At 73.4% G+C, this 54,150-nt stretch carries 57 protein-coding genes and 3 tRNA genes (1 of these 60 only partly in view); 32 read left to right on the forward strand and 28 right to left on the reverse strand.

The window, feature by feature from the left end:
- Together ACPOLA_RS03295 and ACPOLA_RS03300 are read left to right on the forward strand one after the other, a co-directional pair.
- The coding region (locus ACPOLA_RS03295; RefSeq protein ID WP_435768963.1) for a DEAD/DEAH box helicase at nt 1-2,482 on the forward strand (2,482 nt) is incomplete at its 5' end.
- Nucleotides 2,479-3,180, forward strand: coding sequence for an SWIM zinc finger family protein (locus ACPOLA_RS03300; protein WP_435768964.1), 702 nt, complete (start codon nt 2,479-2,481; stop codon nt 3,178-3,180). The genes ACPOLA_RS03295 and ACPOLA_RS03300, both read left to right, overlap by 4 nt.
- A 30-nt stretch (nt 3,181-3,210) precedes the next feature.
- Here the strand turns inward: ACPOLA_RS03300 and ACPOLA_RS03305 are convergent, their stop codons facing one another.
- Nucleotides 3,211-3,954 (reverse strand): PaaX family transcriptional regulator C-terminal domain-containing protein, encoded by a 744-nt coding sequence (locus tag ACPOLA_RS03305; protein ID WP_435768965.1) that lies wholly within the window; start codon nt 3,952-3,954, stop codon nt 3,211-3,213.
- 63 nt (nt 3,955-4,017) lie between these two features.
- Here ACPOLA_RS03305 and ACPOLA_RS03310 point away from each other — a divergent pair, with 63 nt between their 5' ends.
- Nucleotides 4,018-5,640 (forward strand): acyl-CoA dehydrogenase family protein, encoded by a 1,623-nt coding sequence (locus tag ACPOLA_RS03310; RefSeq protein WP_435768966.1) that lies wholly within the window; start codon nt 4,018-4,020, stop codon nt 5,638-5,640.
- A gap of 59 nt (nt 5,641-5,699) precedes the next feature.
- Here ACPOLA_RS03310 and ACPOLA_RS03315 read toward each other — a convergent pair whose 3' ends face one another.
- Nucleotides 5,700-6,266: a TetR/AcrR family transcriptional regulator gene (locus tag ACPOLA_RS03315; RefSeq protein WP_435768967.1), complete on the reverse strand. Its 567-nt coding sequence runs from the start codon at nt 6,264-6,266 to the stop codon at nt 5,700-5,702.
- Nucleotides 6,267-6,344: 78 nt separating this feature from the next.
- Between ACPOLA_RS03315 and ACPOLA_RS03320 the strand changes: the two genes are divergently transcribed.
- The 5 genes from ACPOLA_RS03320 to ACPOLA_RS03340 all read left to right on the forward strand — a co-directional run bounded on the left by ACPOLA_RS03320 (nt 6,345) and on the right by ACPOLA_RS03340 (nt 13,319).
- On the forward strand, nt 6,345-7,916 hold the full coding sequence (locus ACPOLA_RS03320; protein WP_435768968.1) for a carboxyl transferase domain-containing protein: 1,572 nt from the start codon (nt 6,345-6,347) through the stop codon (nt 7,914-7,916).
- Nucleotides 7,917-7,923: 7 nt separating this feature from the next.
- Complete coding sequence (locus tag ACPOLA_RS03325; RefSeq protein ID WP_435768969.1) at nt 7,924-9,771, forward strand: acetyl/propionyl/methylcrotonyl-CoA carboxylase subunit alpha; 1,848 nt, start codon at nt 7,924-7,926, stop codon at nt 9,769-9,771.
- 75 nt (nt 9,772-9,846) lie between these two features.
- Nucleotides 9,847-10,803, forward strand: a complete 957-nt coding sequence (locus ACPOLA_RS03330) for a hydroxymethylglutaryl-CoA lyase (protein WP_435768970.1) — start codon at nt 9,847-9,849, stop codon at nt 10,801-10,803.
- A gap of 9 nt (nt 10,804-10,812) precedes the next feature.
- On the forward strand, nt 10,813-12,084 hold the full coding sequence (locus ACPOLA_RS03335) for a hypothetical protein (protein ID WP_435768971.1): 1,272 nt from the start codon (nt 10,813-10,815) through the stop codon (nt 12,082-12,084).
- Nucleotides 12,081-13,319, forward strand: a complete 1,239-nt coding sequence (locus ACPOLA_RS03340) for a hypothetical protein (protein WP_435768972.1) — start codon at nt 12,081-12,083, stop codon at nt 13,317-13,319. The genes ACPOLA_RS03335 and ACPOLA_RS03340 overlap by 4 nt, the downstream gene beginning before the upstream one ends.
- On the opposite strand, the gene ACPOLA_RS03345 is transcribed toward ACPOLA_RS03340, so the two are convergent.
- Nucleotides 13,280-13,978, reverse strand: a complete 699-nt coding sequence (locus tag ACPOLA_RS03345; RefSeq protein ID WP_435768973.1) for an EcsC family protein — start codon at nt 13,976-13,978, stop codon at nt 13,280-13,282. The genes ACPOLA_RS03340 and ACPOLA_RS03345 overlap by 40 nt on opposite strands.
- Nucleotides 13,979-14,014: 36 nt before the next feature.
- On the opposite strand from ACPOLA_RS03345, the gene aat reads away from it, so the two are divergent.
- From aat to ACPOLA_RS03360, 3 genes are all read left to right on the forward strand, one after another.
- On the forward strand, nt 14,015-14,785 hold the full coding sequence (gene aat, locus ACPOLA_RS03350; RefSeq protein ID WP_435768974.1) for a leucyl/phenylalanyl-tRNA--protein transferase: 771 nt from the start codon (nt 14,015-14,017) through the stop codon (nt 14,783-14,785).
- A 98-nt stretch (nt 14,786-14,883) separates the two neighbouring features.
- The gene (locus ACPOLA_RS03355) at nt 14,884-15,312 is read left to right on the forward strand and encodes a hypothetical protein (RefSeq protein WP_435768975.1); all 429 of its coding nucleotides are present in this window, start codon (nt 14,884-14,886) and stop codon (nt 15,310-15,312) included.
- Between the two features lie 199 nt (nt 15,313-15,511).
- Nucleotides 15,512-16,114 carry a hypothetical protein gene (locus ACPOLA_RS03360; RefSeq protein ID WP_435768976.1) on the forward strand — a complete coding sequence of 201 codons (603 nt, stop codon included), beginning with the start codon at nt 15,512-15,514 and terminating at the stop codon, nt 16,112-16,114.
- Between the two features lie 4 nt (nt 16,115-16,118).
- On the opposite strand, the gene ACPOLA_RS03365 is transcribed toward ACPOLA_RS03360, so the two are convergent.
- The 4 genes from ACPOLA_RS03365 to ACPOLA_RS03380 all read right to left on the reverse strand — a co-directional run bounded on the left by ACPOLA_RS03365 (nt 16,119) and on the right by ACPOLA_RS03380 (nt 18,224).
- On the reverse strand, nt 16,119-16,460 hold the full coding sequence (locus ACPOLA_RS03365; protein ID WP_435768977.1) for a rhodanese-like domain-containing protein: 342 nt from the start codon (nt 16,458-16,460) through the stop codon (nt 16,119-16,121).
- A 45-nt stretch (nt 16,461-16,505) separates the two neighbouring features.
- Nucleotides 16,506-17,078, reverse strand: coding sequence for a YciI family protein (locus ACPOLA_RS03370; RefSeq protein ID WP_435768978.1), 573 nt, complete (start codon nt 17,076-17,078; stop codon nt 16,506-16,508).
- Complete coding sequence (locus ACPOLA_RS03375) at nt 17,075-17,953, reverse strand: Fpg/Nei family DNA glycosylase (protein ID WP_435768979.1); 879 nt, start codon at nt 17,951-17,953, stop codon at nt 17,075-17,077. Before ACPOLA_RS03375 ends, ACPOLA_RS03370 begins: the two co-directional genes overlap by 4 nt.
- Before the next feature lie 64 nt (nt 17,954-18,017).
- Complete coding sequence (locus ACPOLA_RS03380; protein ID WP_435768980.1) at nt 18,018-18,224, reverse strand: hypothetical protein; 207 nt, start codon at nt 18,222-18,224, stop codon at nt 18,018-18,020.
- Nucleotides 18,225-18,306: 82 nt separating this feature from the next.
- On the opposite strand from ACPOLA_RS03380, the gene ACPOLA_RS03385 reads away from it, so the two are divergent.
- Nucleotides 18,307-19,500 carry an ATP-binding protein gene (locus tag ACPOLA_RS03385; protein WP_435768981.1) on the forward strand — a complete coding sequence of 398 codons (1,194 nt, stop codon included), beginning with the start codon at nt 18,307-18,309 and terminating at the stop codon, nt 19,498-19,500.
- A gap of 181 nt (nt 19,501-19,681) precedes the next feature.
- Nucleotides 19,682-21,313, forward strand: a complete 1,632-nt coding sequence (locus ACPOLA_RS03390; protein WP_435768982.1) for an ATP-binding cassette domain-containing protein — start codon at nt 19,682-19,684, stop codon at nt 21,311-21,313.
- Between the two features lie 37 nt (nt 21,314-21,350).
- On the opposite strand, the gene ACPOLA_RS03395 is transcribed toward ACPOLA_RS03390, so the two are convergent.
- A complete protein-coding gene (locus ACPOLA_RS03395) occupies nt 21,351-21,704 on the reverse strand; it encodes a TraR/DksA family transcriptional regulator (protein WP_435768983.1) in 354 nt (117 codons plus the stop codon).
- A 17-nt stretch (nt 21,705-21,721) separates the two neighbouring features.
- On the reverse strand, nt 21,722-22,678 hold the full coding sequence (locus ACPOLA_RS03400) for an EamA family transporter (protein WP_435768984.1): 957 nt from the start codon (nt 22,676-22,678) through the stop codon (nt 21,722-21,724).
- Between the two features lie 40 nt (nt 22,679-22,718).
- Here ACPOLA_RS03400 and ACPOLA_RS03405 point away from each other — a divergent pair, with 40 nt between their 5' ends.
- Nucleotides 22,719-23,228 (forward strand): MarR family winged helix-turn-helix transcriptional regulator, encoded by a 510-nt coding sequence (locus tag ACPOLA_RS03405; protein WP_435768985.1) that lies wholly within the window; start codon nt 22,719-22,721, stop codon nt 23,226-23,228.
- Here the strand turns inward: ACPOLA_RS03405 and ACPOLA_RS03410 are convergent.
- Together ACPOLA_RS03410 and ACPOLA_RS03415 are read right to left on the reverse strand one after the other, a co-directional pair.
- Complete coding sequence (locus ACPOLA_RS03410; protein WP_435768986.1) at nt 23,207-24,016, reverse strand: putative protein N(5)-glutamine methyltransferase; 810 nt, start codon at nt 24,014-24,016, stop codon at nt 23,207-23,209. The genes ACPOLA_RS03405 and ACPOLA_RS03410 overlap by 22 nt on opposite strands.
- Nucleotides 24,017-24,046: 30 nt before the next feature.
- Entirely contained in the window at nt 24,047-24,298 is a 252-nt protein-coding gene (locus ACPOLA_RS03415; protein WP_435768987.1) for a PspC domain-containing protein, read from the reverse strand.
- A gap of 134 nt (nt 24,299-24,432) precedes the next feature.
- Here ACPOLA_RS03415 and ACPOLA_RS03420 point away from each other — a divergent pair, with 134 nt between their 5' ends.
- Together ACPOLA_RS03420 and ACPOLA_RS03425 are read left to right on the forward strand one after the other, a co-directional pair.
- Complete coding sequence (locus ACPOLA_RS03420) at nt 24,433-25,251, forward strand: glycerophosphodiester phosphodiesterase (protein ID WP_435768988.1); 819 nt, start codon at nt 24,433-24,435, stop codon at nt 25,249-25,251.
- Nucleotides 25,252-25,260: 9 nt separating this feature from the next.
- Nucleotides 25,261-26,199 (forward strand): DUF5926 family protein, encoded by a 939-nt coding sequence (locus ACPOLA_RS03425; protein ID WP_435768989.1) that lies wholly within the window; start codon nt 25,261-25,263, stop codon nt 26,197-26,199.
- Nucleotides 26,200-26,229: 30 nt separating this feature from the next.
- On the opposite strand, the gene ACPOLA_RS03430 is transcribed toward ACPOLA_RS03425, so the two are convergent.
- The 4 genes from ACPOLA_RS03430 to ACPOLA_RS03445 form a co-directional block, all read right to left on the reverse strand.
- On the reverse strand, nt 26,230-26,787 hold the full coding sequence (locus ACPOLA_RS03430) for a DUF2243 domain-containing protein (RefSeq protein WP_435768990.1): 558 nt from the start codon (nt 26,785-26,787) through the stop codon (nt 26,230-26,232).
- 51 nt (nt 26,788-26,838) lie between these two features.
- The gene (locus ACPOLA_RS03435) at nt 26,839-27,216 is read right to left on the reverse strand and encodes a Crp/Fnr family transcriptional regulator (protein WP_435768991.1); all 378 of its coding nucleotides are present in this window, start codon (nt 27,214-27,216) and stop codon (nt 26,839-26,841) included.
- Nucleotides 27,217-27,282: 66 nt separating this feature from the next.
- Nucleotides 27,283-28,515, reverse strand: coding sequence for an arginine deiminase (locus tag ACPOLA_RS03440; RefSeq protein WP_435768992.1), 1,233 nt, complete (start codon nt 28,513-28,515; stop codon nt 27,283-27,285).
- 43 nt (nt 28,516-28,558) lie between these two features.
- The gene (locus ACPOLA_RS03445; protein WP_435768993.1) at nt 28,559-29,389 is read right to left on the reverse strand and encodes a prephenate dehydratase; all 831 of its coding nucleotides are present in this window, start codon (nt 29,387-29,389) and stop codon (nt 28,559-28,561) included.
- A 126-nt stretch (nt 29,390-29,515) separates the two neighbouring features.
- Between ACPOLA_RS03445 and ACPOLA_RS03450 the strand changes: the two genes are divergently transcribed.
- The gene (locus ACPOLA_RS03450; RefSeq protein WP_435768994.1) at nt 29,516-29,914 is read left to right on the forward strand and encodes a DUF4446 family protein; all 399 of its coding nucleotides are present in this window, start codon (nt 29,516-29,518) and stop codon (nt 29,912-29,914) included.
- Nucleotides 29,915-29,923: 9 nt separating this feature from the next.
- Here the strand turns inward: ACPOLA_RS03450 and ACPOLA_RS03455 are convergent, their stop codons facing one another.
- Nucleotides 29,924-31,498: a bifunctional phosphatase PAP2/diacylglycerol kinase family protein gene (locus tag ACPOLA_RS03455; RefSeq protein WP_435768995.1), complete on the reverse strand. Its 1,575-nt coding sequence runs from the start codon at nt 31,496-31,498 to the stop codon at nt 29,924-29,926.
- Nucleotides 31,499-31,577: 79 nt separating this feature from the next.
- Between ACPOLA_RS03455 and ACPOLA_RS03460 the strand changes: the two genes are divergently transcribed.
- The 4 genes from ACPOLA_RS03460 to ACPOLA_RS03475 all read left to right on the forward strand — a co-directional run bounded on the left by ACPOLA_RS03460 (nt 31,578) and on the right by ACPOLA_RS03475 (nt 35,592).
- Nucleotides 31,578-32,606: an aldo/keto reductase gene (locus ACPOLA_RS03460; RefSeq protein ID WP_435768996.1), complete on the forward strand. Its 1,029-nt coding sequence runs from the start codon at nt 31,578-31,580 to the stop codon at nt 32,604-32,606.
- 141 nt (nt 32,607-32,747) lie between these two features.
- Complete coding sequence (serS, locus tag ACPOLA_RS03465; protein ID WP_435768997.1) at nt 32,748-34,034, forward strand: serine--tRNA ligase; 1,287 nt, start codon at nt 32,748-32,750, stop codon at nt 34,032-34,034.
- Entirely contained in the window at nt 34,031-34,909 is an 879-nt protein-coding gene (locus tag ACPOLA_RS03470) for an HAD family hydrolase (RefSeq protein WP_435768998.1), read from the forward strand. Before serS ends, ACPOLA_RS03470 begins: the two co-directional genes overlap by 4 nt.
- Entirely contained in the window at nt 34,906-35,592 is a 687-nt protein-coding gene (locus ACPOLA_RS03475) for a hypothetical protein (protein ID WP_435768999.1), read from the forward strand. The genes ACPOLA_RS03470 and ACPOLA_RS03475 overlap by 4 nt, the downstream gene beginning before the upstream one ends.
- A gap of 13 nt (nt 35,593-35,605) precedes the next feature.
- Here ACPOLA_RS03475 and ACPOLA_RS03480 read toward each other — a convergent pair whose 3' ends face one another.
- Genes ACPOLA_RS03480 through mobA form a run of 4 tightly spaced genes read right to left on the reverse strand, consistent with a single transcriptional unit; the run spans nt 35,606 to nt 38,261 of the window.
- Nucleotides 35,606-36,211: a bacterial proteasome activator family protein gene (locus tag ACPOLA_RS03480; protein ID WP_435769000.1), complete on the reverse strand. Its 606-nt coding sequence runs from the start codon at nt 36,209-36,211 to the stop codon at nt 35,606-35,608.
- Between the two features lie 54 nt (nt 36,212-36,265).
- Complete coding sequence (locus ACPOLA_RS03485; protein ID WP_435769001.1) at nt 36,266-37,243, reverse strand: NAD(P)H-quinone oxidoreductase; 978 nt, start codon at nt 37,241-37,243, stop codon at nt 36,266-36,268.
- 43 nt (nt 37,244-37,286) lie between these two features.
- A complete protein-coding gene (locus tag ACPOLA_RS03490; RefSeq protein ID WP_435769002.1) occupies nt 37,287-37,613 on the reverse strand; it encodes a DUF6457 domain-containing protein in 327 nt (108 codons plus the stop codon).
- 51 nt (nt 37,614-37,664) lie between these two features.
- Entirely contained in the window at nt 37,665-38,261 is a 597-nt protein-coding gene (gene mobA, locus ACPOLA_RS03495; protein WP_435769003.1) for a molybdenum cofactor guanylyltransferase, read from the reverse strand.
- 64 nt (nt 38,262-38,325) lie between these two features.
- On the opposite strand from mobA, the gene ACPOLA_RS03500 reads away from it, so the two are divergent.
- Genes ACPOLA_RS03500 through ACPOLA_RS03510 form a run of 3 tightly spaced genes read left to right on the forward strand, consistent with a single transcriptional unit; the run spans nt 38,326 to nt 40,510 of the window.
- Nucleotides 38,326-39,195 (forward strand): carbon-nitrogen hydrolase family protein, encoded by an 870-nt coding sequence (locus ACPOLA_RS03500; protein WP_435769004.1) that lies wholly within the window; start codon nt 38,326-38,328, stop codon nt 39,193-39,195.
- Nucleotides 39,196-39,206: 11 nt separating this feature from the next.
- Nucleotides 39,207-40,226, forward strand: coding sequence for a hypothetical protein (locus ACPOLA_RS03505; protein WP_435769005.1), 1,020 nt, complete (start codon nt 39,207-39,209; stop codon nt 40,224-40,226).
- Between the two features lie 50 nt (nt 40,227-40,276).
- Nucleotides 40,277-40,510 carry a biotin/lipoyl-binding carrier protein gene (locus ACPOLA_RS03510; protein ID WP_435769006.1) on the forward strand — a complete coding sequence of 78 codons (234 nt, stop codon included), beginning with the start codon at nt 40,277-40,279 and terminating at the stop codon, nt 40,508-40,510.
- Nucleotides 40,511-40,798: 288 nt separating this feature from the next.
- On the opposite strand, the gene ACPOLA_RS03515 is transcribed toward ACPOLA_RS03510, so the two are convergent.
- Nucleotides 40,799-40,883: transfer RNA gene (locus ACPOLA_RS03515), tRNA-Ser, on the reverse strand.
- 102 nt (nt 40,884-40,985) lie between these two features.
- Between ACPOLA_RS03515 and ACPOLA_RS03520 the strand changes: the two genes are divergently transcribed.
- The 3 genes from ACPOLA_RS03520 to ACPOLA_RS03530 all read left to right on the forward strand — a co-directional run bounded on the left by ACPOLA_RS03520 (nt 40,986) and on the right by ACPOLA_RS03530 (nt 41,932).
- The gene (locus tag ACPOLA_RS03520; RefSeq protein ID WP_435769007.1) at nt 40,986-41,444 is read left to right on the forward strand and encodes a hypothetical protein; all 459 of its coding nucleotides are present in this window, start codon (nt 40,986-40,988) and stop codon (nt 41,442-41,444) included.
- A 109-nt stretch (nt 41,445-41,553) separates the two neighbouring features.
- Nucleotides 41,554-41,644 (forward strand) — tRNA-Ser (locus ACPOLA_RS03525).
- A 165-nt stretch (nt 41,645-41,809) separates the two neighbouring features.
- Complete coding sequence (locus ACPOLA_RS03530) at nt 41,810-41,932, forward strand: hypothetical protein (RefSeq protein ID WP_435769008.1); 123 nt, start codon at nt 41,810-41,812, stop codon at nt 41,930-41,932.
- A gap of 13 nt (nt 41,933-41,945) precedes the next feature.
- On the opposite strand, the gene ACPOLA_RS03535 is transcribed toward ACPOLA_RS03530, so the two are convergent.
- The 3 genes from ACPOLA_RS03535 to ACPOLA_RS03545 are packed head-to-tail and all read right to left on the reverse strand — an operon-like array spanning nt 41,946 to nt 44,765.
- On the reverse strand, nt 41,946-42,950 hold the full coding sequence (locus tag ACPOLA_RS03535) for a LuxR family transcriptional regulator (RefSeq protein WP_435769009.1): 1,005 nt from the start codon (nt 42,948-42,950) through the stop codon (nt 41,946-41,948).
- A 58-nt stretch (nt 42,951-43,008) separates the two neighbouring features.
- Nucleotides 43,009-43,539: a hypothetical protein gene (locus ACPOLA_RS03540; protein ID WP_435769010.1), complete on the reverse strand. Its 531-nt coding sequence runs from the start codon at nt 43,537-43,539 to the stop codon at nt 43,009-43,011.
- Nucleotides 43,536-44,765 (reverse strand): serine/threonine-protein kinase, encoded by a 1,230-nt coding sequence (locus tag ACPOLA_RS03545; RefSeq protein ID WP_435769011.1) that lies wholly within the window; start codon nt 44,763-44,765, stop codon nt 43,536-43,538. Before ACPOLA_RS03545 ends, ACPOLA_RS03540 begins: the two co-directional genes overlap by 4 nt.
- 227 nt (nt 44,766-44,992) lie before the next feature.
- Here ACPOLA_RS03545 and ACPOLA_RS03550 point away from each other — a divergent pair.
- From ACPOLA_RS03550 to ACPOLA_RS03560, 3 genes are all read left to right on the forward strand, one after another.
- A tRNA-Arg gene (locus ACPOLA_RS03550) sits at nt 44,993-45,065 on the forward strand.
- Nucleotides 45,066-45,301: 236 nt separating this feature from the next.
- Nucleotides 45,302-45,538 (forward strand): helix-turn-helix domain-containing protein, encoded by a 237-nt coding sequence (locus ACPOLA_RS03555; protein WP_435769012.1) that lies wholly within the window; start codon nt 45,302-45,304, stop codon nt 45,536-45,538.
- A complete protein-coding gene (locus ACPOLA_RS03560; protein WP_435769013.1) occupies nt 45,531-46,775 on the forward strand; it encodes a tyrosine-type recombinase/integrase in 1,245 nt (414 codons plus the stop codon). Before ACPOLA_RS03555 ends, ACPOLA_RS03560 begins: the two co-directional genes overlap by 8 nt.
- Before the next feature lie 134 nt (nt 46,776-46,909).
- Here the strand turns inward: ACPOLA_RS03560 and ACPOLA_RS03565 are convergent, their stop codons facing one another.
- Together ACPOLA_RS03565 and ACPOLA_RS03570 are read right to left on the reverse strand one after the other, a co-directional pair.
- Nucleotides 46,910-48,742 carry an AIPR family protein gene (locus ACPOLA_RS03565; protein ID WP_435769014.1) on the reverse strand — a complete coding sequence of 611 codons (1,833 nt, stop codon included), beginning with the start codon at nt 48,740-48,742 and terminating at the stop codon, nt 46,910-46,912.
- 736 nt (nt 48,743-49,478) lie between these two features.
- Nucleotides 49,479-49,808, reverse strand: a complete 330-nt coding sequence (locus ACPOLA_RS03570; protein WP_435769015.1) for a helix-turn-helix transcriptional regulator — start codon at nt 49,806-49,808, stop codon at nt 49,479-49,481.
- Between the two features lie 1,869 nt (nt 49,809-51,677).
- Between ACPOLA_RS03570 and ACPOLA_RS03575 the strand changes: the two genes are divergently transcribed.
- Nucleotides 51,678-51,896 (forward strand): hypothetical protein, encoded by a 219-nt coding sequence (locus ACPOLA_RS03575; protein WP_435769016.1) that lies wholly within the window; start codon nt 51,678-51,680, stop codon nt 51,894-51,896.
- 46 nt (nt 51,897-51,942) lie between these two features.
- On the opposite strand, the gene ACPOLA_RS03580 is transcribed toward ACPOLA_RS03575, so the two are convergent.
- Nucleotides 51,943-52,077, reverse strand: coding sequence for a hypothetical protein (locus tag ACPOLA_RS03580; protein WP_435769017.1), 135 nt, complete (start codon nt 52,075-52,077; stop codon nt 51,943-51,945).
- Nucleotides 52,078-52,319: 242 nt separating this feature from the next.
- Between ACPOLA_RS03580 and ACPOLA_RS03585 the strand changes: the two genes are divergently transcribed.
- Nucleotides 52,320-53,474: a lytic transglycosylase domain-containing protein gene (locus ACPOLA_RS03585; protein WP_435769018.1), complete on the forward strand. Its 1,155-nt coding sequence runs from the start codon at nt 52,320-52,322 to the stop codon at nt 53,472-53,474.
- A gap of 60 nt (nt 53,475-53,534) precedes the next feature.
- Here the strand turns inward: ACPOLA_RS03585 and ACPOLA_RS03590 are convergent, their stop codons facing one another.
- Nucleotides 53,535-54,150, reverse strand: the 3' portion of a protein-coding gene (locus ACPOLA_RS03590; RefSeq protein WP_435769019.1) for an FAD-dependent oxidoreductase. Its footprint extends 737 nt past the window's final position; only the last 616 of its 1,353 coding nucleotides appear in the window; the start codon falls outside the window, past its right edge; the stop codon is at nt 53,535-53,537.

Below are 54,150 nucleotides of genomic sequence, written 5' to 3' on the forward strand. Positions count from 1 at the left end.
GGCGCCGTCGGGCACCGTGCCGCGGGCGGCACCTGCCGGCGGACGAAGCGCGGCGGAGCGGGCGGAGGAGGAGCGGGCCGCGGCGGCGCAGAAGGCGGAGGCGTTCGCGGAGCGGGTCCGGCGCCGCCTGGCGGAGCGGGCGGCCGGTGAGCGGCGGCCGCACGGGTCCGGGGCGCTGCCCGAGCTGGTGCGGGTCTCGCTGCGGGTGGAGGCCGACGAGGAGGAGCTCGTCGGCGGCCGGGTGCGGCTCGTCGTACAGGTGCACGACGAGCGCGACCCGCTGCACGTCTGCGACGCGGCGGTGCTGTGGACCGCCGATGAGGAGGTGCACGGGTTCGGCTCCCGGGCGCGGGTCCACGCCAGCATCGCGCTGCGCGCGGCGGCCGACGTGTGGCCGGTCCTCGACCGGCTGCTCGAGCTCGGGGTGCCCGACCAGCTCACCCTCGACGGCGACGAGATCGCCGGTCTGCTCGACCATGTCGGACCCCTGCGCGCCGCCCGGGTCGACGTGCACTGGCCGCGGGCGCTCGGCCCGGAGCTGACCACGCGCGCCGTCCTGGACCGTCGCCGAGGTTCCGACGGACGCGCTGACGGCGACGCCCGTCCCGACGGCCCTGCCGAGCTGCCGCTGCAGGAGAGTCCGTTCTCCGCGGAGGGACTGTTCGCGTTCTCCTGGCAGGTCGCCCTGCGCGGCGAGCCGCTCACGGACGAGGAGGTCGCCCGGCTGGCCGGCGCGGCCAGCCCGGTGGTGAAGCTGCGGGGTGCCTGGACGATCGTCGACCCCACGACCGCGCGCCGCGCGCGCCGACGGCTGATCCGCCGGGCCAGCGGCGCCCAGGCGCTCGCCGCGGCGCTGACCGGGGTCACCGAGCTGCCGGCGGAGGGCGGGCCGGCGGGCGAGGAGCGCGCCGGCGCCACCGAGCAGGTCGTGGTCGGCGCCAGCCTGCTCCGGGTCCGCGAGCAGCTGCTCGCCGCGGCCACCCGCGACCCGCTGCCCGAGCCGGCGGGGCTGGCGGCGACGCTCCGCGACTACCAGCGCCACGGGTTGACCTGGCTCGCCGACCTCACCGGCCTGGGACTGGGCGCCTGCCTGGCCGACGACATGGGTCTCGGCAAGACGGTCACCCTGGTGGCGCTGCACCTCCACCGCCTCGAGCAGGGGCTGTCCGGGGGCGGGCCCACGCTGGTCGTCTGCCCCGCCAGCCTGCTCGGCAACTGGGAGGCCGAGGTGCAGCGCTTCGCGCCGGGCGTGCCGGTGCGGAGGTTCCACGGCGGCGCGCGGTCGCTGGAGGGGCTGGCCGAGACTGGTGGGTTCGTGCTCACCACCTACGGCACGCTCCGGCGCGACGCCGGGCTGCTGACCGCCGTCGCGTGGGACCTGGTGGTGGCTGACGAGGCGCAGCACGTGAAGAACTCGCGCACGTCCACCGCCCGCGCCCTGCGCCAGCTGACCTCGCGCGCCCGGGTCGCGCTCACCGGCACACCCGTCGAGAACGAGCTGACCGAGCTGTGGTCGATCCTCGACTGGTGCGTGCCCGGTCTGCTGGGCAGCCGACAGGCGTTCCGCAGGGTGTGGGCCGCCCCCATCGAGTCCGGCACGGAGCCCACCAAGGCACGCCAGTTCGCCGACCTGATCGGCCCGTTCCTGCTGCGCCGGCGCAAGTCCGATCCGGGCATCGCCCCGGAGCTCCCGCCGAAGACCGAGACCGACCACCTGCTCGGCCTCACCCGTGAGCAGGTGGTGCTCTACGAGGCGTTCGTCCGCGACACGATGGAGCGGATCGAGACCCTCCCGGCCGACGATCCCGGCCGCCGCGGGCTGGTCCTGGCGCTGCTCACCGGGCTGAAGCAGATCTGCAACCACCCGGCGCAGTTCCTCAAGCAGTCCGCCTCGGCGAGGCTCACCGGCCGCTCGGAGAAGCTCGACCTCCTCGACGAGCTGGTGGCCACCGTCCTCGCCGAGGGCGGCGCGGTGCTCGTCTTCACGCAGTACGTCGCCATGGCCCGCCTCGTCGAGCAACACCTGGCAGCGGGCGGCGTACCCCACCAGTTCCTGCACGGCGGCACGCCGGTCACCGAGCGGGAGGCGATGGTACGACGCTTCCAGGCCGGCGAGGTGCCGGTGTTCCTGCTCTCGCTGAAGGCCGGCGGCACGGGGCTCAACCTGACCCGCGCCGACCACGTCATCCACGTCGACCGCTGGTGGAACCCCGCGGTGGAGGAGCAGGCCACCGACCGCGCCTACCGGATCGGCCAGGACAAGCCGGTGCAGGTGCACCGGATGGTCACCCGCGGCACCATCGAGGAGCGGGTGGCCCAGCTGCTCGACCGCAAGCGCCAGCTCGCCGACGCGGTGCTGGCGCGCGGCGACGCCGCGCTCACCGAGCTGAGCAACGAGGAGCTCCGTGACCTGGTCACCCTCCGCAAGGAGCAGCGCCGGCAGGCGCTGCTCGACGGCCTGGCCGACGAGGAGGCGCGGTGAGGACCACCTTCGCGCGGCAGGTCGCGCCCCGGCGCGCGGTGCGCACCTGGTGGGGCAAGGCGTGGCAGCGGGCGGTCGAGGAGGCGACCTACTCCGAGGCCGAGCTGCGGGCCGGGCGCGCCAGTGCGCGGCGCGGCGACGTCGGCGGGATCACGGTCGACGCCGGCCGCCTGCTCGCCGCGGTCCGCGACGACGACGACGCCTGGACGGTCGAGGTGGTCGTGCCCACCCTCGACGAGAGCACCCGCCAGGCGCTCGTCGACGTGGTCGCGGCCGAGGCGGGCCGGATCGCGGCGCTGCTCGCCGGCGAGCTGCCCCACGACCTGGTCGAGCACGCCGAGGAGGCCGGCGTCGAGCTGCTCCCCTACGGCGGCGAGCTGGCGGCCACCTGCACCTGCCCCCACTACGTCGACCCCTGCCCGCACGCCGTGGCGACCCTCACCCAGGCCGGCTGGCTGCTCGACGCCGACCCGCTGGTGCTGTTCGCGCTGCGCGGCCTGGACCGCGACGCGCTCCTCGCCGACCTCCACACCTCCCGCGAGTCGGGCCTTCGGACCGCCGAGTCGGGGCTTGCGCCCGCCGACTCCGCACTGGCGTCCGCCGACGACGTCGAGCTCGTCGTGGACGCCGCCCTGCGCGCTCGCCGGGCGCTGGAGCTGCTGGAGTCAGGCGAGGAGCTGCCCGACGGGCTGGTGTGAGGAGGAGCGGGGCGACGCGTCGACGACGCCTCAGTCGCCGGCAGCCAAGGCCCGCAGCTCCCGCTGGTACGACGCGTAGGCCGCCCGCATCTCACCCGCGGGCCAGTCGGCGGGAAGCAGCGCCGCCGGCAGCAGCGGGTCGCTCGCGAGGTGGCGCACCAGGTGGGCGGCGGCGGCCAGCCGCTCGGCCGGCGCGCCGGTGGCGTCAAGCACGGCGAGCGCCTCGCGGCCCTGCTTGGCCCACCCGCGCAGGTCCCACAGCTCGGCCGCCAGGGCCCGCGGATCACCGTCCGGGCGGGCCGCGAACGTCGCGAGCACCGGCTCCGCGGCGTACCCCCGCGGTCGGCTGAGGTTGGCCGGCCGGGTCCAGGTGCCCTCGCGCAGCTCGGCGAGCCGGTGCTCGGCGAGCAGGTCGCGCAGCGCCGCCCGTTCGGCCCCGGGCCGGCCGGTCACCACGACGACGGCCATCTCCCACGAGCCGTCCCACGCGGTCTCCGCGTCGCGGACCGCCTCGTCCTGGTGGCGCTGGCGCCGGGCCAGCCGCTCGCCGAGGCCGTACGCCGCCGGGCCGGCGCCGTCCGGACCGCTTCCGTCGCGGCGCAGGTCGCCGGCCGCGACGGCGCGGGTGAGCGCGACCCGCACCGTCGACTCGGGGATGCCGAGGTGCCGGCCGGCGCGGACGACGGCGGCCGCGCTCATCCGGTCGGGATGCGCGCCGAGGACCAGGCTGAGCACCACCGAGCGGGCGGAGAGCAGCGGGACGTCTGCCGGCACGGGCCAAGCCTCCACCATTACGGGTCTCGACACAACCGCCGCTGGATCCGTAACATCAATCCCATGACGCACGAGGTGTTCAACCAGGTTCCGCCGCTGGTCGGCCACGACACCGCCGCCGACCCGGCGCTGCTCGAGGGCCTCGAGCGCGAGGGCGCCGGCTGGGCCGCGGCCGAGGTGCACGAGCTCGGCCGCCTGGCCGGCACCGAGGAGGCGCAGGCCTGGGGCCGGCTGGCGGAGCGGGTGCCGCCGAGGCTGCACACCCACGACCGCTACGGCCGGCGCATCGACGAGGTGGAGTACGTGCCGGCGTACCACCGGCTGATGGAGACCGCGGTCAGTCACGGCGTGCACGCCGCGCCGTGGGCCGACGACCGCGCCGGGGCCCACGTCGCCCGGGCCGCCAAGTTCTACGCCTGGAACGTCGACGCCGGCCACGGGTGCCCGATCTCGATGACCTACGCCGTCGTGCCCGCCCTGCGGGCCGCTCCCGAGCTGGCGGCGCGCTTCGAGCCGCTGCTGACCAACCGCGTCTACGACTTCGGGCTGCGCGACCCCGAGACCAAGCAGGGCCTGATCGCCGGGATGTCGATGACGGAGAAGCAGGGCGGCTCCGACGTCCGCGCCAACACCACGACGGCCACGCCGCAGCCCGACGGCAGCTACCGCGTGGTCGGCCACAAGTGGTTCACCTCGGCGCCGATGTCGGACCTGTTCCTCACCCTCGCCCAGGCGCCGGGCGGGCTGTCCTGCTTCCTGCTCCCGCGGGTGCTCCCGGGCGGGGAGGCGAATCCGATCCGGTTCATGCGGCTGAAGGACAAGCTGGGCAACCGGTCCAACGCCTCCTCCGAGATCGAGTACGACAACGCCATCGGGTGGCTCGTCGGGGAGGAGGGGCGTGGCGTGAAGACCATCGTCGAGATGGTCAACATGACCCGCCTGGACTGCGTGATCGGCTCGGCGGCGGGGATGCGCTCGGCTCTCGTGCAGGCGACCCACCACGCCCAGCACCGGTCGGCCTTCGGCAGGCTCCTCGTCGACCAGCCGCTGATGCGCAACGTGCTCGCCGACCTGGCGCTGGAGTCGGAGGCCGCGACGACGGCGATGATGCGGCTCGCCGGCGCCAACGACCGGGCCGTGCGCGGCGACGAGGGCGAGGCCGCGCTCCGCCGGCTCGCGCTCGCCGCGACGAAGTACTACGTCTGCAAGCGCGGCCCCGCCGTGGCCGGCGAGGCCCTGGAGTGCCTCGGCGGCAACGGCTACGTCGAGGACTTCGACCTCGCCCGGATCTACCGCGAGCTGCCGCTGCTCTCGATCTGGGAGGGCTCGGGCAACGTCGCCGCGCTCGACGTGCTGCGCGCGATCGGCCGCGAGCCGCACACCCTCGACGCCTTCTTCGCCGAGCTCGACCTGGCGGCCGGCGCCGACCGGCGGTACGACGACGCGGTGGCCGCGCTCAAGAAGGAGCTGACCGGCTTCGACGACATCGAGCTGCGCGCGCGGCGCCTCGTCGAGCTGATGGCCGTGCTGTTCCAGGCAGGGCTGCTGCTGCGCCACGCGCCCGGAGCGGTGGCCGACGCCTTCTGTGCCACCCGGCTGGGCCGCGACTGGGGCTCGGCCTTCGGCACCCTTCCTGCAGGGCTCGACCTGGCGCCGATCCTCGATCGGGCGGCGCCCGGCTTCTGAGCCGAAGGCAGGCCGGCGCGACCGCCGGCCGCCCACGCCGGGCGGGTCGGCGCCAGGGGTCAGTGCTCGACGCCGAGCGCGGCCAGCGCCATGGTCGCGAGCAGGTCGCGCAGCTCGGGGTCCGGCAGGTGGTGGCCGGCCCGCGGCGTGGAGTTGAGCAGGCCGAACGCGGCCTGCGCGCCGGCGTACGCGGCCGCCTCCGAGAGCCCGGGGCGCAGCGCCTGCAGTTGCCCGGCCCACAGGTCGATGTAGGACCGCTGGAGCGAGCGGACCCGCTCGCGCGCGTCGACGGGGAGCGACTCCCAGTCCCGGTCCTGCACCACGATCAGCGCCCGCCGGGACAGGGCGAACTCCACGTGCCAGTCGACCAGCCCGCGCAGGGCGGTGCGGGCGTCGCCGTCCGCGGCGGCGACCCGCTGCCGGCCGACCTCGAGCAGCCGCTCGCTGATCGAGACCAGCATCTCGGCCAGCATCGCCTGCTTGGACGGGAAGTGCTTGTAGAGCGCGGGCCCGGAGATGCCGCACGCCGCACCCAGCTCGGCGACCGAGACCCCGTGGAACCCCCGGGCCGCGAACAGGTCGGCGGCGGTGGCCAGGATCTGCTCCCGCCGGCTGGGCTCGCTCACCCCGGCAGGTTAGCGCCCGTTCACCATCGCGACCGGCAGGCCTTTACAGCGGCGGTTAACGATCGTTAACCTCGGTGCGTGTCCGACTCCTCGCAGTCCACCCACGCCGAGCCCCCGCTCCGCGACGTCACCGCCGAGCTGCGCGACCGGATGGCGCGCGTGCGCCAGGGCGGCAGCGAGGCGGCGCGCCGGAAGCACACCGACCGCGGCAAGCTGCTGCCCCGCGACCGGGTCGACCGCCTGCTCGACCCGGGCAGCCCCTTCCTCGAGCTGGCCCCGCTGGCGGCGTACGGGATGTACGGCCGGGACGGCGACGACTACGCCGTACCGGCCGCCGGGGTCGTCGCCGGCATCGGACGCGTCCAGGGCCGCAGCTGCATGGTCGTCGCCAACGACGCGACGGTGAAGGGCGGCACCTACTACCCGATCACCGTCAAGAAGCACCTGCGCGCCCAGACCGTCGCGGCCGAGAACGGCCTGCCCTGCATCTACCTCGTCGACTCCGGTGGGGCGTTCCTGCCGATGCAGGACGAGGTGTTCCCCGACAAGGAGCACTTCGGCCGGATCTTCTTCAACCAGGCCACCATGTCGGCCCGCGGCATCCCGCAGCTCGCGGCGGTGATGGGCTCGTGCACCGCCGGCGGCGCCTACGTGCCGGCGATGTCGGACGAGACGGTGATCGTCCGCAACCAGGGCACGATCTTCCTCGGCGGCCCGCCGCTGGTGAAGGCGGCCACCGGCGAGGTGGTCTCCGCCGAGGACCTCGGCGGCGGCGACGTCCACGCCCGCCGGTCCGGCGTCGTCGACCACCTCGCCGAGGACGACCCCCACGCGCTCCAGATCCTGCGCGGCATCGTCGCCACACTCCCCGACCAGCCCGCGCCGAGCGACGTCGCCCCGGCCGAGGAGCCGCACGAGCCCCCGGAGAGCATCTACGACGTCGTCCCGACCAGCACCAGGACGCCGTACGACGTGCGCGAGGTGATCCGCCGGATCGTCGACGGCAGCCGGCTGCAGGAGTTCAAGCAGCTGTACGGCGAGACGCTGGTCTGCGGCTTCGCGCGGATCCACGGCCACCGCGTCGGCATCGTGGCCAACAACGGCATCCTGTTCTCCGAGTCCGCGCTCAAGGGCGCGCACTTCGTCGAGCTCTGCAACCAGCGCGGCATCCCGCTGCTGTTCCTGCAGAACATCTCCGGCTTCATGGTCGGCCGCGAGTACGAGAACCGCGGCATCGCCCGCGACGGCGCCAAGCTCGTCACCGCGGTCGCCTGCTCGGTCGTCCCCAAGCTCACCGTCGTCATCGGCGGCTCCTTCGGCGCCGGCAACTACGGCATGTGCGGCCGGGCCTACGACCCCCGCTTCCTGTGGATGTGGCCCAACGCCAAGATCTCGGTGATGGGCGGCGAGCAGGCTGCCAACGTGCTGGCCACGGTCGCCGGGCGCGACGAGGACCCCGACGTGGAGGAGTTCAAGGCGCCGATCCGCGAGCAGTACGAGCGCCAGGGCTCCGCCTACTACGCCACCGCGCGGCTGTGGGACGACGGGCTGATCGACCCCGCCGACACCCGGCGGGTGGTCGGCATGGCGCTCGACGTCACCGCGACCACGCCGACGCCGGCACCCAGCTACGGCATCTTCCGGATGTGAGGCGACGATGACCGAGATCCGCTCCCTGCTCGTCGCCAACCGCGGCGAGATCGCGCTGCGCGTCTTCCGCACGGCCCGTGCCCTGGGCATCCGGACCGTCGCCGTGCACACCGACCTCGACGCCGAGGCGCCGCACGCGCGCGCTGCCGACGTCGCGGTGCGGGTGGCGAGCTACCTCGACACCGACGCCGTGCTCGCCGCGGCCGGGGAGGCCGGCGCCGACGCGGTCCACCCCGGCTACGGCTTCCTGTCGGAGAACGCCGGCTTCGCGCGCGCGGTCCTCGCGGCCGGCCTCACCTGGGTCGGACCTAGCCCCGGGGTGATCGAGCAGATGGGTCGCAAGGACGCCGCCCGCGCGATCGCGGTCGCCGCGGGCGTGCCCGTGGTGCCGGCCTTCGAGGTCGTCGACGGAGCGCTGGCCGACCCCGACGGACAGGCCACGGCCGACCCCTACCCCGTGCTCGTCAAGGCCGCGGCCGGCGGCGGCGGCAAGGGCATGCGCGTCGTCCGCTCCGCCGACGACCTCGCGGCCGGGATCGCCGCCGCCCAGCGGGAGGCGGCCGGAGCGTTCGGTGACGACACCATCCTCGTCGAGAAGTACGTCGAGCGCGGCCGCCACATCGAGGTGCAGGTGCTCGGCGACACCCGCGGCGGCGTCGTCCACCTCTTCGAGCGGGACTGCTCCACGCAGCGCCGCCACCAGAAGGTGCTGGAGGAGGCGCCGGCACCGACGCTCACTCCGGAGCAGCGCGCGGAGATCACCGCCGCCGGTGCCCGGCTGGCCGCGAGCGTCGGCTACGCCAACGCCGGCACCGTCGAGTTCCTGCTCGACGCCGACACCGGCGAGTTCTACTTCCTGGAGATGAACACCCGGCTCCAGGTCGAGCACCCGGTCACCGAGGAGGTGGTCCGGATCCGCGGCCGGCGCACCGACCTCGTCGCGCTGCAGCTGCGGGTCGCCGCCGGCGAGGAGCTCGGCTTCGACCAGGACGACGTGACCCTCGACGGGCACGCCATCGAGGCGCGGGTCTACGCCGAGGACGCCTTCGGCGGGTTCCTCCCACAGGCCGGCCGGGCGACGCTCGTGCAGTGGCCCTCCGGCGACGCGCGCGTCGACCACGCCCTGGAGAGCGGCCAGGTCGTGAGCACGTCGTACGACCCGATGCTGGGGAAGGTGGTCGTGCACGGGCCGGACCGCGAGGCCGCGCGGCTGGGCCTGGTCACCGCGCTCGACCGCACCGCGATCCTGGGTCTCACCACCAACACCGGGTTCCTCCGCGAGCTCGCCGCGGGGGAGGCGTTCCGGGACGCCGCGATCGACACCGCCTGGCTCGACCGCACGGAGGTGCCGGCGCCGGACCCGGCGCCCGCGCGCGAGCTCGCCGCCTGGGCGTGGCACCGAGCGCAGGCGCTGACCACCGGGCCGATGGCCTACGACGGCTTCCGGATCGCCGGTCCTCCCGCGCCGGTGGTCGTGGAGCTCGACGAGCCGGTCACCCTCGGCCGGCCGCCGCGCGAGCTCCCCGCGGCGCTCGCCGACAGCCACGGGGTGGAGGTCGCGTTCCGCGGCCAGCGCCACGTCTTCCGCCGGCCGGAGGCGGACGCCGACGACGCGGCCGGCACCGGCGACGGCACCGTCGTGTCCCCGATGCCGGGGACGGTCCTCGACGTGCGGGTCACCGAGGGGGAGCGGGTCGCCGAGGGCGCCGTGCTCGGCACCGTCGAGGCGATGAAGATGGAGCTCTCGCTCACCGCTCCCTGCGCCGGCGTGGTCGGCTCCGTCGCCGCGAAGCGCGGTCAGCAGGTCCCTCTCGGCGCCACCCTCTTCGTCGTCGCCCCCGAGGACCCGGGATGACCTCGGCTCCCTCTCCCGGTCCCATCCCGACCGGCGACCCGACCGACCACGACCCCCGATTCGCGAGGTGAGCAGATGAGCCCGTTGCCGATGGTGGTGCCGGAGCCGGGGCTGCCGGAGAAGGTGACCGTCTACGAGGTCGGGCCCCGTGACGGGCTGCAGAACGAGAAGGCGGTGGTGGCGATCGACGTGAAGGCGGCGTTCGTCAAGCGGCTGCTCGCCGCGGGGCTGCCGGTGGTGGAGGCGACCAGCTTCGTGCACCCGCGGTGGGTGCCGCAGCTCGCCGACGCGGAGGCGCTGATGACCGGCCTCAGGGCCGACCTCGGCGAGCGGGCGGCGCAGCTGCCGGTCCTGGTGCCCAACCAGCGCGGCCTCGACCGCGCCGTCGACCTGGGTCTGCGGCACGTGGCGGTCTTCGCCTCCGCCACCGAGACGTTCGCGGCGAAGAACCTCAACCGGACGCTGGAGTCGCAGTTCGAGATGTTCGAGCCGACCGTCGCGGCCGCGCTCGAGGCCGGCATGGACGTCCGCGGCTACCTCTCGATGTGCTTCGGCGACCCGTGGGAGGGTGCGGTGCCTGTCGACCAGGTCGTCGCCGTCGGTGCCCGCCTGCTCGACCTGGGCATCGGCCAGCTCAGCCTCGGCGACACCATCGGGGTCGCCACCGCCGGCCACGTCAAGGCGCTGCTGGCCGCGTTCGGCCAGGCCGGTGTCGGACCGGACCGGCTGGCCCTCCACTTCCACGACACCTACGGCCAGGCGCTCACCAACGTGCACGCGGGCCTCCAGGCCGGCGTGACGACGTACGACGCCTCGGCCGGCGGGCTGGGCGGGTGCCCCTATGCCCGCAGCGCCACCGGCAACCTCGCCACCGAGGACCTGGTCTGGTTCCTGACCGGCCTGGGCATCGAGCACGGCGTCGACCTCGACGCGGTGGTGGCGACCAGCGCCTGGATGGCGCGGGAGCTCGGCCGGCCCAGTCCCTCGGCGGTGGTGCGGGCTCGCGGAGGAGCCGTGGCCGGCGAGGGCTAACGTTTGCCCATGGCCTCTCCAGACGCTGTGGTGGACCGGGCGACCGGATCCGGCCGCAGGCGCGCCTGGGCGTGGCTGCAGGCGCTGCGCGACGGCGCGACCACGCCGTGGCGCGAGTGGACGGTCGAGGGCGCGACCGCCGGTGCCCGGCTCCCGGGCGCCCAGCAGCTGGAGCTGCTGCGCCGGGTCAACCTCGCTGCCGAGGCCCACGGCCGGGCTGTGCCGCGTGTGCTGGCGGAGCGGATCCTCGCGGCGGACGTCTCCGGCCGCGGCCGCGGTGACCTCGGGCTCGCCGGTGCGGGCGACGACGACCGCTTCGGCCCCCGTCCGGTCGACCCGGGCGCGCTGCCCGACGACGAGCTGCTCCGGGTCGCCGCCGGGCTGATCGCCGACGACATCGCCGCGGCGCCACCGCCGGCCCCCGCGCCGGAGCCGACCCTCGCCGAGCGGGTGCGGGCCCGGGGCCCGTGGCACCGCGCGTTCGTGATCGCCGGCTGCCAGTGGCTGGCCGAGCCGTGCCGCGACGGCCTGCTGGCCCAGGGCCGCCGCCCGGGCGGACGTCGGCCGACGGCGTACCTCCTCGCCGACGACCTCGCGTCGGTCGTCGGCTACGCCTGGACCGCGCGCTCCTTCGACCAGGGCGGGCCGCGCTGGACGGAGTTCCTCGACTCGTTCGCGAAGGCCGGGCACCTGCCGCCCCGCGCCGACGTCGCCCGGATGGCGCGCTCCGCCACCCACCGGTACGGCGCACCGCAGGTCACCCTCGTGCTCGACCCCGCGGCGCTCGCGGAGCGGCTCGGCGTGCCTGCGATCGCCGGACCGCCCCGTCTCGGCGCCCACGCCGTCGACCTGGTGCGGCGGGTGGGCGAGCCGCTCGGCCTGCTGGTGCCGACCGACCGGCGCCCGGCGCTGCTCCGCGCCACCCTCGGCAAGCGGCTCGACGGCCTGGGCGGTCCGCCGCCGACAGTGCCGGCGCGGTGGCAGGGCTGGCTGCGCACGCACGCCGAGCGCACCCACCACGACCTGGCGGCGGCGGGCTACGACGTGCTCGGCGACCTCGACCGCCTGCTGCCCGAGCCGCCGGCCGACGCGCCGGTGCTGCCCGACGACGCCGAGGTCCTCGCCCTGGCCCTGGGACTGCTCCTGGACCCGGTCGCTCCCGAGCCGGCGCGACCGGCGGAGGCGGGCCCACCCCCCGACGAGCCGGCCGATCCCAGCCCCCAGTCCAGCACCCCGTCCACGAGCCAGCCGGCTCCGGCACCCACCGAGGAGGAAGCGTGAGCCGCCGGGTCCTCCTCCACGTCGGGACGCCGAAGACCGGCACGTCGTACCTCCAGGACGTGCTCTACCGCAACCAGCGCACCCTGCTGAAGCACGGCATCAGCTATCCCGCCGAGCGGTTCGACGCCCACTTCCTCGCCGCGCTCGACCTGATGCGGCTGCGCTGGGGCGGCCTCGAGCAGGAGGCGGTCGGCGCCTGGGACCGGCTCGCCCAGCAGGTGCGCGACCACGACGGCACCTCGATCATCAGTCACGAGATCCTCGCGACGGCCTCCCGCAGCCAGGTGGCGCGGGCGCTGGCGTCGCTCGGTCACCGCCCGGGCGGCGACACCAGTGCCGGCGGGACGGAGGTCCACCTCGTGCTCTCGGTGCGCGACCTGGTCCGGCAGATCCCGGCCGAGTGGCAGGAGAACGTCAAGCACCGCGCCTCCTTCCGCTACGCCCGCTTCCTGCGCCTGATCCAGGACCCGGAGCGCTCGCACCGGGTCGGCGCCTGGTTCTGGGGCGTCCAGGAGGTTCCCGACATCCTCGCCCGCTGGGGCGAGGACATCCCGCCCGAGCGCATCCACCTGGTGACCGTGCCCCCTCCGGGCGGCGAGCCGGACCTCCTGTGGCAGCGGTTCAGCGCGGCCTTCGGCCTCGACGGGGTCGACCTCGACCTCGGCACCCGCCGCAGCAACCCCAGCCTCGGCGTGGCCGAGTCGGCCCTGATCCGGCGCATCAACAAGGCGGCGGTCGGCGACCTGCCGCCGGCCCACTACCGGCCCCTGGTCCGCGAGCTGCTGGCCCACCGCACCCTGGCCCAGCGCACCTCCTCGCCGCGGCTCGCGCTGCCGCCCGACCTCTACCCGTGGGTGCAGGAGCTGACCCGCACCTGGGTGGCCGAGCTGACCGAGAAGAAGTACGACGTCGTCGGCGACCTGGAGGACCTGCGTGGCGCTGCCGCGCCCGAGGGGCCGTTCCACGACCCCGACCGACCGCCGCCCCGGCAGGTCGCCAACGCCGCCGTGGACGCGATCCGGGCGCTGCTGCTGGAGGCCGCTGCGACGAGGTCCGAGAACGAGCGGCTTCGGGGCGAGCTGGAGAACGCCCGCCGCGAGCTGGTGCGTGCCCGGTCGCCGCGGCTGATGCGGACCATGGAGTGGACGGTCCGGAGGCTGGAGTCCAGCGAGCAGGGCCGCAAGGCGCTCGGCGTCTACCGCCTGGCGCGGGGCAGGAACTCCCGGTCCGCGTAGCGGCCGACGCGCCACGTGCTCCAGCCGTCGGACACCGCGCCGACCGCCCCGCCCACGACCGGCACCCGCTTGCCGAGCGTGGTGGCCATCCGCTTGCCGATCACCCGGCCGATCAGCTCGCCGGCGAGCACCGAGGAGACGGTGCGGTCCAGGGACGGGTCGTGCTCGGGGGCCGTGGCGATCGCCATCGGCGGTGCGGGCAGCTGCCGCCGCTTCACCATCCTGGCCACCACGTCCTCGCCGAGGATCGTGACCAGGATGGCGTTGCGGACCCGGGGGTCGTCGAGGTCGTAGCCGCGCAGGTGGGCGATCCCGGCCACCATCCGGCACTGGATCAGCGCGAGCCCGGCGATGTTGGCGGGCGCCACGACGGTGGCGGTGACCAGCCCGCCGACGTTGGTCGCCGCGCCCTCCGCGCCGGCGTAGGCGACGTGGTTCTGGACGAGCTCGCGGACCGCCTTGTCGACGTCGCCGTGCTGCTCCCGCAGCTGCGCCTGCGCCGCCTCGGCGGCCGGAGGCAGTGGACCCACCCCGGTGATCGCGCGGTGCAGGGCCTCCCGCACGAACCCCTCGGTGAGGCTGGGCGCCAGCTGGGTGATCTTCGGCGCGAGCTGACGGGCCGCCTGGGAGGCCAGGCCCTTCCTGAGACCGGAAGCCATGCCCGAATCGTAGGCGGCCGGTCCTACAGTCGGGCTGTGCCCATCGAGCCGCCGCCCTCGCCGTGGGCGTTCCCGAGTCGCGCGGAGCTCGCCGCGCTGCCGGCCGCCGGCGACGCCGACGACTACGACGACGAGGGCACCCACGACGCCAGCGACCTGGTGGCGGTGGGCGCCGACCTCGAGCCGGGCACGCTCCTGGCGGCCTACCGGGTCGGCCTGTTCCCGATGCCCGAGGGCCGGTCCGTGGGCTGGTGGAGCCCGGCCTGGCGCGGCGTCCTCCCGGTGGACGGGTTGCGGGTCTCCCGCTCGCTGCGCCGCTCGGCCCGGGACTTCGAGGTCCGCGTCGACACCGCCTTCGCCGAGGTGGTCCAGGCCTGCGCCGACCCGCGGCGCCCGCACGGGTGGATCGACGGCCGGATCAAGCGTGCCTACGGCGAGCTGCACCGGCTCGGCTGGGCGCACTCGGTGGAGACCTGGCGAGACGGGGTCCTCGTGGGCGGCCTGTACGGCGTGGCGATCGGCGGGCTGTTCGCCGGCGAGTCGATGTTCCACCGGGCGACCGACGCGTCGAAGGTCGCGCTGCTCGCGCTGGTGGAGGGGCTGCGGGCCGACCCGTACGGCGCCGCCGGGCACCGCCTGGTCGACGTCCAGTGGGCGACGCCCCACCTCACCAGGCTGGGGGTGCGCCAGGTGAGCCGGGCGTCGTACGTCGGCGGGCTGGAGGCCCTGCTCGCGGTCCCCGGGCCGGAGATGTTCGCGTCGTCGTCGGCCGCCGTTATCCCACGGGCAGCGGCCCGGGATGAATAGTCTGCGCCGGAACGGGGAAGACGACGCCAGGGTCGTCGGTCTCGGGCCGCCCCCCGCCGGCGCTCCTCTGCGCCGGTGCCCAACCGAAAGGAACACGCATGACCCTCAAGCGTCCGCTGGCTGCCGCCGGCGCTGCCGCTCTCCTCGCTCTCTCGCTGACCGCCTGCGGCGGCGGCGCGCCGACCGACGCGTCGAAGGAGGACTTCTGCGCGGTGGTCGACAGCGCGTCCACCGACGAAGAGTTCGGCGAGGCGTTCGCCGACGAGGATTACGACAAGATCGCCGAGCTGCTCCAGGAGCAGGCCGAGGAGGTCGAGGAGGTCGGCACCCCCGAGGACATCCCGGACGACGCCCGCGAGGGCTTCGAGATCACCGTCGAGGCGGCCAAGGAGGTCTCCGGCGACGACATCGAGAAGGCCTTCAAGGAGGAGGACGAGAACCTCGGCCTCGAGTTCAGCGACGACGAGCAGAAGAAGGTCGAGGCGTACGACGAGTACGAGACCGAGACCTGCGACAACGGCGAGTGACGCACCGGATCACCTTCGTCCGCGTCGGGTACTGATCTCGCAACAGGACACCTGCGGCGGTGAGGGCGGGCGACGCCCTGCCCTCACCGCCGCCAGCGTGTGAGACAGACGGGGTCTGCGGCGGACAGGGTCACCGGCTCGGGCCGCACCCTGTCCGCCGGGCTGCCCTCAGCCCGGTGACCGACGAAAGGAACCGGACATGCCCCCGTTCAAGCGCCCGCTGGCCGCCGCCGGCACGGCGGTCCTGCTCAGCCTCTCCGTCGCCGCGTGCGGCGAGTCGGCCCCGACGGATGCGTCGGAGGACGAGTTCTGCGAGACCTACCTCGACACCTCCTGGCAGGAGGGCGTGGGCGAGGAGGACTTCGACGCCCAGGAGGAGGCCCTCCAGGAGCGCGCCGACGAGCTCGAGGAGGTCGGTACCCCCGAGGACATCCCCGACGACGCGCGGGAGGGCTTCGAGGTGCAGCTGGAGGTGCTGCGCGACATCAGCGCCGAGGACCTCGAGGACTCCCAGCAGGAGGACTCCACGATCGAGGAGGAGTTCGAGGAGGAGTACGCCGACAGCAAGGACGAGGTCGACGCGTTCGAGGAGTACGTCGGGGACACCTGCAACGCCGACACTCCCGGCGAGGGCACCGGCGGGTCCGACGACATGTCGAGCGAGACCCCGGCCGAGACGCCGTCGGAGACCGCCCCGACCGAGGAGGGCGACACCGAGACCGACATGGGGACCGACACGCAGACTGACATGGGGACCGACACGGAGACCGAGCTCTCGGAGTCGCCGTCGGAGGTGGAGTGACCCGCTAGATGACGGTGGGCGGCCGGCCGGTGTCGGCGACCATGGCCCGGCCGGCCCGCTCCCACCCGATCATCCCGTCCGCGAGGTTGACCACGTCGTAGCCCTGCTGGCCCAGGTAGGCGACCGCGCGGGCGGACCGGCCGCCGGCCTTGCAGACGACCAGCGTCTGCACCGGCTCGAGCTCGACGAACTCGCCGAGCCGCGCCGGCAGGTCGCCGAGCGGGATGTGGACGGCGCCCTCGATGTGGCCGGCCGCCCACTCGTCGTCCTCGCGGACGTCGAGCACCACCAGGCCCTCGGGCAGCGGGTCGGGCACGCCGTCGAGCTCGACGGTGGGGATCGTCATGCCACCCAATCTAGCCCGGCACCGGACCGACGCCAGGCGCCGGGCTCAGCCCGCCGGGCGGCCGCCGAACCGCCAGCCGTGCACCTCGACGGCGGCGTACCGCTCCGCGGTCAGCACCGCCCGCGCCGCGCCGGGGTCGGCGGCCCGGACGAGGGCCGCGGTGCCGAGCCAGGTGGCCCCGTCGTCGGAGAGCAACGGGCCGTACGCGACGAGGTCGTCGTCGCCGGCGCGCGGCACGACGAGGTCGACCGGTGCCCCGGAGCCGAGACCGAGCACGAAGAAGCGGTCGCCGCCCTCCGCGCCGCCGGGGAAGTCCCACATCGTCCGGCCGAGCAGGTTGCGCCACCGGCGCAGCAGCACGTCGCGGTAGGCGCCGGCCTGGTAGCCGGGCTCGTCGAAGGCGAAGGCCCGCGCCGCGGTCGGGTCGGGCAGCCCGAGCAGGTGGACGCTCCCGGTGAGCGTGTCGCCGTCGAAGGTGGGGCCGCGGGCGATCATCGAGGACGCCCAGCGGTCCAGGTAGTCCCAGTGCTGCTCCACCAGCTCCTGCCGCAGCGACGTGGAGCCCGCGCGGTCGCGGTGATAGCAGAGGAACTCCATGACCGCGGCGGCGCCGGTCACTTCAGCAGCTTGCTCAACCGGCGGTCGGCGAGCGGCTTGCCGCCGGTCTGGCAGGTGGGGCAGTACTGCAGGCTGGAGTCGGCGAAGGAGACCTCGCGCACCGTGTCGCCGCACACCGGGCACGGCTGCCCCGTGCGGCCGTGCACCGCGAGATGGGACTTCTTCTCCGCCTTCAGCTCGCTGGCCGCCAGGCCGCGGGACCGGTCGACGGCCGCGCCGATCGTGTCGCGGATCGCCGCGTGCAGGGTCGCCAGGTCGTCGTCGGTGACCGTGTCGGCCGGCTTGAACGGCGACATCCGGGCGGCGTGGAGGATCTCGTCGGAGTAGGCGTTGCCGATGCCGGCGATCGTGCCCTGGTGGCGCAGCACGCCCTTGAGCTGCTTCTTCCCGGCGTCGCGCAGGATGCCGGCCAGGCGCTCGAGCGTGAAGTCGTCGGTGAGCGGGTCGGGTCCGAGGCTCGCGATCCCCGGCACCTCCGCGGGGTCGCGCACCAGGTAGAGGGCCAGCGACTTCTTCGTGCCCGCCTCGGTCACGTCCAGCCCCGGCGCGACGCCGTCCTCGTCGTCGAGCACCACCCGGACCGCGAGCGTCGACTTCGTGCTCGGGCGCGGCGGGATGGTCGGCACCTCGTCGCGCCAGCGCACCCACCCGGCCCGCGCGAGGTGGAGGACCAGGTGCAGACCGCTGGCCTCGATGTCGAGGAACTTGCCGTGGCGGCGCACGTCGTCGACGAGGGTGCCCTCGATCGCCGACAGCGGCGGGTCGTAGGTCTTCAGGGCGCTGAACGCGGCGACATGGACCTTGGTGATCGCGCGCCCGGCCAGCCGGCCCCGCAGGTCCAGGGCCAGCGCCTCCACCTCGGGCAGCTCGGGCACGGGGTCAGCGTAGCCGCGCGCACCGACCGGACCCGACCGTCAGCGACCGCGACCGCTGGCGGCCTCAGCGGACGAGCAGGGCAACGCTCAGTGCGAGGAAGCAGACCAGGCCGAGCAGGCCGAGGGTCATCGCGAAGATCGCCACCGTCCGCATCGTCGGGGTGTGGTCGATGTCCCCCGAGCGGTAGGCGAGCGTGCGGAAGATGCCCACCGGCAGCGCGCCGGCGGTGACGATGAGCGCGATGGACCATGCGAAGGTGAGGCCGTCCATGTCCGGGCGGTGCCCGAAATCGTCGATCGGACACGCTAGGCGAATCTACGGCCTTCGTTAGAGAGCCCGATATCGTCCGATCGTGGACCCGATCCGGAACCCGTACGCGCCCGGTGCCGGCCAGCGTCCGCCCGAGCTCGCCGGCCGGGACGACCAGCTGGCCGCCTTCGACGTGGTCCTGGAGCGGGTCGCGCGCGGCCGTCCCGAGCGGTCGCTGGTGCTGACCGGCCTGCGCGGCGTCGGCAAGACGGTGCTCCTCAACGCGCTGCGCTCCGCGGCGGTGCGCCGCGGCTGGGGCACGGGCAAGCTCGAGGCGCGGCCCGACCAGTCGCTGCGCCGGCCGCTGTCCTCGGCCCTCCACCAGGCCGTCCGGGAGCTGGGCCACCCCGAGCCCGAGGAGGCCGACCACGTGCTGGGGGTGATCCGGTCGTTCGCGCAGCGCGACGCGGGTCCCGACGCCCGGCTGCGTGACCGGTGGAGTCCCGGCATCGACGCCCCGGCGGTGCGCGGCCGCGCCGACTCCGGCGACGTCGAGATCGACCTCGTCGAGCTGCTCACCGACGTCGGCGGCCTGGCGGCGGACGTCGGCAAGGGGGTGGGCGTGTTCCTCGACGAGATGCAGGACCTGGCCGCCGCCGACGTCTCGGCGCTCTGCGCGGCGTGCCACGAGCTGAGCCAGAACGGGCTGCCCGTGATCGTGGTGGGGGCCGGCCTGCCGCACCTCCCCGCGCTGCTCAGCGCGAGCAAGTCCTACTCCGAGCGGCTGTTCTCCTACCAGCGGATCGACCGGCTCTCCCGTGAGGCCGCCGACCGGGCGCTGGTGGCCCCGGCGTTGGAGGAGGAGGCGGAGTTCACCGACGACGCCCTGGCCGCGCTGTACGACGCCACCCGCGGCTACCCGTACTTCATCCAGGCCTACGGCCGCGCGGTGTGGGATCGCGCGCCGCGCTCGCCGATCACCGCCGACGACGTCACCGTGGCCGCTCCGGAGGCCGAGGAGGAGCTGGCCGTGGGGTTCTTCGGCTCCCGCTACGAGCGGGCCACGCCCGCCGAGCGCGACTACCTCCGGGCGATGGCGGACGCTGCGGCCGACGGCGACGACCCGGTCGGGTCGGTGGCGACCGCCGACGTCGCGGCGGTGCTGGGCAAGAAGCCGCAGTCGCTCTCGCCGGCCCGCGACTCGCTGCTGAAGAAGGGGCTCATCTACTCCGGGGAGCGCGGGCGGATCGCGTTCACGGTGCCGCACTTCGGGCGCTACCTGCGCTCGCAGGCCTGACCTCGGGCGCTGGACGGGGCCGGCCGGGGCCGGACGGTGCCGGACGCGTCGGAAAATCGGTCGCGCCCGCCCGGACCGGGTGCGTAGCCTCGAGCCACCATGCTGATCACCGGCTGACCCGACTCGCGACCGCGGCGCCCCCGCCCGGCGAGTTCCCGCCTCGTCCCTCGAAGGCCCCGCCATGTCAGCAACCGGCACCCCAGCCCCGGCACTCACCCCGGTCGTGGTGCGCGACCTCCGCGTCGGATTCGGGCGTCGTACCGTCCTCGACGGGATCGACTTGGTCGCCCGGCCGGGTCGACGGATCGGCCTGATCGGCGAGAACGGCGCCGGCAAGTCCACGCTGCTTCGCGCCGTGGCCGGTCGGCTCCCTGCGCACGCGCACCTGACCGGATCGGTCGACCGGCCGCCCGACCTCGCACTGCTCACCCAGGAGCCGCCGTTCACCGACGGCGCCACCGTCGCCGACGTGCTGGCGACCGCGCTGCACCCGCTCCGGGAGGCGGTGGCGCGGGTCGAGCGGCTGGCCGGCCGGCTCGACGACCCGCGGGCGGCCGAGGAGTACGCCGCGGCGCTCGAGGAGGCGGTGGCCCACGATGCGTGGGACGCCGACCGGCGCGCCACGGTGGCAGCCGCGCGGCTGGGGCTCGACGGGCTCGACCGGCAGCGCCGGGTCGGCTCGCTGTCCGGAGGCCAGCGCACCCGGCTCGCGCTGGCGACGCTGATCACGCGCCGGCCCCGCTGCCTGCTGCTGGACGAGCCGACCAACCACCTCGACGACGACGCGGTGGCGATCCTGGTCTCCTTCCTGCGCGACCTGCCGGGCGTGGTGCTCCTCGCCAGCCACGACCGGGTGCTCCTCGACGAGGTGTGCACCGACCTGGTCGACCTCGACCCGGTCGGCCCGGGGACCGACGGCCGCGGCGGCCGGCGGTACGGCGGCGGGTGGACCGCCTACGCCGAGGCCAGGGCCGCGGCCCGGCGCCGGTGGGAGGAGACCTACGCCGCCCAGCAGGAGGAGCTCGAGCGGCTCCGCGACGCCGCGCGGGTGGACAGCACCGCGGTGGCCCACAACCGCGGTCCGCGGGACAACGACAGGTTCATCTACGCCTTCAAGGGCCAGAACGTCGACCGCACCGTGGCGCGACGCCGGCGCGACGCCGAGCGCCGGCTGGCGGCGGCCGAGCGCGAGCAGGTGCGCAGACCCCCGGCGCCGCTGCGCTTCCACGCACCGCTCGGCGGAGCCGCGGCGGGCGGCCGCGTGGTCACCGTGCGGGACCTCCGGGTGGCCGACCGGCTCGCCCTCCCCGCGCTCGACGTGGACGCCGGCACGCACCTGCTGGTGACGGGGGCGAACGGCTCCGGCAAGTCCACCCTCCTCGGCGTGCTGTCGGGGCGGGTCGCGGCGACGGCCGGTGACGTCCAGGTCGCTGCCCGCCGGGTCGCCGAGCTCACGCAGGATCCGCAGCTCCCCGACCCCGCCGCCTCCGCCGTGGCGACGTACGACGCGCTCGTGGGGGCCGAGGTCGCGGGGCGTCGGCCGCTGCGGGACCTCGGCCTGCTGCACCCGCGGGAGCACGCCAAGCCGGTCGTGCTGCTGTCCGTCGGTCAGCGCCGGCGGCTGGCGCTCGCGGCGGCGGTGGCCGCCGAGCCCGACCTGCTGCTGCTCGACGAGCCCACCAACCACATCTCGCTCACGCTGGTCACCGAGCTCGAGGAGGCGATCGGCCGGAGCGCCGCGACCGTCGTCGTGGCCTCCCACGACCGGTGGCTGCGCCGCCGGTGGCAGGGACCCGAGCTGCGGCTCGGGTGACCGGCGGGGTCGCTCGCTCGGCCGCTCACCCGGCCGTCTACCCGGCCGCCGCGCAGCGGATGCAGGTCCGGGCGACCGGCCGGGCCTCCAGGCGCCCCTCGGCGATGGGCTCGCCGCACCGCTCGCAGGTCCCGTAGGCGCCCGCATCGAGGCGGGCGAAGGCGGCCTCGACCTCGGCCAGGTGGCGCCCGGCCTGCCGCACGAGCGACCCGACCTGGGAGCGCTCGAAGGCGATGGTGGCCCCCTCGGGGTCGTGCTCGTCGTCGGCGTTGGTGTCGCGCGAGGCGGCCACCACCGCGTCGAAGTCGTCGGTCAGGTCGCGCAGGCGTTGCAGGGTGCGGTCGCGCTCGGCCTGGAGCCGCTCACGGACGGGGTCCATGCCGGGGTCCATGCCGCCATGCTGGCACCTCAGCGCACCGCCGGACCTGCCGCCGCCGCTGCCGGCTGCGCCGGCGGTGCGGGCTGTGCGGGCTGTGGTGCGGCGGGCGCCGGAGCGACGGCGGCGCGCGGGCGTCGTACCTGGCCGAGGGCGATGCCCGACAGCACGAGCACGGTGCCGAGGACCTGGACGGCGCCGAACGGCTCGGCGGCCAGCGAGACGCCGATGACCGTGCCCGAGACCGGGTTCAGCAGGCCGACCAGGGCGACGGCGACGGCCGGCAGCCGACCGATGCCGGTGAACCACACGGCGTAGGCGACCACGGTCCCGACGACGCCGATGTAGAGGTAGCCGCCGACCGCCGCAGCGTCGACCGCGGGCGGCGCGCCCTCCACGGCCAGCGCCACGGGGAGCAGCACCAGGCCGCCGGCGACGAGCTGCCAGGAGGTGAAGGTCAGCATGTCGACCGGCGGCCGCCAGCGCTTCACGAGCACCATCCCGAGCGAGAACAGGCCGACTGCGGTGAGCGATGCTGCGACGCCGACCGGGTCGACCGCGAACCCGGCGCGGAGGACGAGCAGCGCCACGCCGGTGACGCCGAGGGCGGCGCCGGCGAGGGCCCCGGCGGTCGGCCGCTCCCTCAGCAGCAGCCAGGCGAGCAGGGCGACCAGCAGCGGCGAGGTGGCGGTGAGGGTGGCGGCCAGGCCGCCCGGCAGCCGGTAGGCCGCGACGAAGATCAGGGCGAAGAACGCGCCGATGTTGATCACGCCGAGCACCGCCGCCCGCCACCACCAGTCGCCGTGGGGCAGCCGGCGGCGCGCCAGCAGGAGCACCAGGCCGAACGGCAGGGCCCGCACGAGGGCGGCGAAGAGCGGGCGGTCGGGAGGCAGGTACGTCGCCGTGACGTAGTACGTCGAGCCCCACGAGATCGGGGCGATCGCGGTCACCGCCAGCAGCAGGAGACGGGCCGTCCACTTGTCTTCCATGGAAGCGAAACTATCTTCCGCGTCAGATATATTCCCCGGCATGGCAGCACGCGGTGAGGAGGGCGACCGGGTCGACCGGATCCTCGCGCAGTGGGCGCGGGAGAGGCCGGACCTCGACGTCTCACCCGCCGCGGTGATCGGCCGGCTGCACCGGGTCGCCAACCGGCTCACCGACGAGCTGGTCGCGGTGTACGCGACGTTCGGGCTCGGCGAGGGGGAGTTCGACATCCTGGCGACGCTGCGGCGGTGGGGCGACCCCCACGAGCTGACGGCCGGGGAGCTCGCCCGGGCCACCATGGTCACCAGCGGTGCGATCTCCAAGCGGGTCGACCGGTGCGAGCGTCAGGGGTGGGTGGTCCGCACTCGTGACGACCGGGACGCGCGCGGCCGCCGGATCCGGCTCACCGCGGCCGGACGCGAGCTCATCGACGCGGCGTTCACCGCCCACGTCGCCAACGAGCACCGCCTGGTCGGGATGATCACCGAGCGCGACCGGGCCGTGCTGGCGGCCGTGCTGCGGCGGTGGGGTCAGGAGCTGGGGGTCGACTGACGGCCGGTGACGACCGTCGCGTCGCGCTCCGGGTCGTGGTGGACCGCCGCCACGAGGCCCGCACGCCGCAGGGCCGCGGCGGCGGTGCCGGCCTGTGCCGCGGACACCTCCGACAGCACGACGCCGCCCGGCCGCAGCCAGGCCGGCGCCAGGGCCGCCACCCGGCGCAGCAGCACCAGCCCGTCGGGTCCCCCGTCGACGGTCTCCCTCGGCTCGTGGTCGCGCGACTCCGCGGGCAACAGCGCCAGCGCCGCCGTGGGCACGTACGGCACGTTGGCCGTGAGCACGTCGACCTGTCCGCGCAGGTCGCCCGGGAGCGGCCCGTCCAGGTCGCCGAGGTGCACGACCGCGCCCAGGCCGGCGAGGTTGCGGCCCGCACACGCCACGGCCAGCGGATGACTGTCGACCGCGTGCAGCCGGATCTCCGGGCGCCGGGCGGCCAGGGCGAGCCCCAGTGCGCCGCTGCCACAGCACAGGTCCACCACCGTCGGCCGCCCGCCGGGCGGTGCCGAGCCCAGCGCGGCGGCGGCCAGCTCGACCAGGTACGACGTGCGCTGCCGCGGCACGAACACGCCCGGGTCCACCCCGACCCGGACGCCGGCGAAGCGGGCCCACCCGACGACGTGCTCCAGCGGCTCGCCCGCGACCCGGCGGGCGACCAGCCCGGCGAGCTCGGCCGTGCCGCGCGCCGACGAGGCCAGCACGGTCGCCTCCTCCTCCGCGAACACGCAGCCCGCGGCGCGCAGCCGGGCCACCAGGTCGTCGTACGACGGAGCTGCGGACGCCACCCGGCGACCTTAGCCGTGGCGGGCCGGCTCTCAGCCGCGCGGCATCAGCCACCACGCCACGAGGTAGGCGACGATGCCCGAGCCCGCGCCGAGCACGACGGCCGCGACCAGCGCGATCCGGATCAGGTTGGCGTCCACCCGCAGGTAGTCGGCGAGGCCGCCGCACACGCCGGCGACCACCTTGTCGTGCCGGCGGCGCACCAGCCGGCGGGCCGGGGCGACGGGGGGAGCCGGCTCGGCGGACGGACGCGGTGACGATGGATACGGCTGGTAGGTGCTCATGCCTCCACGGTGCCGCCTCTCGCCCCTCCGCACATCGGGGGCCGACCCCGGCCCGCCCCCGAGGAGACCCTGAACCGACCCGGTGGCAGACCGTCCTGCCGCGTCCGCGCCCGCCGGGCTGCCAGAATCGAGGCATGCGACCGCAGGTCGTCGCCCACCGCGGCGCCAGTCACGAGCTCGCCGAGCACACCCTCGCCGCGTACGTCGCGGCGCTGGACGCCGGCGCCGACGGCCTCGAGTGCGACGTGCGGCTCACCGCCGACGGCCACCTCGTCTGCGTCCACGACCGCGACCTGCGTCGTACGGCCGCGACCAAGGGCCTGGTGTCGACGATGGACCTCGCCGAGCTCTCCGAGCTCGACTTCGCCTCGTGGAAGAACCCCTGGGCCGACCTCGACGACGAGGCACCCGACGTCGACGAGTCGCAGAACGCCGTGCTGACGCTGCGCAAGCTGCTGGAGACCGTCGCCGACTACGACCGCCGGGTGGAGCTGGCGATCGAGACCAAGCACCCGACCCGCTTCGGCGGACTGGTCGAGAAGCGCCTGGTCGAGATGCTGCGCGACTTCGGGTGGCACCACGCCGGGTCGCCGGTGCGGGTGATGAGCTTCTCCTTCACCGCGCTGCAGCGCGTCGAGCGGCTGGCGCCGGAGGTGCGCCTCGTGCAGCTGATCGACCGGCCCAACTACTGGCCGATGCTCCGGCGGGTGATCGGCAAGGAGTGGGTCGTCGGGCCCGGCATCCGGCTGCTCCGCGAGCACCCGCGGCTGGCCGGCAGCATCACGCGCAGCGGCCGCGACATCCACGTCTGGACCGTGAACAACGAGAGCGACCTCGAGCTCTGCCTCGCCGCCGGCGTCAAGGTCGTCATCACCGACCGGCCCAACCTCATCGGTGACCTCCTCGACCAGCGGTTCGGGGGCGCGGACGTCGGCCGGCCCGACGCCGAGTAGTTTGCGCCCATGGCGAAGAAGAACCGCACCAAGGACGCCGCCGCGCCCGCACCCGGCGAGGTCGGCCCCCGGCAGCCCTGCCCCTGCGGCTCGGGCAAGCGCTACAAGGCCTGCCACGGCGCGCCCGGCGGCGGCCAGGTCTTCGTCAAGCGTCCCTTCGAGGGCCTCGCCTCGGAGTGCGACGTCGTCGCGATGCGCGAGCTGGTGCCCGCCGCGACGGCCGTCCTCCCGCTCACCGGCGAGCACGCCGACCGGACGGTGCGCCTGTGCACCCTGCTGCCGATGGCCGCTCCGGCGTTGGTGCGGGAGAGCGGCGAGGTCTGGCTCGGCCTGCAGGTGCAGCACAACTACGGCGACCCGTCGCGCGACCTCGCCGCCGTGCTGCTGGCCGCCCTCGACGCCGAGCCCGGCGCCGGCATGGTGGGCCTGGCCCAGCCACCGGGGCCGGGGCCGCGGCTGCAGGACCTCGCCGACCCCGACGCCGAGCTGCGCGTGGAGGTGCACGAGGGCTTCGACTTCTGGGTCGCCGACATGGAGGAGACCTCCGAGCTGGCGCGGGCCCTCGAGGCCGCGGACGAGGCGGCGGCGCCGACCGCGCGGCTGACCGAGGTCGCGGCGGCGTACTGGACCCGGATGGGCGCCAAGGAGCACCTCCGCTGGGTGATGCCCGAGCCGGAGGACGCGCTGCTCGACGCGCTGGCGCGGCTCCACGTCACCGGAGCCGACGTGATCGTGCCGGACGCCCGGTTCGTCGGGATGTTCCGCGCCCACGGCCTGCTGACGCCGGTCTGGGACCTGCCGGTGGGCACCGGCCCGGAGCCGCTGGAGGAGGCCGCGACGGGCTTCAAGGCTCTGCTCGACGAGGCGCTCGCCGACGGTGGGGACCTGACGTCCGAGGAGCGGTCGGCCCGCAACGGCCTGGCGAACCGCCAGGTCACCATCCGCTGAGGCCGCCGGCCCGGCGCCCGCGCCTGTCCGTCAGGCGCGCGGCCGGGTGCGGTGCATCTGGCGCATCTGGCGCATCTGGCGCAGCCCGTGCCGGTGCCAGAGCCAGCCGCCGGCGACCAGCAGCACGCCGAGGGCGAGGAAGCCCAGGTCCCAGGCCAGCGGTGCGCCGAGGTCGTCGCGGACGTGGTGGACGCCCAGCAGCTGGTGGTTGACCAGCCCCTCGACGACGTTGAAGACGCCCCACCCGGCCACCACGAGGCCGAGGTGGAAGCCCCAGCTCGGCGCCAGTCGCCCGGCGCGCCAGGCCGCGACCGCGGCGAGGGAGCCGGCCAGCACCAGGGCCCACGTCGCGACGTGGAAGAACCCGTCGGCCAGCGTGTTGAGCTCGAGGCCGGCGACCGTGTCGGTGGGCTCCTCGTGGCTGAGCATGTGGTGCCACTGGAGGATCTGGTGCAGCACGATGCCGTCGACGAACCCGCCCAGGCCCAGCCCGAGGAGCAGTCCCGCGGCCCGCGACGGCGGCCGCCCGGCGTCAGCGCCGTCCGTCGTGCCGGGCCCGTTCGGCTGCGCTCCGGTGGTGCGGCTCATGCACCGGAAGTACCCGGATCCGGAGGCTCCGATCCGCTCCGGGCGGGTGGGTCAGTCGGTGCTGCTCTCGAGGCGCGACTGCGCGACCTCGACGAGGGCCTCGTGGAAGGCCGGCCACTCGGCGTCGAGCTCGCGCAGGGTCTGGTCGGTGAGGTGGATGGTGTCCAGCGGCGTGAGGGCGACGATGGTCGCGGTGCGCAGCTTGTGGCCGACGATCGCGGCCTCGCCGACGATGTCGCCGGGCCCCAGCTGGGCGATCTCCTTGCCGTCCTTGCGGACCGACACCGTGCCCTCGAGGATGATGTAGGCCTTGTCCGCCGGGGTGTCCTCCCAGATCGGCGACCAGCCCTCGGGCAGCCGCACCCGGCGCCCCGTCGCGCTGATCCGGGCGATCTCCTGCGGGGTGAAGTGCTCGAAGAACGTTGCCATGGGTGAACCTTTCGATCGGGAGCCTCGCCTGAGACTACTGGCGCAACGTTCGAGGCGGTACGGGCGTTATCCCAGCGGGTCGCGCGAGACCGGGCAGCTCATGCACCGGGGGCCGCCGCGCCCGGACCCCAGCTCGGACCCGGCGATCCGGACCACCTCGATCCCGGCCTCCTCGAGCCGGGCGTTGGTCCCGTCGTTGCGCTCGTAGGCGACCGCGAGCCGCGGCGCCAGGGCCAGGGTGTTGTTGCCGTCGTCCCACTGCTCGCGCTCGGCCGTGACGGGGTCGAGGCCGGTGTCGATGCGGTGCAGCGTGTCGATCTGCATCGCCTTCGCGGCCGCGACCAGGAACGGCTCGGGCGGCGCCACCTCGAGCTCCTCCGAGCCCGGCTCGCGCGGCGTCACGGCGTACGCCGTCAGGGTGTCGGCGACGTTGGGATACATCACCACCTTGTCGACGTCGACCATGGTGCAGACCGTGTCGAGGTGCATGGTGGCCCGCTCCTGCGCGATCGGCACCGCCAGCACGGTGGTGGCGAGCCCCGCGGCGAAGGCCTGCCGCGCGAGGCGCTCGGCCCCGGCGGGCGTGGTGCGCTCGCCGACGCCGACGGCGATGACGCCCGGGGCGAGGAGCAGCACGTCGCCGCCCTCCACGTGCTCGAGGTGGGGGCCGTGCATCCGACCGGTGCCGGCGAACCGCGGGTGGAAGTGGTAGATCAGCTCGGTGAGCTGGGTCTCGCGGCGGCGGGCGGGCATCGCGAGGGACGTGATCGCGACCCGGTCGGGCAGCCAGACCGAGGAGTCGCGGGTGAAGAGCAGGTTGGGCAACGGGTCGACGAGGAACGCGTCGGGCGGCAGGAGCGCGGTGACGAGGGTGCCGGTCGCCAGGCCCGCGCGGACCTCGTCGTTGCGCACGCCCGCGGTGAGCATCCGGGTCAGTGCCTCGGGGCCGGCGTCCTCGAGCATCCGCCGCAGGTAGGGGCGCAGCGAGTCGCCGAGGTCGAATCCGCTCGACCCGGTGAGCGTGGTCTCCACGACCGCCGCCCGGGCCTCCGGATCCGCGAGCGTCTCGGTGAGCAGGTCGGTGAGGTAGAGCACCTCGACGTCGCGGGCGCGGAGCGCCTCGGCGAAGGCGTCGTGCTCCTCCTGGGCGCGCGCCACCCAGGGGATCCCGTCGAACAGCAGCCGGTCGTTGTTGCGCGGGGTCAGCCGCTTCAGCTCGGGTCCCGGACGGTGCAGCAGCACGGAGCGGAGCCTGCCCACCTCGCTGTCGGCGCCCGGCGCCGGTGTGTTCGCGACCATGCCGAGACTCTAGGACGCGGCGGCCGGCCACGCCTTCCGCGCCTCAGCCGCGGAAGGGGTCCGCGGGGTAGACGCCGAGGATCTTGACGTCGGTGGTGAAGAACGCGAGCTCCTCGAGCGCACGCTTCAGGCCGGGGTCGTCGGGGTGTCCGTCGACCTCGGCGAGGAACTGGGTGGCGGTGAACTCGCCGCCGACCATGTAGCTCTCCAGCTTGGTCATGTTGATGCCGTTGGTGGCGAACCCGCCGAGCGCCTTGTAGAGCGCCGCGGGCAGGTTGCGGACGTTGAACACGAAGCTGGTGACCACCGGTCCCTGGCCCTGCGGCGCGGTCACGAAGTCGGGGGACAGCACGACGAACCGGGTGGTGTTGTGCTCCTCGTCCTCGACGTCCTCACGGAGGATCTGCAGCCCGTAGGTCTCCGCGGCCAGGGGCGGCGCGATGGCGGCCTGGCGGAGGTCGGCGGCCTCGGCCACCTCCCGCGCGGCGCCGGCGGTGTCGCCGGAGATGATCGGCTTCAGGCCCAGCTCGCGGATCACCTTGCGGCACTGGCCCAGCGCGTGCACGTGGCTGTGGACGGTCTCGATGGTGTCGATCGAGGCGCCCGGCGCGGCCATCAGCGTGAACTGGATGCGGAGGAAGTGCTCCGCGACGATGTGCAGGCCCGAGTCGGGCAGGAAGTGGTGGATGTCGGCGACCCGCCCCGCGATCGAGTTGTCGATCGGGATCATCGCGAGGTCGCAGTCGCCGCTGGTCACGGCGGCGAAGACGTCCTCGAAGGAGGCGCAGGGCACCGCTTCGGCGTCGGGGTAGTTCTGCTTGCAGACCAGGTGCGAGTTGGCGCCGGGTTCCCCCTGGTACGCGATGCGGGCCATGGCAGCAGGGTAGTGCGCCGGCGCCGGGCGCCGCCCGTCGGCGGCCTTCCGAACCGGTGCCGCAGCGTTCCTCGACACACCGCGCGGCTCTATGGGCCCGGCTCGCTCCCGAACTAGGTTGCCGACATGGCCCTCCTCGTGGCGATCCTCGCCGTCCTGCTCGCCGCCGCCGCCCTCGTGGTGGCGCTGCGCAACGGCGGAGGTCGCGCCCGGCCCGCCGGCGACGACCTGCCCGAGGACGTCGCCGGGCTGCGCCGGGAGGTCGCCGCCCTGCGAGAGGAGGCGGTGGGCGCGCTGCGCCACCTGGCGGTCGTGCGGTACGACGCCTTCGAGGAGATGGGCGGGCGCCTGTCGTGGTCCCTGGCGCTCCTCGACGACGCCGGCGACGGCGTCGTGCTGACCTCGATCCGGGGGCGCAACGAGGCGCGCACCTACGCCAAGTCGGTGGCCGGCTGGGCGAGCGACCAGGAGCTGTCGCCCGAGGAGGCCGAGGCCGTCGCGCACGCGCGGATGGCCCGGATGTGAGCGCGACCGCTAGCGCGGCACCCGCACCAGCACCCGCCCGTGGATGCACTCCATGTGCAGCTCGGCGCCGGGGCCGATGGTGTCGCCGTCGAGCTGGCGGGGCGTCTCCTGGGCGGCGCGGATGGAGACCTTCCGCCCGGTCATCCGGTTGATCGTCTCGTCGGTGTGCGGGCGCTTGGCGAGCACGCGGAACGCCAGCGGGAGCCAGGACCAGAACCGCTGCGGATAGAGCAGCACGACGTCGAGCCGGCCGTCGTCGATCGCGGCGTCGGGCAGCAGCGGCATCCCAGCCTGGAGGTAGCCGACGTTGCCCACGACGATCGTGCGGGCGCGGTGCTTGGTCCACTCGCCGTCGTCGATGGAGATCTCCACCTTGGTGGGCGGGAACATCAGTGACTTGAGCCCGGAGAGCACGTAGGCCAGCCAGCCGACCCGCTTCTTGATGTCCTCGTTGACGCCCTCCATGATCGCGGCGTCGAAGCCCATCCCGGCCATCACCATGAAGTGCGTCTTGTCGATCTTGTCGCCGTGCACCTCGACCATGTCGATCGCCCGGTCCTGACCGGTGAGCGCGACGTCGATGGCGGCGCGGATGAAGAGGGGCACGTCGAGGTTGCGGGCGAGCAGGTTGCCGGTGCCGGCCGGCACGATGCCGACCGGGATGCCGGTGCCGGCGAGCTCGGCGCACACCTCTCGCACGGTGCCGTCGCCGCCGCAGACGATGACCAGGTCGGCGCCGTCGACGGCGGCCTGCTCGGCCTGGCCGGTGCCGGAGTCCTCGACCGTGGTGAAGTACCACCGCGGCGGGTTCCACCCGGCGGTGATGGCCATCGAGGTCACCATCGCCTGGAACGCCTCGACCGACTCGACCTTGATCGGGTTCAGGATCACGGCGAGGTCGCGGGTGGACGGGAACGGCTCGGGCAGCGGCTCCGCCTTCAGCGCGTGGCTGCGGGGGAGCGGGCTGTAGAGCGCGACGCCGAGCAGCACGAGGCCGGCGCCGAGCAGCGTCCCGCCGATCACGTCGGTCGGGTAGTGCCGCCCGAGCAGGATCCGGTCCAGCGCGACCAGGGCCACCAGGAGCACGACCAGCGCAGCGATCAGTCGGCGGATGCCTGCGCGCCGGACCAGCATCACCGCGAGGACGAGCACCAGGCCGCCGTACGCGGCGACGGAGGAGGCGTGGCCGGACGGGAAGGCGTTGGAGTGGAGGAAGTAGTCGGGGTCCTGCCAGATCGGGCGACCGCGGCCGACCACCACCTTCAGGCCGTACGTCGCCAGGGCGGCCGTCGCCATCACGGCCACCGTCAGCACCGCTGCCCGCCGGTGACCCTTGGCGAACATGAACCCGGCCAGCACCGCCGTCAGCACCGTCATGCCGATGGTGCCGAACGCGACCTCCACCACGCGCAGCGGGAGCCGCAGCCAGGGCTCGTCGGCGGCCCAGGTCGTCGTCGGTCGGCCGCGGTCGTCGACGTCGACCAGCCACGACCACTCGGTCGCGACCGCCGTCGCGAGCGCGGCGAACAGGGCCAGGCAGATCAAGGCCGCGAGCAGCGGCGTCCGGCGGGGTCGGTCGAGCACTCCCGGAGGATAGTCGGCGCCGGCGACCGGACACGCCTCCGGCACCGGTCGCGACGACCGGCTCGCTACGGTCGGAGCCATGGCTGCCGAGTCCGACCGCAACCCGTCCGCCGCCTCGCCGTCCGCGGGTCCGCCGCCGCGTCGCCGCCTCGGCCGCTCGGGGCTGGTGGTCTCGGCGGTTGGGCTGGGCTGCAACAACCTGGGACGTCCCGGCGCCGCCACCGAGTCGCAGGAGGGCACCGACCGGGTGGTGGGTGCGGCCCTCGACGCGGGGATCACCTTCTTCGACGTCGCCGACACCTACGGCGCCACGCCGGGGCTGGCCGAGGAGCGGCTCGGCAGGGCACTCGGCGCGCGCCGCTCGGACGTGGTCGTCGCCACCAAGTTCGGGATGGACATGCAGGGGCACAACGGTCCCGACTTCGGCGCCCGCGGCTCGCGCCGCTACATCCGGACGGCGGTCGAGGCCTCGCTGCGGAGGCTCGGCACGGACTGGATCGACCTCTACCAGTTCCACACCCCCGACCCGCTGACGCCGATCGAGGAGACGCTGTCGGCCCTCGACGACCTCGTCCGCGACGGCAAGGTGCGCTACGTCGGGCACTCCAACCGCAGCGGCTGGCAGATCGCCGAGGCCGAGCTCGTGGCGCGCCAGCTGGGTGTCGAGCGGTTCGTCTCCGCGCAGAACCACTACAACCTCGTCGACCGGCGCGCCGAGCTGGAGGTGCTGCCGGCCGCCCGCGCCTACGGCCTGGGCGTGCTGCCGTACTTCCCCCTCGCCAACGGCCTGCTCACCGGCAAGTACGCCTCCGGCGAGGCGCCCGAGGGCTCCCGCCTCTCCCGCACCCGCCAGCACCTGCTCGAGGCGGCGGTCTCGCCGCCCCTCCAGCGCTACTCCGAGTTCGCCCGCGCCCGCGGCGTCTCGGAGGTCACCGTCGCGATCGGCTGGCTGCTCGCCCGGGAGCCCGTGGCCTCCGTGATCGCCGGCGCCACGTCGGTGGAGCAGGTCCGCGCCAACGCCGCCTCCGGCCACTGGACCCCCACCCCCGCCGACCTCGCCGAGCTCGACGCCCTCTTCCCACCGCCCGAGCCGATCTCCCCCTTCTGACGTCGATCCGTGGTCGGTGGTGCGCTGAGTGCCGGGTGCACCAGCCACGAATCGACCCACCACCATGCCCGACCCACCACGCCACGGCATGGGCCTCGACCGACGCGCGGAGGGTCGGCGCCGCCGGATAGCCTCGGGGGCATGATCGACCCGCGCATCCTCCGTGACGAGCCCGACCGCGTGCGCGCCTCGCAGGCCAAGCGCGGGGCGTCCACGGACGTGGTCGACCGGGCGCTCGAGGCCGATGCGGCGCGGCGCGCGGCGATCGCGGCGTTCGAGGAGAAGCGGGCCGCGCAGAAGTCCTTCGGCAAGCAGGTGGCGCAGGCGTCCGGCGAGGAGAAGCAGGCGCTGCTCCAGCAGCTCAAGGCGCTGTCGGCGGAGGTCAAGGACCTCGAGGGCGCGCAGGCCGCCGCCGAGGAGGAGTGGCTCGCCGCCCTGCGGGCCATCCCCAACGTCGTCGCCGACGAGGCGCCCACCGGCGGCGAGGACGACTTCGTCGTGGTGGAGGAGGTCGGCACCCCGCGCGACTTCGCCCAGGAGGGGTTCGAGCCGCGCGACCACATCGAGCTCGGCCGGCTGCTCGGTGCGATCGACCTCGAGCGCGGCGCGAAGGTGAGCGGCAGCCGGTTCTACTTCCTCACCGGCGTCGGCGCCCAGCTCGAGCTGGCGCTGGTCAACCTGGCCATGGACCAGGCGCGCGAGGCCGGCTTCACCCAGGTCATCGCGCCGTCGCTGGTACGGCGCCCGGCGATGGAGGGCACCGGCTACCTCGACCAGGGGGGCGGTGAGGACGTCTACCGGCTCGAGGGCGAGGAGATGTACCTCGTCGGCACCTCCGAGGTCGCGATGGCGGCCTACCACTCCGAGGAGATCCTCGACGGTTCCGCGTTGCCGCTGCGCTACGCGGCGTTCAGCCCGTGCTTCCGCAAGGAGGCAGGCTCGCACGGCAAGGACACGAAGGGGATCATCCGGGTCCACTGGTTCGACAAGGTCGAGATGTTCGTCTACGCCACCCTCGAGGACGCCGCAGCGGAGCACGCGCGGCTGCTGGCCTGGGAGCAGGAGCTCCTCGGCAAGCTCGAGCTGGCCTACCGCGTCGTCGACATCGCGGCCGGTGACCTCGGCTCGTCAGCCATCCGCAAGTTCGACTGCGAGGCGTGGATCCCCACCCAGGGCAAGTACCGCGAGCTCACCTCGACCTCCAACTGCACCGACTTCCAGACCCGGCGGCTGGAGACCCGCGGCCGCTTCGGCGACCGCACCGGTCCGGTCGCCACGCTCAACGGCACGCTGACCGCGATCACCCGCACGATCGTCGCGGTCCTGGAGACCCACCAGCAGGCCGACGGGTCGGTGCGGGTCCCCGCGGCGCTGCAGCCCTACCTCGGCGGCCTCGACGTCCTGCGGCCCGTGGTGCCGGTCGGATGAGCGGTCCTCGCCCCGACGGCTGGCGCCCCCGGCTCGTCGCCCTCGACATCGACGGCACCCTCCTGCGCTGGGTGGTCGGCCTCGGCATGAGCCACGAGGAGGTCACGCCCGCGATCCACGCCGCCGTGCAGCAGGCGCTCGACGCCGGTGCCCACGTCGTCCTCGCCTCCGGTCGCGCACCGCACAACATGACCGTGGTCGCCGACATGCTCGGCCTGCACGACCCCGAGCACCCCGACCGCAGCGAGCGGCTGTGGATCGTCGCCGCCAACGGGGCGGTGGTGCTGCGCTACCCGCCGATGGAGGTCGTCCACGAGGTCACCTTCGACGCCCGCCCCGCCGTGCACGCCGTACTGGCGAAGCACCCGGAGGCGCTGGTGGCCGTCGAGGAGCGCGGCGTGGGCTACCTCGTCTCCGCGCCCTTCCCCGACGGCGAGCTGGGCGGCACCACCACGGTGACCGACCTCGACGAGATGGTCTCCCGCCCCGTGAGCCGCGTGATCATCCGCGACCCGAAGGCCACCGCGGAGGACTTCGTGCAGCTTGCCGAGGGGCTGGGCCTGCACGGCACCGACTACGTCGTCGGCTGGACCGCCTGGCTGGACCTCGCACCGGTCGGGGTCTCCAAGGCCTCCGGCCTAGAGTACGTCGCCGGCCAGCTCGGCGTCGACCCCGGTGACGTGCTGGCGATCGGCGACGGCCGCAACGACATCGAGATGCTGCAGTGGGCCGGCCGCGGGGTCGCCATGGGCCAGGCGGTCGACGAGGTGAAGGCGGTCGCCGACGACGTCACCGCCTCCGTCGACGACGACGGGGCGGCCGTCGAGCTGGCCCGGTGGTTCGGCGACCCACGATCTGCTGGGATGGGGGCGTGAGGACCGTGCTCCGAGGTCTGCTGTCGTCGGCGCTGATCGCCGCGTTCCTGGCCGCCGTGCCGGCCGGTGCCGTGGTCGCGGCGCCGGCGCTGCCCGCCGACGCGTGCGCGGAGCTCGACCTCGCCGACCGGGCCGCGGTGGTGGAGCGGGCCGACAAGGTCGACGACGTGTTCGTCGGACGCGTCGTCGACGTCGCGCGGCGCCGCATCCCCAGCGGCTCCCCCAACGGCACCGACGGGGAGAGCGCCACCGCGTCGACGCGGTCGCGCGAGCGGGTGGTCGTGCACCGCGTCACCGTGACCACGTCGCTCTCCGGCGACCTCCGGCTCGGCGAACGGGTCAGCGTCGTCTTCGAGCAGTCCGAGGACGGCCGCGACCGGCTGCTGGCGCCGCGGGAGACCCACCTGTTCTTCACCAGCGACGTCGACGGTCAGGTCCGGGCCGACTACTGCGAGGGCAGCCAGGAGCTGTCCGGGGGCCTGAGCGCCGCGATGCAGCGCCGGCTGGAGGGCTACCTCGACGGTCCGCCCGAACCGCCGGCGCGGGTCGCGCTGCATCGTCCCGCCGGCGGGGTCGACGAGCCCCCGCGGCTCGGCAGGGTGGTGGCCCCCGGCGCCGCGATCAGCCTGGTCGGCGTCCTCGGCCTGTTCCTGGTGGCGCGGGTCGGCCGCCGGCGCGGCTGAGGCCCGCCGGACCTCAGAGGTACATCCCGCCGCTGCGCGGCTCCTCGCCGGCGCCGGGACCGCCCGGCTGCTGGCCCTCCGGCCCGCCGGGCTGCTGCCCGCCCATCGCCTGCGGCAGGGCGCGGCGCATCTGCTCGAACTGGGCGCGGGCCGCCATCTGCTGGGCGTAGATCGCCGTCTGGATGCCGTGGAAGAGCCCCTCCAGCCAGCCCACGAGCTGCGCCTGGGCGATCCGGAGCTCCGCCTCCGACGGCGTCGCCTCCTCGGAGAACGGCAGCGACAGCCGCTCCAGCTCCTCGACCAGCTCCGGGGCCAGCCCCTGCTCGAGCTCGGCGATGGAGGACCGGTGGATGTCGGCCAGCCGGTTGCGGCTCGCCTCGTCGAGCGGGGCGGCCTTCACCTCCTCGAGCAGCTGCCGGATCATGCTGCCGATCCGCATCACCTTGGCCGGCTGCTCCACCAGGTCGGTCAGCGCCCGCTCGCCGTCGCCCTCTCCGTCCGCGTCCGGCTCGCCGCCCTCCTGCTGGAGCGCTGACGCGGGGACCCGGCCCAGAGGCTGCCCGTCCGGGCCCACGACGACGATCTGCTGCTCAGGTCCGGGGGTGCCGTTGTCGGTCATGCTCGCCAATCTAGCCAACCGCCGCACAGCCGGTGGCCGGCAGCGTCCGGCCGCTCAGAGGGTGAGCAGCACCTTGCCGACGCTCTCGCCGGACTCCACCAGGCGGTGCGCCTCCGCGGCCTGCTCGAGCGGCAGCCGGTGCGAGACGACCGGGGTGATCCGGCCGTCGGCGACCAGCGGCCAGACTTGCTCGACCACCGACGCGCAGATCCGTGCCTTGCCCTCGACCGACCGGGAGCGCAGGGCGGTGGCGATCACCGCGCCGCGCTTCGACAGCAGCCGCCCGATGTCCAGCTCACCCTTGGCGCCGCCCTGCATGCCGATGATGACCAGCCGCCCCTCGTCGGCGAGCAGGTCGACGTTGCGGGCGAGGTACTTCGCGCCCATGTTGTCGAGCACCACGTCGGCCCCCTTGCCGCCGGTGGCCTCCTTGACCACCGCCACGAAGTCCTCCTCGCGGTAGTCGATCGCCCGCTCGGCACCGAGCTCCTCGCACCGCGCCCGCTTCGCCGGCGAGCCGGCGGTGGTGAACACCCGGGCTCCCGACGCGCTCGCCAGCTGGATCGCGAAGGTGCCGATCCCGCCGCCGCCGCCGTGCACGAGGAACACCTCGTCGGGCCGCAGCCCGGCCACCATGAACACGTTGGACCACACCGTGCAGGCCACCTCCGGCAACGCCGCGGCGGTCACCAGGTCGACGCCGGACGGCACCGGCATCAGCTGTCCGGCGGGTACGACGACCCGGCTGGCGTAGCCGCCGCCCGCGAGCAGGGCGCACGCCTCGTCGCCGACCGTCCACTCCTCGACGCCGTCGCCGACCGCGGCGACCGTGCCGCTGCACTCGAGCCCGATCACCTCGGACGCCCCGCGCGGTGGCGGGTAGAAGCCCTGGCGCTGGAGGAGGTCGGCGCGGTTGACGGCCGTGGCCGCGACCTCGAGCAGCACCTCCCCGGGCCCGGGCTTCGGGTCGGGCAGCTCGGTGACGGTCAGGACCTCCGGTCCTCCGGCCTCTGTCGTGGTGACGGCGCGCATGGCCCCAGTGTGCCGAACGCGCGATCCGCCACGAGACGGTCGGTCAGACCGTGGCGTCCTCGTCGGCGTACTCCAGGTCGGCCAGCTCGTCGACCTCGACCTCGACGCCGTCGACGTCGTCCCCGGCGCCCGCGGGCCGGTCCCACGCCTCGGCCAGCGCCTGCGCCCGGGCGGCCAGCCGCTCCACGCCGTCGGGATCGGCCCCCTGCTCACCGGCGGCGAGGCCGAGCAGGAAGGCGGTGACCGGTCCGGCCGCGGGATGGACGTTGTCCTTGGTGATCCGGGCCAGGTCGCCCAGCAGGCCCTCGTCCGCCTCGGCCTCGATGTCGAGCACGTCGCACAGCTCGTCGATCCAGTCGTGGAGGTTCACCGCTCCAGGGTGTCCCCGCGACCACGGGGCTGACAAGACCCTCCCGGCGTGTCAGTCGCCGAGCGGGTCGTCGTGGGCGGACCGCACGTCGCGGAGGTCGCTCCACGAGTCGACGTCGCGCGCCTCCTCGCCGATGGCCGGCACCTCGGCGAGGTCGAGCGGCTCGAGCAGCGCCCGGACCGAGAGCCCGTGTCTGCCCTCCAGGTCGGGTGCGACGTCGTCGAGCCGCGTCGTCTCCACCACGAAGGCCAGCTGGCGGCGCCCCTCCGGGTCGACCAGTACGGCGCCCTCGTGGCCGATCGCCGCCTCGTGCAGGCGCCGGAACGTCGCCGAGGAGAGGTTGGGCATGTCCACCGCCAGCACGGCCAGCGTCGGGAACCGCCGCAGCAGCGAGTGGCGCCCGGTGAGCAGCCCGGCGGCCGGGCCGCCGTACCGCGGCTCCTCGACGACGAACGTCACCGGCCGGTCGGTCGGCACCTGGCGGCCGACGACGACGACCTCGCTGGCGTCGATGACCGCGTCGAGGGCGTACTCCAGCAGCGTGCGGCCGGCGACCTCGATGGTGGCCTTGTCGAACCCGCCGAGCCGGGTCGCCTGCCCGCCGGCGAGCACGACGGCGGCGAAACCGGAGAGTCCGAGCTCGATCACGGAGCCGAGTCTGGCAAACCCGCGCCGGCTTCGCCGGGGGACCGGCCGCTGGCAGGCTGGACCCGTGACCGAGAGCACGCAGCCCGCAGCCGGCGCGGACCGAGCCAGCGGGGCAAGCGAGGACAGCGGAGACGGCGGGGACAGCCAGGACAACACGGCCGGCCGGCTCCGGGTGGCCCTGGTCCAGGCCGCCTCCGGCCTGGACCCCGCGGACAACCGCGACGCGGTCGCCCGGCTCACCCCCGACGGCGCCGACCTGGTCGTCTTCCCCGAGGCGTTCGCCCGCGACTTCGGCGAGGCGGGCTCCGACGTGAGCGCCTTCGCCGAGCCGGTCGACGGCCCGTTCGCCGGGTCGGTCGCCGCCGCGGCGGCGGACCACGACACCACCGTCGTGGCCGGCATGTTCGAGCGCGGCCCCGACCCGGCCCGGCCCTTCAACACGCTGCTGGTGCGCGGCGCCGGCGCGGCGGCGTACCGCAAGGTGCACCTGTACGACTCCTTCGGCTACCGCGAGTCCGACCGGCTCACGGCCGGGCCGCTCGAGCCGTGCGTGGTCGAGGTGGGCGGATGGCAGGTGGGCCTGATGACCTGCTACGACCTGCGCTTCCCCGAGCTGGCCCGCGCGCTGGTCGACCGTGGCGCCGAGCTGCTGGTCGTGCCGGCCGCGTGGGTGGCCGGTCCGCGGAAGGTTCACCACTGGCGGACCCTGCTCACGGCGCGGGCCATCGAGAACACCGTCTACGTCGCTGCGGCCGCGCAGCCCGCGCCGCGCTACTGCGGCCACTCGCTCGTCGTCGACCCCTTCGGCGAGGTGGTGGCCGAGACCGGGAGCGGTGCCCCGGACGACCCTGCCGTCGTGAGGGCGGTCCTCGAGCGGGCCACGCTGGAGGAGGCCCGTCGGGTCAACCCCTCGCTGGCCAACCGGCGTCTGTAGTCTCGTTGGCCGTGTCCCGGGCCCCCTCTCGCACGCCGATCGAGCAGCGGATCGGCGAGTTCGGGGTGTCCCGTGCACCGTTCGTGATCTGGGTGGCGCTGGTGCTGCTCGCGACGGGCGGGCTGGTCGCGGCGATGGTCCCGGTAGGCCCGGAGTGGCTCGGGGTGACCGGCTCCATCGTGGTCGCCACGGCGTACGCCTGGGCGCTGGCGACCCGCACCGGCGGCCGCCCGTTCGTCTTCGGTCTGCTGACGCTCGGCTGTGCGTTGACGGCGGTGCTGAGCGACCAGGAGGTCCTGCTCACCGGCGCCGCCGTGGCCACCGCGGCCCTCGCGGCCGTCCTCGGCGTGATGGCCACGATGCCCGCCCAGGGACTCCTCGGCACGGTGCGCGAGTGCGTCGTGGCGCTCCTGGTCGCCGGCGTCGGCGCGATGGCCGCCGTCGGCTTCGAGCCGGCGATCGACACCGTCCGGTTCGAGTACGCCGCGCTCACGCTGGCGATCCTCGGCGTGCTGGTGCTGGTCTACCGTCTCGGCGCCGGGCTCCACGGCCTCGGCCGGCGCGGCCTGATCGTGGTCGGCATCGGTGCGGTGGTGCTGGCCGCGACGCTGCTCTACGCCGAGCTGCTCCGCCGCTACGGGTCGGCCGGTCTCGTCGACCAGCTCCTGTCCTACGTGCGGTGGAGCCGCGAGCACCTGGGCGCGTTCCCGCGGCCGATCGAGACCGTGCTCGGCGTACCGGCCCTCGCCTACGGCTGCCACATGCGTGCCCGGCGCCGCCAGGGCTGGTGGGTGTGCGCGTTCGGGGTGGCCGCCACCTCGCCCACGGCCACGGCGCTCGCCAACCCGGCGGTCACCGTGCAGGAGGCGGTGCTCTCGGTGGTCTACGGCCTCGTCGTCGGGCTCGTGATCGGCTGGGTGCTGATCAGGATCGACCTGGCGCTGACCGGCAACCGCGGGCGACGCAGCCGGGCGGCCGAGCAGGCGGCGGCGCTGCGCCCGGAGCCGCCTCGGTCGCAGCCGCTGCTGTAGCGGCCGGCGCCCTTTTCGGGTACCCACCGGTAACGCCTAGCGTCGCTCGCATGGCCCGGGTCACGACGTCAGAGCTGGTAGCGGAGATGGTCGCCAACGTGCTCCGCGTCGAGGTCGACGAGGGCGCCACGGTCGCGGCGGGCGACACCGTGGTGCTACTCGAGTCGATGAAGATGGAGATCCCCGTCATCGCCGAGGCTGGCGGCGTGGTGCGTGCGATCAAGGTCAGCCCCGGCGACGTGGTTCAGGAGGGCGACGTCCTGGTGGAGATCACCCTCTCCTGACCTCGCCCGCGCTCGACCAGTTCGACCAGGTCAGTCAGGTCGGCAGCGTGGCGGGAGCGGGCGCTCGGGCAGCTTGCTGCCCCCTCGCCGGCGGAGACTCCATCGACCAGCTCGACCAGGTCAGTCCGGTCGGCAGCGTGGCGGGAGCCGGCGCCCGGGCAGCTTGCTGCCCCCCTCGCCAGCGGAGACACGCTCGACCAGGTCACCGGTCGGCAGCGTGGCGAGAGCGGGCGCCCGGGCAGCTTGCTGCCCCCCCTCGCCGGCGAAGACACGCTCGACCCATAAGAGCAGAGGGGGCGGGATTCGAACCCGCGGTAGCTCTCGCTACGACCGCTTTCAAGGCGGTTCCGATCGGCCACTCCGGCACCCCTCCGTGCCCGTCACGGCGCGGGGCGACGTGGCGGACGACACGAGTCTAGGAGCCGCGGGTCGGGCCGCTTTGCCCGGCCGTCGCGCCGCGTTGTTCAATCGCGCCATGAGCAGCGCGCAGCCCACCTCGGTGACCGACTACCGCCTGGCGCCGCCGGTGATGGCGCGGTTCGTCGGTGCCTACCTGGTGCTGCTGGCCGTCGTGCTGCTGGTGGTGACGTTCGTGGTGGCGGCGCTGCGGTGGAACCCGGACGCGATCGTGGTGGTGCTGGGGCTGGGGATCCTCGGTCTCTGCGTGCTCGCGTGGTGGCTGCGCACCCGGCTGGTCGTCGTACGGCTGACGGAGGCGGGCTATCGGGTCCGGTTCGTGCGCGCGGTCGGGGTCGCGGAGGCGCGCTGGAGCGAGGTCGAGGACCTGGTGGCGGCGACGCCGCGCGGCTACGAGTGCGTCGTGCTGCGGCTGCGGGACGGCCGCACCACGACCATCCCGGTGCAACTGCTGGCCGGCGACAAGGACGACTTCGCCCGCGAGGTCCGCCGGCACCTGCGCCGCTCGACCCGCTGACCGCGGCCGGGACCGTGCCGGGCGGCCGCCCGCCACCGGCCGATTCGGACGTCGGCAGCCGGGGCTTGTAGCCTTGTGCCGCTGACCGGCCATCGCGGCCGGATGGTGGGGAGGCGTCGCCTAGTCTGGTCTATGGCGCCCGCCTGCTAAGCGGGTTTGGGGCTACAACCCCATCGAGGGTTCAAATCCCTCCGCCTCCGCCGACCAGCGTGACCCCCGGTGAGGACACCTCGCCGGGGGTCTCGCCTGTGCCGCCCCGATGAGGCAAGATGGGTCCTGCGCGGCCTGGAGCTGGGGGACGCCGCGCGGATCTCGGGCTTCACGGGAGGGGCTCGGGGGGAACCCCACGAAGAGGGGAAAGAAACATGAAGCGAATCGCTCGCAAGGCCGCCGTCGCCGTTGCCGTCCTGATCTCCGCGTTCGGCGTCGTGGCGATGCCGACCGCGGCCGAGGCCGACACCGGCTGGGGCTGGTCCCTCCGCGACTAGCGGGTGAGGCCGCTCAGGCCTCGTCGGTCTCCTCGCCGGCGATGCCGAGCCGCCCCATGATGTAGCCGAGCTGGAACCTGGTCTCGGCGTCGTACTCCTCCTTGAGGTCCGCCACGTAGCCGGCGTAGGTGCGTGGGCTGACGCCCAGGCGCTTCGCGCTGACGGCGTCGGAGTGGCCCTCGATGAGCATCCGGATGGTCATCGCGCGCTGCTCGGTGGCGATCGCCTTGACGATCGACTTCTCGCTCGAGGTGAACGCGCGCCCCCGCGCGAACGCGCGCTCGAAGACGTCGACCAGGTAGGCCACCAGCGCCGGCTCGCGGACGACGACCGCGGTGGAGAGGTCGTCGGCGGCCGGGATCACCGCGACCCGGCGGTCGACGACGATCATCCGGTTGAAGAACTCGTCGAGCGTGCGCACCTCGGCGCCCTGCTCGGTCACGTCGGCGACGTACTTGTGCGTCGCGGGATGCCGTCGCGCACTGTGCTGGTAGAGCGTGCGCATCGCGACGCCACGCGCCAGCGCGTCGAGGTCGCGTTGCGTCGCCTCGGCGATGGTGCGGGGGTGGCGCCCGGCCTGGGGCTGGGCGGTGAGGAGCTCCTCCTCCGCCTCGCTGACCAGCGTGGTCAGGAACGGGCTGATCGCCTCCTTGTGGAGATAAAGGAACGGGCCGTTGTCGGTCGCCGTCGGCGACCGGCGCCAGCTCTGGCTCAGCGACTGGAACGCGCGCGCCCAACGGGCCGACTCCTCGAGCAGGCGGGTGCCCTCGCTGCCGAGCGGCCCGACCACCCGGGCCTGCGCGTGGTTGGGCTCGACCGGCCGCCACATCCGGCCGCTCTCGTCGCGGTTCAGCAGGCCGAGCTCGACCAGGATGTCGAACGCCGGCCGTTCGGGTGCCTGGTCGGCGACCCGGGGGTCGTCGGCCGCGATGCCGCCGGCCTGCACGATGTCGTCGTACAGGCTCGTGGCCACCGTCTCGAAGACCTCGCGGTCCTCAGGTCGGTGCGGGCCGGGCATGCCGCCATGGTTCCACAAGGACGGCGCGCACCGGGGCTTCACCGGGTCCCGTGCGGGGTCAGCCCCGGCCCTTGCCCTTGCGCTTCCCCTTGCCGCCGCCGCCCTTGTTGCCCTTGCCGTTGCCCGACTTGCCCGCGTTGTCGGGCTTGCCGGAGTCGCCGGGCTTCCCCGACCTATCGGAGCCGCCGCTGCCGCCGCTGCCTCCGGTCCCGCCGGAACCGCCGGACCCGCCGGAGGCGGGTGGGTCCTCGGTCGGCTCGGGAGCTGGCTTCGGTGAGGGCGTCGGCGACGGCTTGGGCGGGGCCGGCAGGGCGTTGCGCAGCACGGCGGCCGCGGCGAGCACGCGGTCGGCCTGCTGCGGGTCGAGGTCGCCGCTCTCGCGGGCCTCCCGCACCTCTGCGACGAGGGCGTCGATCCGGTTCCGTGCAGCGCCGTACCGGCGCTCGGCCATGGCCTCGTCGACGGCGGTCAGCATCCGGTCGAGCTGGGGCAGCGCCTCGGCGGGCGCGGGGTCGCTGCCGCAGCCGCTGAGCAGCGCGAGCACGACGGCGCAGGCCGCCAGGAGGCCGGCGCCGCGTCGCCGGATCACCGCTCGACTCCGTTCACCGCGTCGTGGAGGTCGCGGAGCGGGTCGCGGAGCTCCGGTTCGACACCGGCCGGCAGCGGGTCGTCGGCACCGCTCGGCGTGTCCTCGTTGAGAGCGGCGGACACGGGGATGGCGAGCGCCGCCACCACGCAGGCGGCCACGACGGCCATCCACGGCCGCAGCCGCGAGCGCCGCCGGCGACCCACCCTGGCCGTCGCGGCTGCGTCCGGCTCACCCTCGTCGTCGCGATGCCCGGGCCGGACCGCGACGTCCTGCGTCCACTGGGCGGCGACGTCGACCGCCTGGGTGGAGACGTCGTCCGGGCTTGCCGCCTGGCGCGGCGCGGTGTCGGTGAGCGCCGTGTCGGTGAGCGCCGTGCCGGTGAGCGCCGCGCCGGGCTCGGCCTCGCGCGCGAGCTCGCCCAGCACTGCGGCGACCCGACGGGAGTCCGGGCGGCCCTGCGGGTCGGTGGCCGTCATGGCGGTGAGCAGGTCACGCCACGGCGCGGGCAGCGCGGCGGGCAGCACCGGCGCCCTGGTCAGGCGGGCGAGCGCTGCCTCGGTCGGCGTGCCGCCGTACGCCCGCTGGCCGGTGAGCATCTCGAGGATAACCAGACCGAGGGAGTAGACGTCGGCGGCCGGGGTGACCGTCTCGCCGCGGACCTGCTCGGGGGAGAGGTAGGCGGGCGACCCGATCGTCATGCCGGTGCGGGTGTGGTGCGCTGCGTCGTCCACCAGCCGGGCGATGCCGAAGTCCGCGAGCCAGACCCGGCCGTCCGGACCGAGCAGCACGTTGGCAGGCTTCACGTCCCGGTGCACGACCTTCCGGTCGTGGGCATAGGCCAGCGCGTCGGCCACCTGCTGCGCGATGGCGCAGGTCTCCGCGATCGGCATCGGCTCGCCGGTGCACTGGGCGAGGGTCGGCCCCACCACCAGCTCCATGACCAGGTAGGGCCGGTCGTCGCTGGAGCCGGCGTCCAGGACGGTGACGAGGTTGGGGTGGCTGAGGGCGGCGAGGGTGCGCGCCTCGGCGGTGAACCGGTCGCGCTCGGCCTCGCTCGCCGTCCGGTCGCGCAGGATCTTCACCGCCACCGAGCGGTCCAGGACGCGGTCGGTGGCGTGGTAGACGTCGGCCATCCCGCCGCGACCGATCAGCTCGCCGACCTGGTAGCGCCCGCCGAGCGTCGGGGCCGGGGTGTCGTCGGGCACGGCGTCCGCGTCGAGGGACACGACACTCTCCTCGCTCTGGGTCAGGCACGCGGCGTCCGTGGGTGACACCGCCGTGCGGGCGCAGCGGTGCCCGATCACCGCCACTGACGACAGTGCCCGCTGCCGGGGAACGTATTCGGTGGCGCCCGCGACTGTTCGGCGGCGCTCGACCGGCCTGCCGCCTCGACTGCTGATTTCGGATGCCGCCGACGGTTCGGCTATCCTCTACCGGTCCCCGCAAGGGACGGGCGCCTGTAGCTCAACGGATAGAGCATCTGACTACGGATCAGAAGGTTTGGGGTTCGAATCCCTACAGGCGCGCAGATCGGATTCACCGCATGACCTGCGCAAACAGGTTCAGAGGCCCGCTTCCCCGACGGGGGAGCGGGCCTTCTCCGTCTCAAAAACCGGCCCAAAAACTCTCCGGCGTCCTCGTGTCGGCCCGGGTCGCGGCGTGTCGCGTCCCCCCGCCGCGTCCCCCCGAAATCGGTCAGCGTCCCCCCACGTCCCCCCGGACCAGTGATCGCCGGACGGCGGTCTCCGCACCTAGGTGTCACATGGAGACCGCTACCCACCCCAGCACCCTGTCCCCGACCGCAGCCGACACCCTGCTGCTCACCCTCGACGAGGCCGCCCAGCAGCTTCGCTGCGCCCGCCGCAGCGTCGAGCGCCACATCGCCAGCCACCGGCTGCATGTCGTCCACCTCGGCCGTTCCGTCCGCGTCGAGCGCCGTGAGCTCGAGCGGTTCATCGCCCAGATGCGCGATCCCGACGGTGAGGTCCGCGATGAGTAGGCCACGCAAGCCTGCCGAGCAGACCACCTCCACGCTCTACCGCGGCGCCGACGGCCACTGGCACGCCCGTGTGACGATGGGCCGGCGACCCGACGGCACCACCGAGCGCAAACACCTGCAGCGCCGTACCAAGACCGAGCTGCGCGAAGCCGTCCGCGAGCTCGAGCGCAGGAGGGACGCCGGCACCTACGTCTGGACCCGCGACGACCTCACCCTCGCCGAGTGGCTCGAGCACTGGCTCGAAACCGTGCTGCCGATGACCGCCCGTTGGAAGACGCTGTCGACATACCGCAGCCAGATGAAGTGCCACGTCATCCCTCACCTCGGCCACTGGCGGCTCAGCGAGCTTCGCCCCGAGCACCTCGAAGCCCACTACCGACGCCTCCAGGCCGAGGGGAACTCCACCCACGTCGTCCGCGCGGTTCATCGTGTCCTGCGCTCCGCATTGAACGAGGCGGTACGCCGCCGACGGCTTGCCATCAACCCGGCCCTGGTGGCACGAGCACCACGTGCCGAGGACGTCGAGGTCGAACCGCTCTCGATCGAGGAGAGCCGGCGCGTCATCGCCGCCGCGCAGGACACGCTTCATCCGTCCCGCTGGTCTATCGCGCTCTCCCTCGGGCTGCGCCAAGGCGAGGCGCTGGGACTGCTGTGGAGCGACGTCGACCTCGACGACGGCGTCCTCCGCGTCCGCCGCTCCGTCCAGCGCCACACATGGAAGCACGGCTGCTCCGTCGGCGACCGCTCGCCCTCCTGCGGTCGCAAGCGCGGTGCCGAGTGCCCTAAACGCAGCGGTGGCGGCCTGCTCCTGGTCGAGCCCAAGACCAAAGCCTCAAAGCGGACCATCGTGCTGCCCGCTCCTCTGGTCGAGGAACTGCGCGCCCACCGAGCCCAGGTCAACCGACGTCGGCTCGCCGCCGGCGAGACCTGGGACGCCACCCACGACCTCGTCTTCCCGGCCACCGACGGCGGGCTCATCGACCCAGCGCGCGACCACACCGAGTGGAAGGCACTCCTCAAGGCCGCGGGTCTACGCGACGTCCGCCTTCATGACGCCCGACACACCGCCGCCACCCTCCTGCTGCTCCAAAACGTCGACATCCGCACCGTCATGTCCATCATGGGTTGGACCGAGATGACCACCGCCCAGCGCTACACCCACGCCGTCGACGAGCTGCGTCGGAGGGCAGCTCAACAGATGGGCGCCCTGTTGTGGGAGGAGTGGACCGGCATCTAGACCGCAACGGGACGCGGCGGCTGCGCTGCCGCGGGCATTCCGCCCAGAATGGGCGCCGTGTCCGTTCGGGCTGCGAGCCAGTGCGTTCTTGTCGCGACGCAGCGGTCACTCCGGGTGATCCGCGCGGCGTCCGCTCACGTCGTGCTCTGCTCGACCTTTGTCGCGAAGTCGTCGAAGACGTCCTGCTTCGAGTCCCGCGTGGCTTCGATCATCGACTCGAAGAGCCGCATGGCCTCCTCCACCCGCTCAGTCGACTTCAGCCCGAGGTTTGTCGCCCCGGACAGCTGGCCGGTGAACGGCAGCCCGCTCTGGACGATCGGCCTCCACAAATCAATGGCCTTGGCCGGCGACACGTTGGTCTTGAAGCGCAACGAGAACCTGTCGGGAACGGCTTCGTCAAGCACAGTTTCTATGCTGCTCCCAATCGCCGCTGTCAGCAGGTGGACACCACCTCTGGAGCGAAAGAACTCGGCGTGACCCTTCTGCGTCTTGGTCCGCTTCTCGTCGGAAATGCTGTTTAGGTTGAGCTTGGCTTCCTCTACTGCCTTGAGGAGCGAGTAGCAGAACACCACGTGTCGAGCGTGAAGGTTGTCGTTGAAGAACCGTGCGTAAGTCGGGTCATGCTCCCAGATCTGTCTAAGCTCGTTGTACGCGAGGTTCGGATTTCCATGGAAGGACGCGACCGACTGTGCCACAGCACTGTCGGAGAGCAGAGTGCGATCGCGTTTGATCGCATCGTCCGCGCCTCCACGTCGGGCACCGCGATACAGGGCCTCGGGTATCGCCTCGAACTCCGACCGAAGTCTGTCCTGTACCGCATCCTTGCTTCGGAAGTCGGTGGCTTCGACCTTGTTCTGCGTGTTGTTGTAGCGGACTACATTTTCGAGCACCTCATAGTCAGTGCTGGTCACGAATCGAATCTGCACCCGGGCATCGTCAAGCTTGCCGGCTTCACCGTCACTCAAGGTCCCAATCGACCCCGTGGTCTGACCACCGTTCACGATGCCCATGCCCTTAACGGTGAGGGACGTAGAGTCCTTGGAAGGTTCGAAGCCGTGAACCATCGCAGTGATTCCGTTGTTGTAGATGAAGAAGTCCTGAGGATTCTCCTTCGCTGTTACCTTGATCCCATAGTTGATGTTCCGTTCCGACCGACGCACCCCCAGGTAGTCTCGGATGTTCGGGGACATCAAATCGGTGCCGTGGGTCTTCCAAAGGCTGCGCAAGTCACTAAGCCTGATCGCCGTGTTGTAGGCCCGCCAGTCCTCGCCCGAGGTTTCGAAACCGCCGGCAATGTCAAAGGTCAGTTCTTCGTCGACCAAGATTGGCAGCTGCGTCCGGCGGTACAAGTCGTTGATCGCATCTCGTCCAATCTCGGTGCACGAGACATTGACCTGGGCTTCCGTGAAGTACTGCGACAACAGACTGTTGGCGGTCTTGGCGGCCTGCTGCAACTCGGTCTGGATGTTCTTGCCCTCAGGACAGTTGTGAACTGACCAAATCTGCACGTCTGTGATGTCACCGGCGGAGAGTGCATCTCGGGCCTCAATGGCCGCGTCACGCAAGATCTCGGGAAGGCCTTCCAGAGGTCCGGACAGGAGCCAGGACACGGCAGTGTTCAGGTCGCTGGCCTTGCCTGCCGGACCTTCAGACTTGCTGCCCGGGTCCTTCGCGGCGTAGGTCTGAGCAATGACGAGCTGGCCGCTGTCACGGAGAACGGCAACGAGATCACACTTCTTGTCGTTGCCGTGGTCCGTCAGCGCGTCGGCGGCGAAGGTCTCGATGTCGTCAATGCCAAGCCGCAACTCGGCTGCGAAGAGTGCGATGGAGTTTCCCTCGCCGTACTTCGCCAGGTCTTCCCTCTCGCTCAGAGCACTCCAGCCGGCACCCTCTGCCAGCGGCTTTCGCGTTGCAGGGGCTGGCGTCTCGGCCTTAGCGCTCTGGCCGTCCACGGGACTCTCGCTCATGGGCACATGATGCCAACACCGTTCGTGGAGGAGCGTTCCGCCGCGCGAACGCACGAAGGCAGCCGACTTAACCGGCGCGTCATATCGCCGCCTATGACTGTCAAGGCGTCACCCGCGCCCTGAGCGCGCCGTAGCCAAGAGCCCCGCAGGGGCGTACCGGTTTCCTCCGTAAGCCAGATGTCTACCGGTAGGTAGCGACCTCTCGCCCGGCCGAGGACGCGACCGCGAGAGCTGGCCTATGAAGCTCGCTCAACGGTTCACTCCGACCGGTGCGCTCACCCCGACGCGGACGCCGAACCCGTCGTACGTCCACTCGATGTCCCCCGCGATCGCATCGACCGGTTGAGTGCCACACACCTAGTGCATTCTCGGTCCAGATTCGTCCGGCGAATTGCTCACGGTCGCCACCGCGGCACCTGTTGTGCGCGTCGCAGGCGGACGAGCTCGTCGGCGACGCTGCTCCACTTCGCATCCGTCAGCTCCTGTCGGTTGTCGCGATCGGCGAGCTCTCGAAGGATGCGTCTGCAGGCGCTGGGGGAGTCGAGTACCGCGCGCACGTGCTCGTCGAGGCTGGTCGTTTCTCTGATAAAGGTGGTCGCGTTTCGGCCGCCCTCGGCAGCGCGCCGTTCTTCTGAGGCGAGGCGTCGGCAGGCCTGGCTGCACCACCGTCGTTTGCGACCGGGCTTAGGTTGGGTGGGGACGGCGAACGGCTTGCCGCAGCGCGGGCAGTTCGTGATCACTGCTCGCGCTCCAGTTTCAGTGACCACTCGAAGACGGTGCGCGGATGCCAGCGCAGGTGTTTGCCGACCCGGAACCCCTTCGGTCCCTTGCCGGTGGTGCGCCAGGCGTAGATGGTCTTCTTCGGCACGCCGAGGAACGCCGCAACCTCGTTCACGGTCCACAGTCGGTCGGCCTCGACCGGCGCCCTCGGAGGCGGTGGCGGCGCGGTGTCCGGAGTCGTCTGGGGCGAGGGTTGTTGACGTCGACAGCTTTGGCGAGCGGGGTTCTGCTCGACGTTCTCGTCCCACAATCCTGGCTGGTCCGGTCGGTTCTCGTCACGGCTCATGTCTGCTGGTCTCCTCGGATCGGTGCCGGAGGGTTCCGGTCAGTCACCTATGTGCAGAGACGAGCCGCGAGCGATCACTGCGGCAGAGACGATTCGCCCCGGGGTGGGTAATCACGGGGACCTGAGGTGGCCTGGTCGACGCCACAGATCGCCAGGGGGACGCAGGACGGCGACCCGGCTCAGGGATTACGCCGAACGAAACTCCGCCCGCGATGCAAGAGGTGTGTGGCACTTCATCGGTCGCGAGAGATCGGGGGGACGCTGAGGGGTGTCGGTGGCGGCTCGGCCCGTCAGGTCGGGCTGGCTGGTTCTGTCGGGTCTGGCTGGGTGGACGGGGTCAAGGTCGTCGGGTTCGAGAGTTTCTTGCCACACGGGGACCGGGAGCGCCGGGTGATCGACATGGCCGAGCGGGTCATGGTCTCGATCGGTGAGCGCGACGGGGCGGGTGGCTGAGACGGATAAGCGCGCTGGTGCGGCGTGTGCGGGAGTTGACCGAGCATGAGGGCCTGTCCCCGAGGCGAGGCCGTCGAGCGGCGCGGCGAGACGGTGACCGTGCGCGAGGGGTCGACGGGCTGCTCGACTCGCCAGTGAGTTGCGGGCGGGGACGGCGAGCAGGTAGTGAACCCCCGGTCTGGTGGAGGCGACGGGTGCGTGGACGGTGCTGCGGATGAGGCAGCGGGAGCGGTCGTCGAGCACTTGACGAGCCCGCCTTTGGTGCCGTCCGAAGGTCACGCCAGCGGGTGGCGGGGGACTGCCAGCGCTCGTTGGACTAGTCGGCTCTGAAGCGGCTGCAGGAGGACCTGGGGGCGTTGCGCGGCTTGGGATCGGTCAACTTCGCGGCGTGCAGGAATCGGCGGATTGTGGCGGTAGAGGGAGCCGTGTCCGCATTGGGTCAGGTACCAGCCCGTGGTGACCGGGCCGGCGTCGAAGTCCCTCGCGGATCAGTTGGAGTCGGAGCTCGACGATGAGTGCCCGCGGTTCTTCGCTCAGGGCGCGGGAGTTGGTGCGGACGTCGGGACCTTGGCTCAACGGCGTCCCAAGCCGCTTTCGCGGTAGCGGGCTAGGAGGCGATGCAGGTGCTGTTTGGGAGTAGCCGTACTTGGCCGCAGTAGCGGTGACCCAAGGGGCGACCCGGGCTTCTCGACGTGAGCCATGGCTGTCACCCACGTCTCGGCTCACGTGTCGCCTATGTCATGAACCCAGACACCTGCAGGCGCGCAGTGCGTCTTCTTAGGAGATCCCGGACAGGCCGAAACTTAGGACAGTCCGGTTTGTTGTCATTTCCAGGGCGTGGGTCCGAGTGGTCTGCCGAGGGCCTGGTAGCCGCGGGTGGGGTCGATGACCGCTCCGCCGGTGGCGGCGTTGTGACGCGTGCCGGCCTCCGCCGACGAGCCGCAGGACGGGGGTTCAGACCGCATCTACCCCCTCGGTCGGGGTGAGCCCGATACTGTGACGCGCCAGCGTCGTACGAAGGATGGCACCATGTGGTCGGGTCGTCGTGGGCGCTCTGGCCCCACTGGTCCTCCTCGTGGCGGGATGTAGCTCCGACCCGGACGACGAGCCCGGCGGTGCGGAGTCATCGACGACCGCCTCGAGCAGACCCTCGGTCTCCCCTGCCGACAGCGGGTCCGCGACCGCGCCGAGGGGTGATGCGGGTCGCCTGTTGCCGGCCCCGAGAACCGCCTCGACCACACCTTCAGCTTCCGGGTGCCAGAGGAGCCGGGGTAGGACATCGACCCCGACGGCGAGCTCGCGGTGTCGTCCCACCCTGTGCCGGAAGGCCTCTTAGCATCGAGGCGCGGCGAGATCGCCTGGCCGGGGCGCACCACCGACGAGGTCGGGCGACACGAGCTCGAGAACGAGTTGTCGATGGGTCTCTCCCCATCCGCTGAGCACACCGGGAACCGGGTCGTCGACGGGACGGAGGTGTGGGTGATCGAGGGGAGCACCGAGCATCACCGCCTCCTGATGATCACCGGCGCCCTCAACGACCACCACTTCCGCATCCGGGCGGAGTGGCCCGCGTCCCTCACGGGCGGCGAGGAGCTCGTCGAGCAGATCCTGGCGAGCGCCGAGCCGTCTTCATGAGCGGCTCGAGGACCAGCGTCGCGAGGGCGCGCCCTGCGGGAGCCCGTCAGAGGGTGAACCAGGTAACCAGGATTCCCGCGGAGCACTGTTGGCAGCTGGCGACGGTGCCGCCCTGGTGGCGAATGCGCTCAATGAGGACGACGAGGCCGTCGCGGGTCGTCGTCGAGGTGTGCCAGGTCATCGCTGGCCTCCTTGAGTCCGGGTGCTCGACGCCGAGCACCGATTGGTGTCCGCGTCTGGCCGTCGGTCCCCGGTCCCTAAGCCGGGCGGCCAGCGGTCAAACTAACGTTGTTAGGTACATCACACCGCGTCTGAATCTAATGTCAATAGATTCTTGACCTTGATCTCGCGAAACTAATGCAATTAGGCTCTCCGTATTCCCCTGTGACTGCAGTCACAGTCCCGCGAACCGGAGGGCCGACCATGAATCCGAAGCAGGACACGACGGCAGCGGTTGTGCGCCGTTGCGCGGTGATCATGCCTGTGGTGCTGCTGTCGGCAGCCTGGACGGCGAGTGTCGCCGGTGTCGGCGGCCAGCCGAGTGCCGTCGAACGTCGCCCCGCCCCGTTGCAGGCGACACCGCCGGCTCAGCACGTCACAGTGCCCGGCGCCGAGGTGGCGCCCCCTGCGAGCGTGGCCCGGGTGGGTGCGCCGGCGCCGTCGCGCCGCTCGCCTGCTGTCGTACCGGCTTCCGGCGTCCACATCCCGGCGGCTGCGCTGGCGGCGTACCAGCGAGCCGCGGTCGTTATCGGTGCCGCAGACGCGTACTGCCATCTCAAGTGGCCCCTCGTCGCGGCCATCGGGCGCGTCGAGTCCAACCATGGTCGTGCAGGCGGCAGCGTGCTCGACGACGACGGGGTCGCCAAGCCGGCGATCGTGGGAGTTCGCCTCGACGGGACCAAGGGCACGGCCCGCATCTCCGACACCGACGCCGGGAGGTATGACGGCGACAAGAGCTTCGACCGTGCCATCGGCCCCCTGCAGTTCATTCCGACGACCTGGAGCGTCGTGGGAGTGGATGCCGACGGTGATGGTGCTCGCAATCCCCAGGACGTCGACGACGCGGCGCTCGCCACCGCCGTCTACCTCTGCTCCGGCGACGTGGACCTCGCTGTCGCCTCGGACGTCCGCCGAGCGCTGCTTCGCTATAACCACTCCGACGCGTACGTCGACACCGTGCTGACGGTCATGGAGGCGTATGCGGCGGGCGACCTCCCGGCCCCTGTCGCACTGGGCTACACCGTTCCCGGTGGCGCAGGCGAAGCGAAGGGCGGCGGCCCCGCGTCCGGGGAACGTCAGGCTGCGGTGGGCGACCGCGAGAAGTCCGAGGCTGCGCCGCCCCCCGTACGCAAGCCGGAGCAGGCGCCCGAGCCGTCGCCGGCACCGAGCGAGCCTCAGGCGCCCGGCGCCCCGAAGCCCTCGGCGCCCGACGCGCCGGCGAAGCCGGCGGTGGAGATGCTCACTCGGGCCCAGGCAGCGTTGACTTGTTCAATCAGCGGGTTGAGCCGTCTGCTGAGGCCCGCCGCCTTCCAGGGCTGCATCGAGAAGCTGACGGCGACTGAGCCGCCGGCCGGCTGAAGGGCCCGCAAGCTCCTGTCGCCCGAACCCGGCTCACGACGCGGAGTCGTTGCGGGCCCCTCAGCCCCCTGTCGCCGCGAGGGTCCGGAGGCCGTCGATGCTGCAGACCTTGACCCGGGGTCGGTCCTGCGCGAGGCCGCGCGTCCGCTCATCCCGGTCGATCGCCCGCCAGCCGTTCAGGTCGATCCGTCCGGACGCGCGCCTCGCGAGCAGGTCGTCGAGGTCGGTTGCCGAGCCGACCGTCGTCGGAAGCGTGCCCGCAGTCGCGTCGTCGAGCAGTGCCCGGACGGTCTCCTCTGCGCAGGCCTTGTTGGTGCCGATGACACCGGAGGCCCCCCGCTTGATCCAGCCGGCGACGTACAGGCCCGGGACGGGGCCCCGCTCGTCGACGACCCGACCCCGCTGGTGTGGGATCCGGCCGGACTCGGCGTCGAACGGCAGGCCGTCGACAGGCCGGCCCCGGTAGCCCACGGACTGGAGGACCAGGCCGGTCGGGATGATTTGTTCCTCACCCGTCGACCGGGTGCCGCCGTCCGCGGTCGGCTCGTTCTTCACGATGCGCAGGCGCTCGACGCGGCCGTCGCCCTCGAGTGCGAGGGGCGAGGCGAGGAAGCGCAGCACGATCCGGCGGGAGCCGCGAGCGGGCCGGCCGGCAATCGTCCGCATCAGCTCGAGC

It is taken from the genome of Nocardioides proteolyticus, from assembly GCF_051280635.3.
Classification (GTDB): Bacteria; Actinomycetota; Actinomycetes; order Propionibacteriales; family Nocardioidaceae; genus Nocardioides.

Bases quoted from the DNA above. Each gene is read 5' to 3' on its own strand.
- ACPOLA_RS03310 (WP_435768966.1), top strand. From the start codon at position 4,018: ATGACGCACGAGGTGTTCAACCAGGTTCCGCCGCTGGTCGGCCACGAC.
- ACPOLA_RS03325 (WP_435768969.1), top strand. From the start codon at position 7,924: ATGACCGAGATCCGCTCCCTGCTCGTCGCCAACCGCGGCGAGATCGCG.
- ACPOLA_RS03330 (WP_435768970.1), top strand. From the start codon at position 9,847: ATGAGCCCGTTGCCGATGGTGGTGCCGGAGCCGGGGCTGCCGGAGAAG.
- ACPOLA_RS03335 (WP_435768971.1), top strand. From the start codon at position 10,813: ATGGCCTCTCCAGACGCTGTGGTGGACCGGGCGACCGGATCCGGCCGC.
- ACPOLA_RS03345 (WP_435768973.1), bottom strand. From the start codon at position 13,978: ATGGCTTCCGGTCTCAGGAAGGGCCTGGCCTCCCAGGCGGCCCGTCAG.
- ACPOLA_RS03355 (WP_435768975.1), top strand. From the start codon at position 14,884: ATGACCCTCAAGCGTCCGCTGGCTGCCGCCGGCGCTGCCGCTCTCCTC.
- ACPOLA_RS03360 (WP_435768976.1), top strand. From the start codon at position 15,512: ATGCCCCCGTTCAAGCGCCCGCTGGCCGCCGCCGGCACGGCGGTCCTG.
- ACPOLA_RS03365 (WP_435768977.1), bottom strand. From the start codon at position 16,460: ATGACGATCCCCACCGTCGAGCTCGACGGCGTGCCCGACCCGCTGCCC.
- ACPOLA_RS03380 (WP_435768980.1), bottom strand. From the start codon at position 18,224: ATGGACGGCCTCACCTTCGCATGGTCCATCGCGCTCATCGTCACCGCC.
- ACPOLA_RS03390 (WP_435768982.1), top strand. From the start codon at position 19,682: ATGTCAGCAACCGGCACCCCAGCCCCGGCACTCACCCCGGTCGTGGTG.
- ACPOLA_RS03395 (WP_435768983.1), bottom strand. From the start codon at position 21,704: ATGGACCCCGGCATGGACCCCGTCCGTGAGCGGCTCCAGGCCGAGCGC.
- ACPOLA_RS03400 (WP_435768984.1), bottom strand. From the start codon at position 22,678: ATGGAAGACAAGTGGACGGCCCGTCTCCTGCTGCTGGCGGTGACCGCG.
- ACPOLA_RS03405 (WP_435768985.1), top strand. From the start codon at position 22,719: ATGGCAGCACGCGGTGAGGAGGGCGACCGGGTCGACCGGATCCTCGCG.
- ACPOLA_RS03415 (WP_435768987.1), bottom strand. From the start codon at position 24,298: ATGAGCACCTACCAGCCGTATCCATCGTCACCGCGTCCGTCCGCCGAG.
- ACPOLA_RS03420 (WP_435768988.1), top strand. From the start codon at position 24,433: ATGCGACCGCAGGTCGTCGCCCACCGCGGCGCCAGTCACGAGCTCGCC.
- ACPOLA_RS03425 (WP_435768989.1), top strand. From the start codon at position 25,261: ATGGCGAAGAAGAACCGCACCAAGGACGCCGCCGCGCCCGCACCCGGC.
- ACPOLA_RS03430 (WP_435768990.1), bottom strand. From the start codon at position 26,787: ATGAGCCGCACCACCGGAGCGCAGCCGAACGGGCCCGGCACGACGGAC.
- ACPOLA_RS03435 (WP_435768991.1), bottom strand. From the start codon at position 27,216: ATGGCAACGTTCTTCGAGCACTTCACCCCGCAGGAGATCGCCCGGATC.
- ACPOLA_RS03440 (WP_435768992.1), bottom strand. From the start codon at position 28,515: ATGGTCGCGAACACACCGGCGCCGGGCGCCGACAGCGAGGTGGGCAGG.
- ACPOLA_RS03445 (WP_435768993.1), bottom strand. From the start codon at position 29,389: ATGGCCCGCATCGCGTACCAGGGGGAACCCGGCGCCAACTCGCACCTG.
- ACPOLA_RS03450 (WP_435768994.1), top strand. From the start codon at position 29,516: ATGGCCCTCCTCGTGGCGATCCTCGCCGTCCTGCTCGCCGCCGCCGCC.
- ACPOLA_RS03460 (WP_435768996.1), top strand. From the start codon at position 31,578: ATGGCTGCCGAGTCCGACCGCAACCCGTCCGCCGCCTCGCCGTCCGCG.
- serS (WP_435768997.1), top strand. From the start codon at position 32,748: ATGATCGACCCGCGCATCCTCCGTGACGAGCCCGACCGCGTGCGCGCC.
- ACPOLA_RS03470 (WP_435768998.1), top strand. From the start codon at position 34,031: ATGAGCGGTCCTCGCCCCGACGGCTGGCGCCCCCGGCTCGTCGCCCTC.
- ACPOLA_RS03480 (WP_435769000.1), bottom strand. From the start codon at position 36,211: ATGACCGACAACGGCACCCCCGGACCTGAGCAGCAGATCGTCGTCGTG.
- ACPOLA_RS03485 (WP_435769001.1), bottom strand. From the start codon at position 37,243: ATGCGCGCCGTCACCACGACAGAGGCCGGAGGACCGGAGGTCCTGACC.
- ACPOLA_RS03510 (WP_435769006.1), top strand. From the start codon at position 40,277: ATGGCCCGGGTCACGACGTCAGAGCTGGTAGCGGAGATGGTCGCCAAC.
- ACPOLA_RS03520 (WP_435769007.1), top strand. From the start codon at position 40,986: ATGAGCAGCGCGCAGCCCACCTCGGTGACCGACTACCGCCTGGCGCCG.
- ACPOLA_RS03530 (WP_435769008.1), top strand. From the start codon at position 41,810: ATGAAGCGAATCGCTCGCAAGGCCGCCGTCGCCGTTGCCGTCCTGATC.
- ACPOLA_RS03535 (WP_435769009.1), bottom strand. From the start codon at position 42,950: ATGCCCGGCCCGCACCGACCTGAGGACCGCGAGGTCTTCGAGACGGTG.
- ACPOLA_RS03555 (WP_435769012.1), top strand. From the start codon at position 45,302: ATGGAGACCGCTACCCACCCCAGCACCCTGTCCCCGACCGCAGCCGAC.
- ACPOLA_RS03560 (WP_435769013.1), top strand. From the start codon at position 45,531: ATGAGTAGGCCACGCAAGCCTGCCGAGCAGACCACCTCCACGCTCTAC.
- ACPOLA_RS03565 (WP_435769014.1), bottom strand. From the start codon at position 48,742: ATGAGCGAGAGTCCCGTGGACGGCCAGAGCGCTAAGGCCGAGACGCCA.
- ACPOLA_RS03570 (WP_435769015.1), bottom strand. From the start codon at position 49,808: ATGAGCCGTGACGAGAACCGACCGGACCAGCCAGGATTGTGGGACGAG.
- ACPOLA_RS03575 (WP_435769016.1), top strand. From the start codon at position 51,678: ATGGGTCTCTCCCCATCCGCTGAGCACACCGGGAACCGGGTCGTCGAC.
- ACPOLA_RS03580 (WP_435769017.1), bottom strand. From the start codon at position 52,077: ATGACCTGGCACACCTCGACGACGACCCGCGACGGCCTCGTCGTCCTC.
- ACPOLA_RS03585 (WP_435769018.1), top strand. From the start codon at position 52,320: ATGAATCCGAAGCAGGACACGACGGCAGCGGTTGTGCGCCGTTGCGCG.